Consider the following 57,671-nt stretch of genomic DNA (forward strand, 5'->3'; position numbering starts at 1 on the left):
TTTCCACTATTATCTTGACCATTCAATGTTATATCTTTGATTGGTGTGTTTACTTCTGTTGTTTGGTCTTCAATAGAATCTACCGTTGGTGGCAATGTATCTTCAACTGTTATTGTGAATGTTGTTTCTGTTTTGTTGCCTGATTCGTCTGTTGTAACTACTGTTACATCATAGCTACCTACTGTTGTTGGTGTGCCTGAGATTGTATTTGTTTCAGAATCATATGTCACGCCTTCTGGTAATCCTGATACTTCATGTGTCACTGGTTTTCCACTATTATCTTTGCCATTCAACTTCACATCTTCAATTGGTGTATTCACTTCTGTTGTTTGGTCTTCTACTGGGTCAACATCAGGTGATGTTGTATCTTCAACAGTAATTGTGAATGTTGTTTCTGTTTTGTTTCCTGACTCATCTGTTGAAACAACCGTTACGTCGTAACTGCCTACTATTGTTGGTGTGCCTGAGATTGTGTTTGTCTCTGGATCATATGTCACGCCTTCTGGTAGTCCTGATACTTCATGTGTCACTGGTTTTCCACTGTTATCTTTACCGTTAAGTGTTATATCCTCTATTGGTGTATTCACTTCTGTTGTTTGGTCATCCACCGGATCAACATCAGGTGCTGTTGTGTCTTCTACTGTAATCGTGAATGTCGTTTCTGTTGTATTACCAGATTCATCTGTTGTAACTACTGTTACGTCGTAACTGCCTACAGTTGTTGGTGTACCTGTGATTGTATTCGTTTCTGAATCATATGTTACACCTTCAGGTAGCCCTGATACTTCATGTGTCACTGGTTTTCCACTGTTATCTTTACCATTTAACTCGATACTAGTAATTGGTGTGTTTACTTCTGTTGTTTGGTCTTCTACTGGGTCAACATCAGGTGATGTTGTATCTTCAACGGTAATTGTGAATGTTGTTTCTGTTTTGTTTCCTGATTCATCTGTTGTCACAACTGTTACGTCGTAACTGCCTACAGTTGTTGGTGTACCTGAGATTGTATTCGTTTCTGAATCATATGTTACACCTTCAGGTAATCCTGACACTTCATGTGTCACTGGTTGGTCACTGTTATCTTTACCATTCAATGTTACATCTTTGATTGGCGTATTTACTTCTGTTGTTTGATCTTCTACAGGGTCAACCTCAGGTGCTGTTGTGTCTTCTACTGTAATCGTGAATGTCGTTTCTGTTTTGTTTCCTGATTCATCTGTTGTCACAACTGTTACGTCATAACTTCCTACCGTTGTTGGTGTGCCAGAGATTGTGTTTGTCTCAGAATCATATGTCACGCCTTCTGGTAGACCTGATACTTCATGCGTGACTGGTTGGTCACTGTTATCTTTAACATTCAACGTTACATCTTTGATTGGCGTATTTACTTCTGTTGTTTGATCTTCTACAGGGTCAACAACTGGTGCTGTTGTGTCTTCAACTGTTATTGTGAATGTCGTTTCTGTTTTATTACCAGATTCGTCTGTGGTAACTACTGTTACATCATAGCTACCTACTGTTGTTGGTGTACCTGAAATTGTATTTGTCTCAGGATCATATGTCACACCTTCGGGTAGTCCTGATACTTCATGTGTCACTGGTTTTCCACTGTTATCTTTGCCATTCAATTCAATATTTGTAATTGGTGTATTAACTTCTATTGTTTGATCTTCAACCGGATCCACTTCAGGTGCTGTCGTGTCTTCTACTGTAATCGTGAATGTAGTTTCTGTTGTATTACCTGATTCATCTGTTGAAATTACTGTTACCTCGTAACTGCCTACCGTTGTTGGTGCGCCTGAAATGGTATTTGTTTCTGGATCATATGTTACACCTTCTGGTAAGCCACTTATTTCATGCGTAACAGGTTGACCACTGTTATCTTTACCATTTAACTCGATACTAGTAATTGGTGAGTTCACTTCTGTTGTTTGATCATCCACCGGATCAACATCAGGTGCTGTTGTATCTTCTACAGTTATCGTAAATGTTGACTTTGTTTCATTACCCGCTTCATCTCTTGTTACAACAGTAATATTATAATCACCAGTTTTGGTTGGTGTGCCTGAAATTGTTTTTGAAACTTCATCATACACGACGCCTTCTGGTAGGCCGCTTACAATATGAGATACTGGTTGACCACTGTTATCTTCTCCACTTAATGTAATATCAGTTATCGGTGTGTTTACTTCTGTTGTTTGATCTTCTACAGGATCTACTGTTGGTGGAATAGTATCCTCTACTGTAATCGTGAAAGTCGTTTCTGTCGTATTACCTGACTCATCTGTTGAAACTACTGTTATATCATAATTACCTACAGTTGTTGGTGTACCTGAAATGGTATTCGTTTCTGGATCATATGTCACACCTTCAGGTAGTCCTGATACTTCATGTGTGACTGGTTGGCCACTATTATCTTTACCATTAAGTGTAATGTCCTCGATTGGTGTATTTACTTCCGTTGTTTGATCTTCTACAGGATCCACTGTTGGTGGTAATGTGTCTTCCACTGTAATTGTGAATATTGTTTCTGCAGAATTCCCCGCATCATCTCTTGTTACTATTGTAATTTCATAATTTCCTGGAGTTGTAGGTGTACCTGATATTGTTTGTGTTGCTTCATTATAAGTTACACCATCTGGTAGTCCCGTCACATCATGTCTCACTGGATCTCCACTATTATCTTTACCAGTTAATTTAATATCTGTTATTGGTGTATTTACTTCTGTTGTTTGGTTATCTACTGGATCTATTGTAGGTGCTGTCGTATCTTCTACTGTGATTGTAAATGTTGTTTCTGTTTCGTTGCCTGCTTCATCACTCGTTATAACAGTCACATTATAGTTTCCAGCTTTTGTTGGTGTACCTGAAATTGTATTTGTTTCTTCATTATAAGTCACACCGTCTGGTAAACCAGTTACATTATGAGTCACTGGATTTCCACTGTTGTCTTTGCCATTTAAAGTAACATCGGTAATTGGTGTGTTCACTTCAGTTGTTTGATTTTCAATTGGATCCACAGTTGGTGCTGTTGTATCTTCTACTGTAATTGTAAATGTCGTTTCTGTTTCGTTATATACTTTATCTGACGAAATAACAGTTACTTCATATGTTCCTGCTTTTGTAGGTGTACCTGAGATTGTATTCGTTTCTGAATTATATGTAACACCATCTGGTAAACCGAATACGTCATTTCGAACTTTTTCACCACTATTATCATTCGCATTAATAACAATCGGATCTATTGCCGAATTTACTTCTGTTGTTTGATTATCAACTTTATCAACAACGGGTGGTGTCGTGTCATCAACAATTACACCTGATGAGTTATTACTTGATGGTTTACTTTTTCCTATTTTAGATTGGCTACTTCCAGAAGCAATATTGCTTGCACTTAATTGTATTGTACTTTCAATAAAAGTTTCAGGAACAAATGGTTTACTTGTTTCAGAATTCACTACGATTATATATGTGCTATTCGTATTTCCTAGATCTATACTTATAGTGCCGTCACTATTAAAGATTATATTATGTGAAGATGATACATCAACATAAGTGACATTCTTATCACTTCCACTTTGATTCAATGTATTCCTATCAGTAACTTTCAAAATTTGAACTTTAGTAATATCTTTATTAAATTGGCTAATGACATCTGGATTTTTTTCACTGCCCATAAATGGAGTTATTTTAACCTTGGCATTATTTAAAGTCCTAGCTTTTCCGTTTACTGTATATGTTGTGTTATATGGATTATGATCATCTACTTTTTCTTGAACACTAGAATCTTGATATAAATCTAAATTTCGTGCATCAGTTGAATATTCTATTTTTCTTGTAGCATTATATTCTGAATCACCAATTTTTAAATTCAAGTTATAGTTATCTGTTTTGGTTGCTTCTTTAAAATTGATTAACCCTAAGAAATCAACGTGTGCACTAGTGTTTTTATATTTTTCTATATTATCAGTAAACTTGAATGTAAATGAATTATCGGCACGATTATAAGTACCTTTTGCATAAATACTATTTGCATCATTTCCTAATAGTATGCCATTATCTCTATCTGCAGATGTAGGATTTATTTCTTTAGGTATATGTACAGTAAAATAATCATTTCTTTTTACGTCATTCGGAATAGATATATCAAAACCTATTTCAAAAGCAGCACCTTTTTTCCATGTACCCTCTTCAAACTTAACATTACTAGATTTAATCTTGCTATTTACATCATCTCCACCTAATGGACTACCATCAGCTTTTGTTGCTTCTTTCTCCATTTTTGATGAAGATGCACTTAAAGCTTTTAAATTTTTATCAGTCTTACTTTTATTTTTTGATTTTTGGTCTATATCTTCTTTTTCTTTGTCTGTTAATGGCTTAGTCGTTTTTAAGTCTGTAGCATCAACATTTGTGTCTATATTATTATCATTTTCAGAGTCGCTTGTAGATAAATCATTGTTAGCAGTATCTGGTTGTTCACTATTATTATCTAATGGTTCTTCTTTTGTTGGTTCCTCTAAAGTCTCTTCTTCATTTGATTTTGGTTCTTCTGTTGTATCTTTGTTATCTTCTTTAGAATCTTCATTTGTTGAATTTTCATCTGATTTTGTTTTATCTTTTGTTGAGTTCTTGTCATCAGTTTTAGATAGATCTGTTTTTGAGTCTTTATCATTTGTTGGTTCTTCCGATGAATCTTCTTCAGTTGATTTTGGTTCCTCTATTGTATCTTTGTTATCTTCTTTAGAATCTTCATTTGTTGAATTTTCTTTTGATTTTTGTTCATCTGATGTCGGCTCTTCAGTCGTGTTTTCTTCAGTTGATTTCGAATCTTTATTCGTTTGTGGTTCTTCTGTTGATGGTTCTTCCGCTTCTTCTACATTAATGGTAAAAGTAGTCTCTTTTTGAACGCCTGAATCATTTTTCGAAATTACTGTTATGGTATAGTTGCCTACAGTAGTAGGATTTCCTGTTATTGTATCTGTGCTTGAATCATATGTAAGTCCATCTGGTAATCCTTGTACTTGATTCGTATTGTTCTCAGAACCTTCTACATTTATCTTTATAGGATTAATAGCTTCATTTGATTTCACAGTTTGATCGTTTATTGGATCAATTGTAAAGTCGCTTTGTTCCTCTTTATCTTCTTTAGCATTTTCTTCTGAAGTATTTGTTTCTGCTGTATCATTTTCTGTTGTTGGATTTTCAGTAGATGTTTTCTGAGTTAACTCTTGCGCTGTTTCTTCTTTAGTATTTGTTTCGTTAGTTTCATTTGATGTTTCTATATTCGTATTTGAATCTGCATTTGTAGTCGATTCTGTACTCTGACTTTCCTCTTTTAATACATTTGATTCTTCTGCATTTACGATATTTGGTGTGCTCAAATAAAGCATAGCACCGATGATTACTGACCCAGTTCCAACAGAAAATTTACGAATAGAATACCTGTTATTTTTAAACATTAAATACTTCCTCTCATATTTTGGATATAATAATAATTATTATAATAGTAACAAAAAATATAAGATATTAATATACTTATTTTGTAAATTCGAAATTATTACATACTTAACATTCAAAAAATTGGCATTTTCTAAAACGAAAATATTTATTTATCAAACTTTTTATTAATCAAAATATTTATTCTTAAAAATCAAAAAAGCCAACGAACCTCTATGATTCGTTGGCTTTTTATGAATTATTGACCAGTAAAGACTTCTGGGTCTGGTCCGATTCTTTCATCTTTATTTAAAGCATTTAATCTTGAAAGTTGATCTTCTGATAACTCAAAATCAAATACGTTTAAGTTTTCTTCAATTCTTGATGGTGTTACTGATTTAGGAATAACAACAATATTTTCATCAATATTCCATCTTATAATAACTTGAGCTGGTGTTTTACCTAATTCATTTGCAATTTCTTTTACAACTTCATCTTCCAATATTTGTCCATTCATTAAAGGAGACCATGATTGTGCAACAATTTTTTGCGCTTCTAAATAAGTTCTTAATTCTTTTTGAGTTAAGTATGGGTGACATTCTATTTGATTAATAACTGGTTTAATAGAAGCTTCTTGTAATAATGATTCTAAATGATGTACGTGGAAGTTACTTACACCTATGTTTTTAATTTTGCCTTCATTATATAAGTCTTCCATAGCTTTCCATGTTTCTGTGATAAGGTCTTTATCTTGGCCAGGCCAATGAATTAAATATAGATCTACATAATCTAAGCCTAATCTTTCTAAAGATGCTTCATATGCTGATTGAACATTCTCTCTACCATAATCTGTCATCCAAAGTTTAGTTGTAATAAATAAATCTTCTCTATTTAATCCTGTTGCTTCTAATCCTTCTTTGATACCTTGTCCAACTTTTTCTTCGTTGTGATAAGTTTGAGCTGTATCTATATGTCTATAACCACTTATAATAGCGTGTTTAACGGCTTCTCTACATTCGTCATTATTTTCTACTCTAAATGTTCCTAATCCTAAAGCTGGTATAGAATTGCCATTGTAAAACTCAATTATTTTCTGTGTCATTTTACTGCCTCCTAATTTTAGACGATACTTAAATTAAAATTGAAACAACTTTAGTTTCTAAATATGGTTCAATACCTTCTGAACCACCTTCTCTACCAAATCCACTTTCCTTCATTCCACCGAATGGAATATGAGCTGCACTTGGTCCGCCATCGTTCCAACCAATTACTCCATAATCTAAGTTCTCATACAACTTTATACCATTACTATAGTTTTCAGTAAAGAAATATGCTGCCAAACCAAATGGTGTATCGTTTGCTTTTATGATAACTTCATCTAAATCTTTATAAGTTTGAATTGGTGCTACTGGTCCAAATGTTTCTTCAACCATGATTTTCATATCGTCTGAAACGTCAGATAGAACAGTTGGTGTAATAAAATAACCACCATCCTTATAACTATCTCCTCCAGTAATCACGCGAGCGCCTTTACTTGTAGCATCTTCAATATGAGATTTAATTTTTTCAAAACCATCTGCATTAATAACAGGACCTATATCTGTTGATTCATCCTGACCATCGCCTACTTTTAATTTACTAACTTCTCCTCTAAGTGCATCTTCAAATGCCTCTTTAATAGATTCATGAACGTAAATTCTATTTGCGCATACACATGTTTGTCCTGCATTTCTAAATTTAGAAGCAATTGTTCCTTGAACTGCTTTATCTAAATCTGCATCTTCGTGAACAATCAATGGTGCATGACCGCCTAATTCAAGTGTTACTTTCTTCAATGTCGAACTAGATTGTTCCATTAATTGCTTACCTACAGGTGTTGAACCTGTATAAGTTATTTTTGAAATTAAAGGATGCTTTGTGAAAATTGCACCGACGTCTTTACCTGAACCATTTACATATTGGATAACACTTTGATCAAACCCTGCTTCATGTGCAAGATCAACTAATTTCATAGTTGTAAGAGGTGTATCTTGTGCTGGCTTACATATAAACGTACACCCTGCTGCTAATGCTGGTGCTGCTTTTCTAGTCATCATAGCTGCTGGGAAGTTCCAAGGTGTAATACTTGCTACAACGCCAACAGGTGCACGTGTAACGATAAGTCGTTTGTTATCAACATGTTCTGGAATGGTTCTTCCATAAGTACGTTTTGCTTCTTCTGCAAACCATAATATATAATCTGTCGCATATTTAACTTCGCCTAAAGCTTCTTTTAATGGTTTTCCACTTTCTTTTGTCATAATTAAAGCAATTTCTTCTTTATTTTCAAGAATCAATTCATACCATTTATATAACAATGCACTACGTTCATGAGCCGGTTTCTTTTTGTATGTTTGAAAAGCATCGTGTGCCTGTTCAATCTTGTTGTTAATATCTTCTTCCGTATTGTTCTTAATCGTTTCGATTACTTCACCAGTTGCAGGATTTTTAACTTCAAAATTTTCTTTTACCATACTTATAACCACCTTTTTTAGTATAAAAATAGCGCTACATAAAATGCAGCGCTTAGTTATTACGGGTTAAACTTTTCAATTTCATCCATAATTCTCTCAAGGTCTTCCACACTGTATTGGAATCTACCATGGAAAACAAATTTATTAAAGAAGTGTTGAAGTTGTTTTTCACCAACTAACACTTTAATGTTAGGGTCTTGAGAATAATTACTGATAGTTGCTTCACTTACTTCATTTGGATGGAAGTAAATAATTGGTGTCGGTGTATATTTAAGTTCTAACTGTCTTTGTAATTCTTCAGTTGTATTATCAACTTCTTTAACTTCGTCAGTATATGAATGGAATGCTGCAGTTTTATTATTTGATTGTTTTTCAAGTAATAACGTTTGTTCTTTGTTTGGGTTTAAATCCAATGTTTCAAAGACTTGTCCTAATACTGGAAAATCACTAAACTGCTGTTCTGTAATACCGTGATAGATATGACCACTTACTAAATTAGAGTCAATTACGTATATACCTGTTCTTGTTAAGACTAAATGATCAATTTGTCGAACTTTACCTAATGGATCTTTAGGTAAGAAGATATTTGCCATAATATGCATATCTTCAGGTCTAATTCTACGTTCGTTAACAAGTTGGTCTCTCAACTCTAATAAATGTCTATCAGTTATATATTCCCCTTCATTCTTAGAAAATAACTTTAATGAGTCAATTTCTCTTTCTTTTTGTGAAATTGCTTCTTGATGAGTTTCTTCTTGTTTCGTTAGAACCTTTTTATTTTCCACTCTTTCATGATCTAACTTTTCTTTATGTTCAGATTTAAGCGTCTCATTTTCTTTTTTATGAGCTTCTTGAATCTTATTCAAAGATTTTTGTTTCTGTTTTAATGAAACAAAGAATAATATAATAAATAGTATCGCAATAACGATCGCTGCGATTAATCCATAATGAATCGGTTCTAATTGACTCATAATTGTAGATCGCTCCCTTTCATATGTATTAATTCCATTATATTAAAAATTACAAATAAATTCAGTATATATCATGAAATATATTGATAATATAACGTAATTTCTTATACTTCATACATTTGAGTAGTTAAACCACACTTAAATAGTAAATATTTTATAAAAATTCAGTTCATTATGAACAACTTGACTTAAACTTGTTTGTAACGGAGATGTTGTGAACACTTTCGCCCAAACTTGTTTATAACGGGGGCGTTGTGAACACTTTCTCCCAAACTTGTTCGTAACGTGGGTGTTGTGAACACTTTCCTCCAAACTTGTTCATAACAGGTGCCTTAATTACAAAACTCACCCGAAGTGTTACTAAGGATAGCCATGGTTACAAAACTAGGTCGAAGTGTTACTATGGGCAGCTATAATTACAAAAGTCGCCTGAAGTGTTACTATGGACGGCCTTAATTACAAAACTACTCAGAAGTGTAATTAACGGTACCAGTATTTGCATTTCTAGCTAAAACTGCTAATAACGACCCCAGTATTTGCACTTCTCGCCTAAACTGCTAATAACGACCCCAGTATTTGCACTTTCACCCAAAACTGCTAATAACAACCTCAGTATTTGCACTTCTAGCCAAAACTGCTAACAACAACCTCAGTATTTGCACTTCTAACCAAAACTGCTAATAACACCCCCAGTATTTGCACTTCTAACCAAAACTGCTAATAACGACACCAGTATTTGCACTTCTCACCTAAACTGCTAATAACGATCCAACTTCCACCAAACCTAAAATAAAAAACTCTGCATAAATCCCGCAAGATTATATACAGAGCTTCATCATTTATTTTAATAAGTCTTTTAATAAATCTACTTTATCTAATTGTTCCCATGGTAATTGAACATCTGTTCTACCGAAGTGACCGTATGCTGCTGTCTTTTTGTAGATTGGTTGTCTTAAGTTTAACATTTGAATAATGCCTGCTGGTCTTAAATCAAATACTTCTCTTATTTTTTCTACTAATACAGTTTCTTCTACTTTACCTGTACCAAAAGTATCTATTGAAATGGATACTGGTTGTGCTACACCAATTGCATATGCTAATTGGACTTCACATTTATCTGCTAATCCACTTGCTACTATATTCTTAGCAACATATCTTGCAGCGTATGCTCCTGATCTATCTACTTTAGTAGGATCTTTACCACTGAAACATCCTCCGCCATGTCTTGCATAACCACCGTATGTATCTACAATGATTTTTCTTCCTGTTAATCCAGCATCTCCTTGTGGTCCGCCGATTACGAATCTACCTGTTGGATTAATAAAGAATTTAGTTTCTTCATCTAATAATTCTTTAGGTACGATTGGATAGATAACATGATCTTTAATATCTTGTTGAATTTTTTCTAATTCAATTTTTTCATGATGTTGTGAAGAAATAACGATTGTATCTACTCTAACTGGTTTATCATTTTCGTCATATTCAACTGTTACTTGTGTCTTACCATCTGGACGTAAATATTCTAAAGTACCGTCTTTACGTACATCTGTTAATCTCTTCGCAAGTTGATGAGCTAAATAACCTGGTAAAGGCATGTATGTTTCAGTTTCATTTGTAGCAAAACCAAACATTAGACCTTGGTCACCTGCACCAATTGATTCTATTTCTCTATCTGATAAATCATCTCTATCTTCTAATGCGCAATCTACACCTTGTGCGATATCTGGTGATTGTTCATCAATAGCTGTTAAAATCGCCATCGTTTGGAAATCATAACCATACTTCGCTCTTGTGTATCCTATATCTTTTACTGTTTGTCTAACTACTTTAGGGATATCTACATAAGTTGAAGTAGAAATTTCACCTGCAATTAAAGCCATACCAGTTGTTACTGTTGTTTCACAAGCGACTCTTGCTTTAGGATCGCCTTTTAATAATTCATCCAGGATCGCATCGGAAATTTGGTCCGCAATTTTATCTGGATGCCCTTCTGTTACTGATTCTGATGTGAAGAGTCTTCTATTCTTTGACATAAAAAATCTCCTTTAAATAAAGTTGTACGGTCTCTTCCTCAGCGCAAATAAAAAGTGCCTTCTCTCAATAAAGATATAGAGAGAAGGCACACTCGTCCATTCGCTCTTATCGTTCAGACAATATTGGTCTGCAAACGGTTTGGCACCTTTCTTTCATTAGAAAGAGGTTGCTGGGTTTCATTGGGTCCATGTCCCTCCACCACTCAGGATAAGAGAATCCGTCAGAAATGATAATACTAAAGTTTTCATAATATGTCAATGGAACGAAACACATTCAAATTTCTAAAAAAATTTTATAACAAATTTACTCATTAGTATAGACTATATATTTTAATGTGTTATACTAATTCCATGAAAATGCTTACAACATTAATATTAGACATGGGGGTCGTCATTTATGGCAATACAGTCAATTACCGAATCAATCGAACTTTCAAACCTTTTAAAGAAGGACACTACACTACAGCAACTTTCTAGAACTGAATTGTACAATCACATTCTAGAAGCAGGAGAAGGCGTATTAACAGAATCTGGCGCAATCAGAATGGAAACTGGTAAATACACAGGTCGCTCTCCTAAAGACAAATTTATCGTTAAAGAGGAAGATACTGAACAAGATATTGATTGGGGAACAATCAACCAACCTATCTCAGAAAGTAACTTTTTAAATTTATATGATCAAGTTATTGACTACTTAAACCAAAAATCACAACTTTATGTCTTTAATGGATATGCAGGTGCAGATGAATCATCACGTTTAGATTTACGTGTTATTAATGAGTTACCTTGGCATAATTTATTTGCACAGAACATGTTTATCCGCCCAGAAACTAAAGAAGAAGCACTTAATATCAGCCCTAATTTCACTGTTATTAGTGCACCAGGATTTAAAGCTGATCCAGAAAAAGACGGCACAAATTCTGAAACATTCATTATTACTTCGTTCAAACACCGTGTCATATTAATTGGTGGTACTGAATACGCTGGTGAAATGAAAAAAGGTATATTCTCAGTAATGAACTATTTATTACCTAAAAAAGGCATTATGAGTATGCACTGTTCAGCAAACGTAGGTTATAACAAAGATGTAGCTTTATTCTTTGGTCTATCTGGTACAGGTAAAACAACTTTATCTGCAGATCCTAATAGAAAATTAATCGGAGACGATGAACATGGTTGGAATGAAAATGGTGTCTTCAATATCGAAGGTGGTTGCTACGCTAAAACAGTAAGTCTTAGCCGTGAAAAAGAACCACAAATTTACGATGCTATCCGTTATGGAACAGTTTTAGAAAATGTTACCGTAAATCCTGATGGTTCAGTAGATTATGACGACACTACATTAACTGAAAATACAAGAGCTGCATACCCAATAGATTTTATCGATAATATTATTACACCATCAATAGCTGGTCACCCAAATACAATTATCTTCTTAACTGCAGATGCATTTGGCGTATTACCACCTATTTCTAAATTAGATAAATCACAAGCTATGTACCATTTCTTAAGTGGTTTCACTTCTAAGTTAGCAGGTACAGAAAGAGGCGTAACAAGTCCTCAACCAGTATTCTCAACATGTTTCGGTTCACCTTTCTTACCATTACATGCGACTGAATACGCTGAATTACTTGGTAAACTAATCGATGAACATAATGTAGACGTTTATCTTGTAAACACTGGTTGGACTGGTGGCGAATACGGTGTAGGTTCAAGAATGGACTTGAAACATACACGTTCAATGATTCGTCGTGCAATTAGTGGAGAAATTAAGAATTCAGAGTTTGTTAAAGATGAAATCTTTGGTCTTAATATTCCGAAACATGTACCAGGTGTACCTTCAGAAATATTATATCCACGTAATACTTGGGTATCTTCTGACGCATATGACGAAAAAGCAAAATTACTTGCTAAGAACTTTAAAGAAAACTTCAGTAAATTCGGTGAGTCTTCTGAGCATATTCAAGAAGAAGGCGGATTTACGTATAATCGCTTATAAAATATTAAAAGAGCTTGGGCCTTATTGGTCCAAGCTCTTTTCACATTTATACATCCATTCTTTAATTTGTAACAATGTTTGTTTTTCTATTTCTGGTCTTAAAACATGTCCTTCTCCACTTAAATAAATTGTTTGATGATCTACCGCTTCTTGCTTTAAATGTTCTTCTAGATGATATGCCATATTAATATTGACTTGTTTATCTTCATCACCATGAACGATTAATATAGGCGGACTATCTTTATGAATAGATTGCAATGCATTTCTACGTGCATATGCTTCATATAGCTTTTTAGGATGTCCAACCATTCTTTTTAACATCCCTCTTAGATCAATTCGTTCTTCGTACATCATTAGTAAATCTGAAACGCCACCCCATATAATATAACTCGTTGCTTTCACTTTTTGATACGTAAGTAAGCCTTGAATACCACCTCTAGAAAATCCAATCATATGAACAGGAACATTTGGGTAATGTGACTTTAATATTTCGATACCTTTTATAACATCATGAAGGTCATCACCACAAAATTCATCTCTACCTTCACTACCATTACTACCTCTGTAATAAGGTGCAAAGACAAGTGTATGCTTATCTTTAAATTGCGCCATACGACCTGGCCTCACTCTACCTACTTGTCCTTTACCACCACGTAAATATACAACGATGCGATTAACACGTTCATTTGGTGTCATCAACATGCCTCTGACTTTCAATTCATCCACTTCATATATCACTTCTTCAGTTAGATGATGATTAAAGAAAACTGGCATTTTTTTCTTACTGTAGAAATCCAAGTTTATACACCCTTTCAACGCACTTTAATATTGCTGTATCTTTTAAAAGAAAACTCTTCTCTTCTTCAGGTATATCATTGATTTCTTTAGCAATAACGGGTCCATAAGTTTCGAAATACGCTTTATTGCTATCAATAGATTCGACTTCAATAAAATAGACATCTTTATTAAACGGAATTGTATCATGTACAGTATATGAAGCTATAAACGTTATATTTTTAGCGATCGCACCCGTTTCTTCATATAATTCACGCTGAACAGCCTCTTTATTCGTTTCATTTGGTTCAACTTTCCCACCAGGAAATTCAATACCTCTTATCTTATGATGCGTTAACACATATTCATTATTAAAAATCGGAATACCTAGAACATGTTTCGCATTTTGTTGATCTGTTGGACATTTATATGCTAAATCAACATCCAATCCATTTGGATCTTTGTAGCGCATGATACACGACCTCTTTCTTCAATTATGATAAACTGTATATACATATTATTAGGAAGGTAGAAGATATTGAAAAAGTTAACCTTAACGACCTTAGTATTAACAATTACTCTTATTCTAGCAAGTTGTAGTCCAGAAGGTCAAAATAAATTTGATGATAGTAGCGATGCTATCGAAGCTTTTCAAAAAAACATTAAAAAAGTAGATTCACATTCGATTAAATCTAGTAACGAGACAACAGTTGATTTTCAAGATAAAAAAACAACGCTTAAACAACTGTCACATGGCCGAACAAACCACCATGATAAACTTGCATTTAATGTCGAACAAGAAAGTAATACAAAACAATTTCCAGTGCATAATAAAAGTGTTTGGATTGATTCAAACGAAATCAAATCCTCCCCTAAATCTAAGTATTTAAATTATCATGCAAAGAATGCCGAAATAGATTATTATCAAAAAATTGGACAAGATTGGTTCGATTTAACGACTTTTAATCAAAGTTTACTAAAACCTATTGAAGACGATGTCACTTTAGAAAATGATACCCTTTCATATGAAGGTACAGGTAAAGTTATGGAATATCTCTATCAACTAGGGTTTAGTCAATCACCATTGGCAGATCAAGCGTCATTAAGCAATATTAACGACTTAAAAATTAAAAGTGGTAAGTTTAAGCTTACATTCCAAAAAGACAAAACATTACCAAAAACGTTAACCTTTAACATTAAAGCAACTGGAAAAATTAAAAATGAAACGATTAACATCCATATGAAACAGACAACAGATTTCTATAAATTCAATTCCACTGATGTTAAACCATACCAGAACTTAACAAAAAACAATTATAAATAGGAGCATTGCTATGAAAAAAGTATTTATTAAATTAATACGCCTTTATCAACGATATATATCCCCATTGACACCTCCTACATGCAGGTTCCAACCTACATGTTCTAACTATGCTGTTGAAGCTATTTCAGAATATGGGGTTATTAAAGGGACATGGTTAGGTACGAAACGTATCTTAAAATGCCACCCATTTCACCCAGGCGGCTACGACCCTGTTCCACCTAAAAAAGATTCATAACATTTATTAAAAGGAGGCTGGGACATAATGTAATGTCTTAGCCTCTTATAGTATCTTGGCAGTAGATGACTGAATTGAAAATGCGCTTGTACCAAGCTTTTTTCAACTCTAGTCATCCTTGCCGGGGCGGGACTACGAAATCTTTTTATACAAATTAGATTTCTGTCCCGCTCCCCTTTTATTTTGTTAATTTATCTTTATCAACGATTGGTGGCACATATTTAATGAGATGACCATCAGTCTTTGCGCTATCAACAACGAAATCTTCCGTGAAGTAATAATCACTTGGCGTCACATCACTCGGATAAGAACTGTGCTGTGCTAAGTATGCAGTAAAGTAACTACTAAGCCCAAATTCATACATTCCACCTATGACATATTTAAGTCGATGTTCGTGACAATATTCAATAATTTCAAGTGCTTTATCTATCCCTCCAACACGTGAAGGTTTAATCACAACACCATCGATAAGATGTTGCTGATTAAATTGAATAATTCGCTCTAAATTTAGAGCACTTTCATCAATAAATACTGGTAACTCGAGCGTATTAACATGCTCAATATAGTCCTCAAATTTAGAAAATGGCTGCTCAATATATATAAATTGTTCATCTTTAAATGTATTTAATAAAGACACATGTTCATAATTCAACACTCCATTTGCATCAATCGCTCTTTGTATTTGCGGATAATGTTCTGTTAAAAAATCTATATCTCGATTAACTTCTTCATGCCATTTTAATTTAATTCTCGATGGTAATTCACCATTATATTGCTTGAAATATTGTTCAATATTTTGATTAATTGTTGCACCGTATGCTACTTCAATCGGCTTTAACTCATGGAATTTCTGAAAGAATATCATAGACATAACGCTACGTGCATTCGGGTATTTACTGAGTTCATCTATTAATTCACAACATAATGGATAACTATTAAAATCAACAAATTCATGTTTTTCAAACCATTTTAATAGAGTTTCTTCAACTTTATTTATTGTCTCGAAATGATACCAGTCACTATTAAACGCATTACATTCACCATAATACGCAGACCCATTCATGTCTTGCCATTCTACAATTAATACTTCTCGCTCATTTAATTCTATTAAAGGTGTTCGTATCGGTACTCTGAAAGGTGCTTTGAATCTATAGAAATGCAAACTATTTTTTCTCATTCATGACCCACGCCTTTACTTTATATCTTGAAAGTTTACCTGTTGAAGTTCTTGGTATTTCGTTTATTTTATAAAAGTATTTTGGGTGTTTATACTTTGCTAAGTTTGAATTGAATATATTTTTAAATGTATCATCTTGGATAGTCTGTTCCGCTTCATACACTAATGCAGGTACTTGCCCCCACTTTTCATCATCAACTGGTACAACAACGCAATTTTGAACGTCCGGATGATCTAATATCACATGTTCAATTTCAAATGGATAAATATTTTCTCCACCGCTAATGATTAAATCTTTTCTTCTATCATAAATATATACATAACCGGAATCATCTATTGATCCAACATCACCTGTTTTAAAATAACCATCTTCAAATGTTTCTGAATTCTGACTACCTGTTAAATAACCATTCATCACATTGCCACCATATACAGCGACTTCCCCATGTCCTTCTTCATTTTGATTTAAAATTTTGAGGCGAACATTTGAAGGTACTTTCCCTACTGTACTTGGTGCTTCACGTAACATCTCTGGACTTGCTGTCACAAACTGAGAGCATGTTTCAGTCATTCCAAACGAATTATAAATCGGTAATTGATTGTCTAACGCTTTATTAATCATCGTTTCAGATAACTTTGCGCCGCCTAATAATATTTTTTCTAATTGATATGGTTGTGTTAACGTATCTTGCATCAACCATTGTAATGTTTGAGGTACTAATGAAATATGTGTGATGTTCTCATTTTTAATTAAATGCATTACGCGATTTACATCAAATTTCGATTCTAAAATAAGTGTAAAACCTTCTATTAAACTACGTATTAACACACTTAAACCTGAAATATGGTAAATCGGTAAGACGGACAACCATCTCGTTGATTCATCATAGCCAAGACTTTCTTTACAACCCATTGCACTAAAATAATGATTTGAAAAAGTTTGTGGAACAGCTTTTGCAGGACCAGTTGTACCAGAAGTAAACATAATCGTCGCGATATCATCCATATTAAACGTAAAATCATGATCCACATGTTTACTGTCGTCTATATAAATATCCTCAATATCAATACAATTTTGCTTGATATTTAAAGGTTTAAACGTAAAGACCGTTTGAACGCCAATACTGTCCAATTGTTGTTCAATTTCGACTGGTGTTAACTTCGTATTAATCATAACCACTTCTACATTTGCTAACCAAGCTGCAATGATAAGTGATGCATGTTTAATATCATTCTTGATATATAATCCAACTCTTTTCAATTGAAGTTGTTTAATGTAATGTGCTTTATTTTTAGAATCATTAAATAGTTGTTCATAAGTTAATTCAACATCACCTTGTTGAATTGCAATTTTATGTGGTGCACGTAACACCTGCTGTTCAATCCAATGTTTCATCGTTTGGACCTCCTTATACCATTATTCATTATAACGATATTTTTGAATTTAAACATAAAAAATGCTTTATAATATCAAAAAACCTAGGCGATCAATTCACCTAGGTTTCCATCATATTAGATTGCTTCTTTTTCTCTTCTTTGCGTAACAAATCGTTCAAGTAATAAGAAGACAAGACCTATAAGTGTTAAAAATGGTGCAACTAACGCTAGATCCTTAACTTCTAATTGACTTACTACGATACCGCCGATGAACGCACCAAGCGCATTACCGATGTTAAATGCTGATTGGTTCATCGTACTAGCAAGCATTGGTGCATCTTGTGAAATGACCATACTTTTAAATTGTAATGATGGACTCATACTAAAGCCAATCAAACCAAATACAAAAATACCGACAACCATTAGCAAGCTATAGTTTTGAATAAAGTACATCATAAAGATATATATTGGGAAGACGATAAATATCGTATTCAGTGCTTTATTTAAATTCCAGTCTGCTAATTTCCCACCAATAATATTACCAAATGTTACACCAACACCGAATATAATAAGGACAAATGAAATCCAACGTTCTTCTATATGCGAAACATTGATTAATATTTGAGAAATATACGTGAAATAAGCAAATACACTACTGAATCCGAACAGTGTTACACCTAGTGTCAGCCAAAGTTTAACATCTTTTAATACACTCAATTCATTTTTAATTGAAATCGGCTGTGTATCTTTTTGGTTAGGTACAAATCGAATAATACCTATTAATGTTAATAGTCCTAGAACACTAATAATAATAAATGTCATTTTCCAGCCAAATATTTGCCCTACAAATGTTCCAAAAGGTACACCAATGATGTTGCTCATTGTTAATCCCATAAACATTAACGCCATTGCACTTGCTCTTTTATGAGGCGGTACCATACTTGCTGCTAGTATTGATCCAATACCAAAGAATGAACCGTGTGCTAAAGCGGCAATAATTCTACTTAACATAAGCGAACCATAATTAGGTGCAATACCACCTATCCCGTTACCTATTATAAAAATAGCCATTAATAAGACGAGTAAATTTTTTCGAGGTAATTTATAAGTCGCTAACACTATAATCGGTCCACCAATTGCAACACTCAGTGCATAACCTGTAATCAATTGACCCGCATCAGATACGGTTACATCAAGATCTCTTGCAATATTAGGTAACAAACCCATGATTACAAATTCAGTCATACCTATCGCAAAAGCACCAAGGCTTAGTATCCAAATCGCTAAAGGATATTTTTTCATGTCTCAACGCTCCTTTAATCTTATTATTTTAATCAGATTTATCCATATTAGTACTTTTGCTATGCAATTACAAGAGTTTTTTGGAATTTTGTATATAAAAAAACCTGAGAAATTAAATTCTCAGATTTTTAAACGTTTTCATTATTGAGTTTGTATCCAACCTATTCCAATCGTGCCATATCCCGTATGAACAGATGCTACTGGAACTAAAGGTTCGACATATACATTAACATCTTTATTTAAAGTTAATATGCGCTCTTTCCATACATGTGCTTCTTGCTCATTTCCAGCATGTAACACACCAATATTTGTAACACCTTTATCAATAATTTCTTTAATATGTGTGATTAAATAAGCTTCTATTTTCTTATTGCCTCTAGACTTAAGTTCTAAGTCGATTGTACTATTCTCTAATTTCAATAATAATTTAATATGAAGTAAGCTACTTAATAAATATTTGCTATTCGAAACCCTTCCACTATTCTTTAATTGTTGTAAGTTTCGTGGCAACAAATATAATTCACTTGTATGTTTAACTTCTTCTAACTTATTAACGATTTCTTCAAATGAATAGTCCTCGTCATAAAGTTTTCTACCATACTCGACCAACTCTTTTTGAGGAAAGCTTCCTGTTCCACTATCAATTACATGAATTTCCATAGGGAAAGATTGTGCTGTTGATAGCGATGATGCGTATGTGCCAGATAAACTACTAGAAGGATGAACCGCAATAACATGCGTATAACCTTCTTCTTGAATTTGCTCATACGTCTCTATAAAATCTTGAGGTGTAGGTTGAGCCGTTTTAGCACCATTACCATTTTCTTTTAACATATCAAAAAATAACTTTGAACTTTCAAATTCTGAATCTTTATAAGGTTTGTCATTAATAATTGTAGATAAAGAAACGACAAATAAATCTTTATCATCCATATTTTGATCAATATAAGTTGTTGTATCAATTAACCACGCTAATTTCATTACTTCCTCCATTGTATATACAATAAATGCATTCACTTTATAACTAAGTATTTTTAACCTAACTTAATTAATAACATATAATCAATATTGAAACAATTAAAAAAAGAACTGATAAGTTAAAGCAATCATATAATAATTACCACAAATATCATTCTAGTATAATAAATAGATAGATATACTGAAATTCCAATACTTTCATAACAATGAATCGAATGTTATTTCTATAAAAATCCTTAAAATTTACTATTAAAATATACCAAACATAAGATTAATAAGTTTATCAAAAATTCATAATAACCTATACGCATTTAACCTTCTTATGCTATCATTCTAATATTCACATCTAATTAGGAGTCATAACAATGAGCTTATTAAAAACTGAACTACAAGAGAAAGATTATCCACTTGCATTAAAAATTTGGGAACGCTCCGTACTTGCAACCCATCACTTTTTAAAAGAAGAAGACAGAATTGCATTAAAAAAAGAAATACCAACCTACTTTAAATACGTAGATGCAAATTTATGGCTTTACGATGGAGAAGCTGTAGGATTTTCAGGTATCAACGAAGATAACTTAGAAATGTTATTTATAGATCCAGAACATTTCAGAAAAGGATTTGGAACTGAAATACTTAAACATTTGCTGAAAGAAGATCATATCCAAAAAGTTGACGTAAACAAAGATAACGAACAAGCCTTGAACTTTTATATGAAAAATGGATTTAAACCATATAAAGAATCTTCACATGATGGACAAGGAAGAGATTATCCAATCATACATCTAAAATTATAATTTAAATTGAGGTTTTGCTTATGAATAAACAGACAAATATGTTATTACTTATTTCAATCATTGCAATTTCGCTAGCTGCCATATTAGTAAAGCTATCAAACGCCCCTTCTAGCGTAATAAGCATGAACAGAATGTTTATAGCAGTCATCTTGCTAGTACCCTTTGCATATCGATATAAAAAAGAAATCTTTAAATTAAGTCTTAAAGATTTTCTATATCTTGTATTAGCTGGTCTATTTTTAGCACTTCATTTCGGATTATGGTTTGGTTCATTAAAATTAACAACCGTTGCTAGTTCAACAGTCATATTATCTTTACAACCTATTGTTGCGATTATTGCAAGTTTCTTATTTTATAAAGAAAAAATAACACTAAAAGTTTTGAGTACAATTTTAATATCGTTTATCGGTGTTGTAATCGTAAGTTGGGGCGACTTTAATATAACTGACTTAACTGCAATGATTGGTAATATATTATCTTTATTAAGTGTTATATCAATAGTGTGTTACCTAATGATCGGAAAGAATGCAATGCTCAAACTCACACATTGGGTTTATAGCATCATCGTGTTCTTCTTCGCAGGCGTCTTTTTACTCATTTATAACATCATCACGCACGCTACATTAGTAAACTATTCAATGAAAGAATGGCTATTATTTATATCATTGGCCATTTTCCCAACAATAGCACATGTCATATTTAATTATCTCTTAAATATTATCAATCCAACAACCATATCAATGAGTATGCTATTAGAACCCATAGGCGCATCAATATTAGCAATATTTATATTGAAAGAATACTTAGGATACGTACAAATACTAGGTATCATCATCGTACTCGTAGGTGTGTATTTCTTCTTAAAAGCACAGAAAACTGAAGTATCATGAAAACATTTAAAGGCTAGGACTTATATAAAAAGTCCTAGCCTTTGTTTTGATTTGATATTAATAAATATATTATTTACTTTTTGTTATAAAATCTAATAATTTAAACATAACATCTTTATTTTCTTTAGGTACTTCATAGTCAATTATTTCTTGAGGTGTTTGATTCAATACAGAATCTACTGCATAAGAAAAGTCATTCGTAACAATTTCTTTAACATCAAAAGATCCAGGTTCAAAATGAAATTGTAAGCCAATAACATTATCTTTCAATAAGAATCCTTGGTTTGTTAAGTACTCACTTGAAAATAGCAATTCTGCATTTTTAGGAATTTGGAATGTTTCTTCATGCCAATGTAATGCCATTAATTCTTTAGGTAGATCTGGTATAGTATCACTTTCAAGATAAACTTTATCCCAACCCACTTCTTTTACTGGTGATTTACTCACTGTATAACCTATTGCTTTTGTTATTTGTTGAGCACCATAGCAAGCTCCAAACATTGGTTTGTTAGCTTTCAATAACTCTCTTATTAACTCTCTTTCTTTTAAAATCCAATCATCTGTATCATTCGGACTCATTGGACCACCCAAAATAATTAGTAAATCAGTTTCTTCAGCAGAAGGTAATACACCATTATAAAAATACGGATGATAAATATACAAATCATGTCCTCTTTCTTTAGCCCAATCACCTATTGATCCAACACCTTCATTTGGCGTATGTTGTAAAACATTTATTCTCATAAAATAAGCAACTCCTTATATAATTAACAAATTCTAATAACTATATTATAAGTCATTTAAGCAAAATAATGTGAATATCTTTTATTTTAGAAAAATCAAAGGCTAGGACTTATGTAAAAAGTCCTAGCCTTTGTTTTGCCCATATTTCGTAACAAGGTTACAATAAAAATAGTAAATAAAACGTTAAACCAAGTAATGCTATACCAGTGATATAGTTCAAAATCGTTCTGATCCTAATTTTTGTAATATTTGACAATGTGATCAACTCCAAATCTTATATTACGTATGATCTTAGCGAATTTATCTGTTATCTATCACATTGAATTATCATACTTTAACAACTCTATTATAATATATTTAACATTAAAGGAGTGATAAATTTGACAAATTTCTATAGAGTCATAAATGCTATTTTAATTAAAGAAAATGCTATTTTATTAGTTAAAAACGAATATAATAATGAATATTTATGGAGTTTACCTGGAGGCGTAGTTGAGCAAGGTGAGTTTTTGTATGAAGCTTTGATTAGAGAAGTATTTGAAGAAACAGGATTAACGTTAAATCAATACGAACTAGCATATATAGCTGAAAATAACATACCTATTGATAACGCTCATTGTTTAGTAACTTATTTTAAGTGTTTAAATTTCAACGGTGAAATATCTATTAATGATCCTGACAATGAAATTGTAGAATTAAAATGGGTCAACTTTAATGAAATTCAAAATTATATTATCAGCGAAGATATTTTAGTCCCTTTACAAAATTATTTATTTAAAGACAAAAAAGAGTATTATTTCATTGATGATTTGAGGTTTTAAATCATTAGTTCTTCATATATATAAGTCATACATAATCAATTTTACAAAAAAATTTATCATGAAAAATAAAAAAGTTCAATTTCAAAGGAATGATACACATGTCCAAATATACATTAGACAGCACATTTTTATACATGGCTCTTATGACTTTGCCACTTATTTTTATAATGCCTGTATTGTTTAGTGTTCCACTTGTTTTATTAATTTTTAGTATTAAAAAGAAAGAAGACTGACATGATTTTATAAATACTCTTGTTCACTAGCGTTATATAATTAGAAAGGGTGAAATGAAATTGAAAGCTAAAAAAATGGATAAAATGTTGTTTCAATCTAAATTCCCTGAAGTTGAAGTCTTACTTGAATCTGAAACATCAACAAAGATTGATAAAGAGTATGTAATAGGTTCAATTTTTGTGACAATACAAGAAATTATATTAGTGCAGCATAAAGCAAACTTAACTTTTCAAATCCCATGGTCAGAGGTTGTTTCATTAGATACAATAGAAAACTTTATTTCAAATAAATTAACTTTAGATTATGGTGAAAATCGAATGTTAACTTTTTCTTTTACATCGAGTGATCCAGTTCATGCAATTCAAGTATTTTACAAAACTTTAAAGCTAGAAAGAGAGATTAATCATTTTAACAATGATGATATAAAAGCACTTCAACATAAAAATGAACAATTGATTAAAGAAAATTTTCAATTAAGAAATGAAATTAATAAATTAAATGAAGAGAATCGCGCGCTTCTTGATAATATGCAAAATCAAAAATCTTATACATCACCCTATCGTGCGCCAAGAAGAACTTATGCTCGTTCAAATAATTCAATGGATTTAAGTTATACAAAAGTTCGTAAATTAACAGATTCCTTTATTGTTCTAGATTTCGAAACGACAGGTTTAAAATATAACGAAAACGAAATTATTCAGTGTGGCATTATTGAATATGAAAATGGAAAAATCATTAGTGAATATAATGAATACTTCAAACCAAGTAAACCAATAAGTAAAAGAATAGAAAAAATAACAGGTATAACAAATGAGTTTTTAGAAGATAAACCTAGTTTAGGAAAGGATAAATTAGAGGAATTATATAATATCATTAGAAGAAGAACGATAGTCGCACATAATGCACCATTCGATATGAAGTTCTTACTCTACCAACTTCAAATCAATGATATAGAATATGAGAAATTGAGAGTTATTGACACGCTCACTTTTTCAAGAAAACTAATCAGAGAAACACCTAATCACAAACTTCAAACTTTAAAAGAACATTTCAATTTAGACGATGGCGAATCACATAACGCAATTAATGACTGTAGAGCAACCGGGAACTTACTATTACTATTGATGAGTAGACAGTGATTATAACAGTAGTAGTATATAAAAAGCGTTTTGGAGTTAAAATAAAGTCTTATTGAATTCCGATACTTTAAATTTAATTTCTTCAAGTTTCTCCTGATAAGTTATTGATAAGTCATCAAATTTTTTTGAAGTAACAATATCTTTAGAATAAACAGTGGATTGTTTGTGTGTTCTAACATAGCAAATTTCTTTATAGCTGCTATGAAGACTTGGACATTCAAGCAATCCAATATTTACATCATAAATAGAATGTAAATTCACTTTATTAGAAACAGTAGATATTGGTAACATCGTTAAATCACATTCAAAGCAATCTTTTTCGGCACCAATGATTAATACTGGCCGTAATTTATAGCCTTTTTTATTTGTTTTTAAATCAAAATATGGAAAACTTGCATATACTATTTTATTAATTAAATCACGAGGAGTATTAACTAAATCCAAGATGAACTTCCTCCTCATTTAAATCTTCAAATTCATCTATGTACATATCATAAACATGATCGTATAGCCTAACGCTTTTAGCATCTTCGATTATATCCTCTGGCGTTATTTCTCTATTCCCTACCTCATTATTGTTCAAGTTAATTCTACTTTTTTTCCAACATTTTTCATGATGGGATAGTTCTCTTAGATACCAACCAGAATACATGCCATATTGAGAGATAACATTATTAATTACATATTTTTCAGTATCATTTAATTTATCAGTATCGCTTGGTTCATACATTTCATCTAAATAATACCTTAATTTAGGTATAACCGGACCAAATTTCCACCCTTCAATTCTATCATTAAATAGAACCTCGCCCGTTAAAGCTAAAGATTCTCTTTGTGCAAAATAAATTAACTTTTGCAGTTTTAATTCGTTATTTTCAAACTTAGTACCAGTTTTAAGTTCATATGAGTATATAAGGTAATTAGCAACATCTTTTACATCTGCCATTAAAATCACTCCTATCTCAGTTATAATATAATATTTTAGCTGCAAGGTAAGTTTAAGTTAAAATAGTAATGCTACTAGTATAGTGATAATCAATGATAAGAGACTTAAAATAGTTGGTATACTAATACCTATCCAGAAACGTTTTGATGTAAATTTATTATCGCTTATTTCATTTTTTAACTCGGAAACAGCATTTTTTATTTCTCCTGATAAAACGTCTTTAGTTAAAGAAATTTTATCATTGATTTCATCGAATCTATTATTCATATTTATTACATGCTGCTGAAATTCTGATCTTGTAATATATTCACTATTAATAAAAGCACCCCCTTATATACTCCCACTCTCTAGTTTAATTAAGTATATATTACAACAAAATCAAATTGGGCACAATATAGAATGTTAAAATTAACAAACTCTTGTTTATAATATAGTAATCCCCTTCTCTCCCTAGTCATGGAATGTAATTTATGTTGACGTTGGCGTTAAAAACACCAAAATAACATGCTCGTTGGCATTAAATCAGATCATTAAAATATAGCAATTACTTTAGGAATTTATTCGCAACTTCTATATGAACATAAAAAAAGCAAGTATCAAAAAGTAAGAGAATTTTTCTCTAGACACTTTTTTGACACTTGCTCATATGGATTAACTTACCAATTGCAAGAAAACCCAGCAATATCAACGTCTTGGATTAGTTGATTATTAAGGTACAAACGGAGAGTGAGGGATTCGAACCCTCGAGACGCTTGTGGCGCCTACACACTTTCCAGGCGTGCTCCTTCGGCCAACTCGGACAACTCTCCACAAACAAAAAAATCAGAAGCGATATTTCACCTCTGATTATATGACCCCTACGGGATTCGAACCCGTGTTACCGCCGTGAAAGGGCGGTGTCTTAACCGCTTGACCAAGGGGCCTTATGGCTCCACAGGTAGGACTCGAACCTACGACCGATCGGTTAACAGCCGATAGCTCTACCACTGAGCTACTGTGGAATAATAATGGAGCGGGTGATCGGAATCGAACCGACAACATCAGCTTGGAAGGCTGAGGTTTTACCACTAAACTACACCCGCTTAAGTAAATAATATATATATGGGGCGACTGATGGGAATCGAACCCACGAATGTCGGAACCACAATCCGATGCGTTAACCACTTCGCCACAATCGCCATACTTGTTTAAAAAAGTATGGCTCAGGACGGAATCGAACCGCCGACACAAGGATTTTCAGTCCTTTGCTCTACCGACTGAGCTACTGAGCCAAAATAAAAATGGCGGTCCCGACGGGAATCGAACCCGCGATCTCCTGCGTGACAGGCAGGCATGTTAACCGCTACACCACGGGACCATCATTAAAAAGTATTGCGGGAGGCGGATTTGAACCACCGACCTTCGGGTTATGAGCCCGACGAGCTACCGAACTGCTCCATCCCGCGCTAATAATAAGTAATTTGGCTACCTTATTAATATAACACATTCATTAATATTATGTCAATAAAATTTTAATAAATTTTTATTGAAAATGGTGACCCCTACGGGATTCGAACCCGTGTTACCGCCGTGAAAGGGCGGTGTCTTAACCGCTTGACCAAGGGGCCTCTAATTGAGAACTACTTAAGTATATATAGAAATATAAAGAACGTCAATGCTATTTCTTTACTTTTCTTAATAAAAAATTTGAACTTTTAACATCTATGTGACAATTGTCACTAAAGGGAGAAATAATCATTCAAAACACCCTCTTTTTTAACTTTAGAAGTGTCATTTATTCATGATTTTTATAGAAAAAAATGATCATAAAGTAGTTTTTTTCGAAGTTATTGTGAAAAAGATGAATTAAAATTCCACGTTTTTAATAAAGTAAGCATTAAGTTTTATAGACAGCTCTATGTTACTTGTTTGAGCAGTCTTGCAACTTACAGCATCTCTATGTTGCTTGTTTGCTCAGTCTTGCAACATACGAGGCGCCTATTTATCTTGTTTAGTCAGTCTTGATAAATACAACGCTCCTATTTATCTTGTTTCACCAGTCTTGATAAATACAAGGCCGTTATTTATCTTGTTTCGCCAGTCTTGATAAATACAAAGCGCCTATTTATCTTGTTTGTCCAGTCTTGATAAATACACTCCTCTTATTTATCTTGTTTCACCAGTCTTGATAAATACACTCCTCTTATTTATCTTGTTTCACCAGTCTTGATAAATACACTCCTCTTATTTACCTTGTTTGGCCTGTCTTGCAACTTACAGCATCTCTATGTTGCTTGTTTACTCAGTCTTGCAACATACGGAGCTCCTATTTATCTTGTTTCACCAGTCTTGATAAATACAAAGCGTCTATTTATCTTGTTTGTCCAGTCTTGATAAATACACTCCTCTTATTTATCTTGTTTCACCAGTCTTGATAAATACAGTCCTCTTATTTACCTTGTTTGGCCTGTCTTGCAACTTACAACGGCTCTACGTTGCTTGTTTGGTCAGTCTTGCAATATACGGGAGTTCTATGTTGCTTGTTTGCTCAGTCTTGCAACATTCAGTCCTCCAACATTGCTTGTCAGCTCCCACTTTCAATATTCACCTTACCCCTCCAACAAAAAAACAGAAATTCTAATGTTAAATTAGAATTTCTGTCCCGCTTCCACGCTTTTCCATGCGCTTCTATCCTCTTCCACACACTTCCGCGCACTATCTACTTACTACTATCTACAATCTACTTCAAATACTCTATCATCTTGTCACTTGCGTTCTTAGCCATTTGTACGCAGTCTGGTAATCCGACTGCATCAAATGAAGCGCCTGTTATGATAAGGTTATGATAATTTTGATCGATATGTTCTTGTATATCTCGAATACGATCGATATGACCGACTTCATATTGAGGCATGCTGTGTGGTAATTTCGTTACGATAAAGAATTCTGGTTCTCCTTTGATCGTCATGATTTTATTCAAATCGTTTAGTGCGACTTGTTTCAATTGTTCTTCATCTTTATGATGAATAATATTTGAGCCTGGTTTACCTACATACGCTCTTAATAAGACTTTTCCTTCTGGTGTTGTATGTGGCCATTTTTTGTTTGTCCAAGTACATGCTGTGATGGCTGTATCACTTGTTCTTGCAATTACAAATCCAGTTCCATCTTTATCGTTAACGACTTGGTCTTTATCAAATGCCATAACGACTGTTGCAACACTTGTTGAAGGCATATAGTTAAAGTAATCCAATTTAAGGTCATCTTCAAACCATTTAACGAAATGTTGATGTGGTATTGTAACGATTACACCATCATATTCATGCTCTTCATTATTTATCGTCAAAATTGTTTTGTTATCTTTTTCTACTAAATTTTGAACTGGAGCGTTTAAATGTATTTGAACACCTTTATCTTCAAGACTATCACGTAAAGTTTGAATGAATGATTCAAGGCCATGTCTAAATTGTTTAAATTGACCTTTTGGTTTGACTGTTACTTTTTTATCGGCATTATTTTTAGCTTTTTGAGCTATCATACCTTTTATTAAGCCGCCCTCTTTTTCTTCTTGTTCTTTAAAATGAGGAAATGTTGTTTTTAAGCTTAATTTATCGATATTTGCACCATATATACCTGCCATTAAAGGTTCGATTAAGTTTTCTAATACTTCATCACCTAATCTTTGTCTAAAGAAATGACCAATTGATATATCTGTATGCATCGGTTTAACAGGTAAGAAATAATCTAAACCTGCTCTTAATTTTGCTGCTGGCGAAATCAATTGTGTCTTAAGAAATGGTTTGATTTCTGTAGGTATGCCCATAATTGAACCACCTGGTATTGGATATAACTTATTATGGCTATAAATATATGATTGCCCTGTTTTATTTGTTACTAAATCATCAGCAATCCCAATTTCTTCAGCCAATTCTGTCATAATTGTCTTTCTACCTAAGTATGATTCTGGCCCTAGTTCAATAGTATAACCATCTTTACGATACGTTTTGATTTTGCCGCCCACTCTGTCTGATTGTTCATATACATCAATTGCTGCATCTGGATAATCTCTTCTTAAATAATGGGCAGCAGATAACCCAGTTATCCCTGCCCCTATTATTGCAATTCGTTTTGACATACTTAACACTTCTTTCTTATTCGAATATCGAATTAGAATTTTTTCTTAATTGCTGATACCATTGCTTCAATAAATTTAGGATCAATATTTGGCATTGGTGGTCTGTGATATTTCACGCCTAATTCATCACAAACAACTTTACATTCATAGTCGTTATCATATAATACTTCTAAATGTTCACATACAAATCCTACCGGTGTATATATAAAGTGTTTATAGCCATGTTCATTATATAAGTCTCTCGTTAAATCTTGAACGTCTGGTCCTAACCAAGGTTCTCCAGTTTGACCTTCTGATTGCCAACCTACTGATACATGTTTAATGTTAGATTCTTCACTTAAAATTTTAGCAGTTTCTTCTAATTGATCAGGATATGGGTCATTTGCTTTTTTAATTTTTTCTGGCAAACTATGCGCTGAAACGATTAATACTGTTTCATCATGACTTTCTTCTGGAATCGTTTGTAATGTTTCATCAATCATGTTTGTCCAGTAAGATATAAATGCTGGTTCATTGTAAAATTGCTCAACGTGATGCATTGAAATACCATATTTATCAGCTTCTTCTTGAGCACGTTTATTATAACTTCCCACTGAGAAATTAGAATAATGAGGTGCTAAAACAATCGTAACCGCTTCTTCAATACCATCATTATGCATTTGTTCTACTGCATCTTCAATAAATGGATGAATATGTTTTAAACCAATGTACAATTTAAATTCAACATCTTCATAAGCTTCATTTAATGCGCCAAGTAAACTTTCTGCTTGTTTCTCTGTTGTACCTGCTAATGGTGAAATACCACCAATCGCTTTATAACGTCCTTTTAAGTCTTCAATTTGTTCATCAGATGGCTTACGACCATGTCTAATGTGTGTATAATAAGGTACAATGTCACTTTCTTTATAAGGTGTACCATATGCCATAACTAAAAGTCCCACTTTTTTATTCATCTTCTATACTCCCTTTAATAAAATTAAGCTGTTTAATAACCTATCTTTGTTGTGATTTATATTTTGCTGAATAATCATGCACAAACTTAGCAACTCTTCTTAATGTATCAGGTTGCACTTCTGGAAAGACACCATGTCCAAGATTAAAGATATAATTATGGTCTACTAAACCTTGATCCAATATTTGAACGAGTCTTTGTTCAATAACTTCCCATGGTGCTAGTAAAATAGCTGGATCTAAGTTTCCTTGTAACGTCTTAGTAATACCTTTTTCCCTTGCTTCTTTGATTTGTAAGCGCCAATCTAGCCCGATTACATCAACCGGTAATTGATTCCATTCTTCTATTAAATGGCTAGCTCCAACACCAAATGTTGTAACAGGTACGTTTTTTTCTTTAATTGCTGCAAAAATTTTATTCATAGATGGTCTAATGAAATAATGATAATCTTCAGCATTTAACGCACCTACCCATGAATCGAATACTTGAATCATCTTACATCCAGCATCAATTTGAGCATGTGTATAGCGAATTGCCATATCAGCTAATGTATCCATTAATTTAAACCAAGCTTCTGGCTGTTTATACATAAACGCTTTAGTCTTATTATAATTTTTAGATGGTCCACCTTCAATCATATAGCTCGCTAGCGTGAACGGTGCGCCAGTAAATCCTATTAATGGTACGTTTAGCTGTTCTTCTGTTAAAAGTTTAATCGTATCTAAGACATATTTCACGTCTTCCTCAGGATTTATTTGACCTAATCGATTAATATCAGAAATGTCTTTAATAGGGTTATGTATAACAGGACCTATTCCAGATTTAATTTCTACATCTACACCAATTCCAGTTAAAGGTGTCATAATATCTTTATATAAAATTGCAGCATCAGTATTATATTGGTCTACTGGTAATTTTGTAACATATGCACAAAGTTCTGGTTGATGTGTAATTTCAAATAATGAATACTTTTCTTTAATTTTTCTATATTCAGGCTGTGATCTACCTGCTTGCCTCATAAACCAAACTGGTGTATGAGTTGTTTTTTCTCCCTTTGCTGCTTTTAAAATTGTATCGTTAAACGGTACACTCATTTATTTCACCTCATTATAATCATTACAATCTATTTTAACATATTCTATTATAAAGACATCTATGTGTACAAAAATTCATAAATTATACAAAAGATTTCATGAATTGGTTGATTTTAGCGCTTACATGTTTATAATCTAATTAAAGAGATATAGGAGGTATATCATTATGAAATGTTATATAACAACAGGTACGTATCATTTTCTGCATAGTATAATGAAGAAACATCCAGATGAAGATATTCATCATTATACGAGACAAGATACGACAGTACTTATTCATGAAACAAATGGTGATACAGTATTTGCACAACCAAGAGAATATCGAATATTAGAATCAAAAGGTGTTTTTATCAATCATGAATTTATAGCAGCAAGCTACATTCCTGTATCTGATGAAATGCAACATCGATTCGAAAATCATTATGTAGATATCGACAGTCAATTTGATAATTTCGAAGGGTTCGAATCATTTAGATTACTTAAACCTCGAAAAGGCGATACTTATATGATATTAGTAGGTTTCGATTCAAATGAATTATATGAAGATTTCACAAAATCATCTTTCTATGCGGAATATTTCTCAAGAGAGGCTACTCGTAAATTCTCTGGTGCTGAACAATATTCAACAGCAAATTATACAAAGTATTGGTATAGACCTGAAGAAGATGAAGAAACAGAAAACGAAGAAGCATAATTATAAAATAAAAAAGAAGAAATGATTCTCACTGAGTCATTTCTTCTTTTTTATTGTTATTAATCTCTAAGTAGCTCTTGATGTTTTTTAATTTTCTTAATGGAAGAATCTATTGTTAACCAACCAACAATGAAGAATAATATAACGAAATAAATCGCTGTAACAAATTTCAAGATATATATGATTGATAAAATAATACCTAAGACAATCATGATATTAATTAAAAATTGATGATAGCCTTTAACAACATGTCCTTCACTAACCGGCCATACTTGTGGCCACAATCCGTATGCCTGTTGTTTATAAAATTGAGATAATTGTAATATCAACAAGTACATGATTAAAGCACCTAATATGGCTGATATAACTGGCTGATCAATCCACCAAATTAATACAAGTCCGATAATCAATAATCTTAATACGATAAAGAATGCATCTTTCCCTCTTGCAAAACTTCTTACAAATAAGAATTTATACATATAATTTTGATTAAATTTCTTAGGACTCGGAACTTTTAAGAAGACATCTAAATATCTTCTGCGAACTGTTCGTTCATTTAATACTTTTACATCTGTAAACATATTAACGAATTTATAATAATTCATCTTATGATTATGTTCGATAGCGATTAATGTTTCCCACTGATAAAAAGTACCTCTATTGATATTTTCTAATAAAATAATTAAAGCAATCAATACGACAATAGATAATAGACCTGATAAAGCCCCTACTTTTAAAGTTGTGTAATATCCACTCGCATATACGATAAAGAGTAATACATTAATTCCCCATATTTCTAAACCATATTTTAACCAGAACCATTTCATCATCAGTCCTAGAATTGGAAAGATGAAACTCAAAACCATTACCGTAATATATAAATAAAATTTACCACCCATTAATTGATAGAATAATGGTAAACCGATCACTAATATCACGACTGGTAAATATAGTCGATTAAAATAACTATATGTTAGAGCTTTTCTAATATAGAGTGTTAAGTGTTTCTCAAATGGTAATAAATATAATTTATCCGCTTCTCTAAAGAAAGTCCTCATCGGAAATATCGAACAAATAGATAATATAACCGAAAAGATTAAACGATAGTTAATATTTTGTGGAATGTCCTTTAACCAATTACTATATCCTAACGCAAATGCGCCAATCATAATGGTTAAAAATATTAAGAAATGACCATTAAAGATGAATTTATTGTAATTCATTTTCTCTAATACTTCTTCTCTTTGTCTAACCTTATATAAAGTATTTACATCATTCATACGCTTCACCTTGTGTTAAATGTATATAAATATCATCTAGTGTTGCATTAGTAAGTCCAGTTTTTTCTCTCAGTTCTTCTAAATTGCCCATCGCTACTAAACGACCTTGATGTAATATAATAAATCGGTCGCAATACCTTTCAGCAGTTGCAAGTATATGTGTAGACATTAATACTGAAGAGCCTTGATTACGTCTTTCTACTATTAAATCTAACATTGTTTGTATACCTAATGGATCTAACCCTAAGAATGGTTCATCTATGATATATTGCGTCGGTTCAACTAAGAATGCACAAACAATCATAACTTTTTGTTTCATACCTTTTGAAAAATGTATCGGAAAGACTTTTAATTCATTTTCAAGTCTTAGTCTTTTCAATAACGGCATTGCTTTTTCAAGTGCTGTATCTTTATCAATACCATATGCCATTGCAGTCATGTAAATATGTTCTTCTAAAGTTAATTCATCATATAAAACTGGACTTTCTGGTATATATGTAAGATTTCTTCTATAAGATTCTATATCTGCTTTAATATCTATATTATTAATGGACATCTCACCTTGTTGTGGTGTTAATAAGCCAAGTATATGTTTAATTGTTGTACTTTTCCCTGCACCATTTAATCCAATAAGTCCCACGACTTCACTTGGTTTACATTCAAATGAGATATCATGGATAACAGCTTTTTTACCGTATCCACCTGTTAAATTATTCACTTTAATTGTCACGTGAACACACCTCCAAAATATATTGTAGCATGTTCTCAATGTTACATTCATTAAATATTATCTTAATCAGTGAGATGATATTACGAGCATGATATAATAAAACTAATATTTACATAGGAGATGATAGTATGTCAGAAACAATATTCAGCAAAATTATCGACGGTGAAATCCCATCATTCAAAGTTTACGAAAATGATTATGTATATGCATTCTTAGATATTTCTCAAGTAAGTAAAGGACACACATTACTTATTCCAAAGAAAGCTTCACCCAATATTTATGAAACAGACCCAGAAACAATGAAACATATAGCTGAAGCTTTACCGATCGTTGCGAATGCCATCAAGAAAGCTTTCAATCCTGATGGTTTAAATATTATTCAAAACAATGGTGAGTATGCTTCACAATCTGTATTCCATATCCACTTCCACTTAATCCCTAGATATAAAGAAGATATCGATGGTTTCGGTTATATTTGGAATACGAATGAAGATCAATTAGATGATGAGAAAAAAGCAGAAATCGCACAAACAATTCAACAGCATTTTTAATACACTGCATGTTTACAAAAATTCAGGGTATATATTTAAGTAAGAGAAATCAAGGAGGATAATTATGAAATTTTCAAGACTCGCAATTGGCGTTGGTGTAGGATTTGTTACAGGATTTACAACAGCCATTTTAAATACAGACCGTTCTGGTGATGCTTTAAAGACAGATTTAAAATCAACTGCTGACGGATCTAAAATTCAATTAAGTGAAATTAAAGACAATGCTATTGAAATAAAAGATTATGTATTAAAGACTAAAGACGAAAGCCAAATCGCCATTCAATCATTAAGTGAAGAAATTAAAACGATGATTAATGAATTTAAAGCTGATATTAACCCTAATATTGAACAAATACAGAAAAATATTGAAAATATTAGCAATCGTGGCAATGAAATTCAAAAAGAAATTCAAAATACTAAGCTTCCATTTCTAAAAAATTAGAAAACGTGTTAAAATTATTATATTATTAAAGTGTTATAACTAAGCATGATACATTAGTATCATGCTTTTATTATACAAACAAAGGGGGATTTAACTATGTCGAATGAATTGGACATGATTGAAAAAATGTTATTTACTCATAAGGTTTCACAGTTATCTAAAGCTTTATGGAAGACAATCGAGAAAGATTGGCAGCAGTGGATTAAGCCTTTCGACTTAAATATTAATGAACATCATATTTTAATTATTATTAGAAGCTTAAATGAAGCTACAATTTCTGAAGTGAGTAAATATGGTGTCATGCACGTATCTACTGTTTTCAATTTCGCTAAAAATTTAGAAAAACGCGGTTATTTAACAATGCCTAAAAGTCAACACGATAAGCGTACGACTTATTTAGAATTAACGGATAAAGGTCTTGCAGTGTTAAGAAAGACATATTTAAACTATTCAAATGATACGAACAGATTATATGAAATTGCTGCAGATTATGAGAAAGTCATGTACAATATGCCAGAATTTACAGATGTGAAATATATCGTTGGTCAAATCTATGGTAGCGACTTTATTCATCACATTGAACAAAACCATGAGCAATTAAGAAAATATCTACTTGACGAACAGTCTGAGGATGATGCATAATATCAAGATAAATCATATCTTAGAAGGTGACATTAATCATGTTTTTGTGTTCTAAATCAATTAATATACAGTCTCGTTATGGATTGCAGAGAATTGTATTAATTAGTGCTTTAGTTTCATTCTTAACATTTATCGTCACTTACGAAATATTCAATTATATACAAACAGAACCATTAAAGGACGATAAGTTTATACTATTCTTATTCGTCCTTTGCTTAATTTATCCAATTCATAAATTGTTGCATTTGATTGTATTAATGTATTATCGTAAGTCATTTAAAATGAACAAAACGACTAAAGCTAAACGTGCTTTACCTTTATATAATATTAGAGTAGATCAACCAGTTAATAAGATTGTATTTTGTTTTGCACTTATTTGTCCGCTCGTTACGATAACTACCCTATCTATTGCACTCGTAAATATAATTCCACAATATGGGCATTACATTCTATTTATAATGTCTATCAATATTGGCATATCGATTATCGATTTACTTTATTTGAAGATTATTTTATTTACAAAAAAAGGTACTTATATTGAAGAAAGAAAAAATGGTATCGAATTGTTAACAAAACGTTCACTGGATGCCGAACATTTATAGGTTATTTTTTGTAATTAAAATAGCAAATATGCTATATTTATCATTGTATTCTTACAAAAGGAGTTCTATTTATGAAATCAATTAAAAAAATAGTGTTACCTGTAACACTTTCAGCATCAGTATTAACTTTAGGCGCTTGTGGTAATGGTTCAGATAATTCTGGAGAAACTTTAGTAGAAACTAAAGCCGGAAACGTAACTTCACAAGACGTACTAGACAAAATGGGTAGTAACGAAGTCGCACAAAATGCATTTCAAATTGTACTTAACAAAGTCTTAAAAGATAAATACGAAGACAAAGTTGATACGAAGAAATTAGACGAACAAGTTGATAAACAAATCGAGCAATACGGTGGTAAGAAGAAATTTGAAGAAGCACTACAACAAGAAAAACCAGGCGCTACTATAAAAGACTTTAAAGAATCTCAAAAAACTTCTAAATATCAAGAAGAATTTATCAACGATGCCGTAAAAGTTTCTGACAAAGAAATCGATGAAAATACTAAAAAGGCTTCACATATCTTAATCAAAGTTAAATCAGATGATTCTGATGAAGGTTTAAGTGATAAAGCAGCTAAGAAAAAAGCTGAAAAATTACTAGCTCAAATTAAGAAAAATCCAGACGACTTTGAAAAAATCGCTAAGAAAGAATCACAAGATGAAGGTACTAAATCTAAAGGCGGCGCTTTAGGATTTGTATTGAAAGGTCAAATGGATGAGTCATTTGAAAAAGCATTATTCAAACTTAAAAAAGATGACGAAATTTCAGATGTTGTTAAATCTCAATATGGTTACCACATTATAAAAGCAGATAAAGGCGAACCATCTAAGAAAGAAAAAGCTAGCCTTAAAGAACAATATCGTCAACTAAAAATCCAAAAAGAACCTAAGATCATCATCAATGCTTACAAAAAATTATTAGACGAATACAAAGTTGACTACAAAGATAAAGATATTAAAAAAGCAATCGAAGATAATATCTTAAACGAAAAAGCATTACAACAACAACAAATGCAAGCAGCACAACAATCATCAGCAAGCTAAAATTAAAAAGCTATGAAGCAACGTTAAACGTTACTTCATAGCTTTTTTTGATTAATCTAAAGTTTCAGGTTTATAAAACTGTCTATTTTCTAAAGCAAATATGCGCTCTGTAAATTGACCTTTATCTACTTTTTTAAGATGTTTTTCAAACATCATCATTCTCGCATCAATATTATCAATAAAATGAAGAATTTCTGCTTCTTTAACCATAGGTAATTTTGGAGATCCATACTCTAATTTACCGTGGTGACTTAAAACTAAATGTCTCAATAAGAGGACTTCTTCCCCTTCTATATTGTGCTCTTTTGCAACTTGTGCAATTTCATCACTAACGATTGAAATATGACCTAATAAGTTTCCTTCAACTGTGTATGATGTTGCGACTGGTCCTGACAATTCTTTTACTTTACCTAAGTCATGTAAGATAATACCACTATATAATAAACTTCTATTTAATATTGGATAAATATCACATAACGCCTTCGCTTGTCTTAACATTGTTACAACATGATAGCTTAAGCCAGAAACAAAATTATGATGATGTGAACTAGCTGCTGGGAATGTAAAATACTCTTTTTGATATTTTTTAAGTAAAATACGTGTAATTCTTTGTAATTTAGCATTTTCAATATCTAGTACATACGTCATAATTTCTTCTGACATATCGTCGATTGATAATGGTGCCGCTTCTAAAAAGTTTTCTAATTTCACATTATCTTCATCTACAGCCACTCTAAATTGATTAACTTTCATTTGTTTTCTTCCACGATAATCAATTACGTCACCTTTCACACGAATAATCGTTTCAGGTACGAGTAGTTGAATATCTTCATTTGTTACCGTCCATACTTTTGCTTCTATATCACCACTTTTATCTTTAAGATAAAGTGTCATATATGGTTTACCTTGAGCTGTAACACCTTGAGTTGCTCGATGAATCAAAAAGTAATGATCTACTGAGTCTCCTGGTTTCAATGTCTCTATAGTTCTCATTTGCTCTTAGCTCCTTCTATTTTTGTCAGCGTAATTGTTTGTTTCTGAGGTACATTTTGATCTTTATTACAAGTGAAATAAAGTATTTGAATATCATCTTTCATACTCATTAAATATTTAATCATAATTTCTTTACGATGTTTATCAAAATGCACGAATGCATCATCAACGATAATTGGGAATGGATAATATTTTTGTAATGATTTAATTAAACTAAATCTTAACGCGATATATAATAATTCTTTCGTTGATTGACTTAATTCAGTAGGATGGAATATTTGTCCATTTTCATGTCTCACTTGTACATTTTGTTCCTCATAAATAACTTGATTATATCTGCCTTCTGTTAATGCTTTTAAGATATCTGTAGCATCTTTTACAACATAAGGTAGTCGTTTATCTTTAATTTGTTTAATATGTGCTTCGACTAAGTTTTGTAAATAACTCAATGCAGCCCAATCATTTGCAGTTTCATTCACTTTATCTTTAAGTAAATGGTATTCATGTCTTAAAGCTGAAAGTGTTTCATCTGTTTCCATATGATTGATTTGCGCATTTAAATCACTTAATTCTGCTTGAACATTTAAATAACGATCATTATATTCATCAACTTGACCTTCTAACTGAGTACGTTCATTTTCTAGGTCTGTTTTTGTCATATAACTTAGTTGTGTATTTTTATCGTAATCGTAATTTTGATTGTTCAATAAATCTGTTAAATAATTAAATCGTTTTAATTCCTCATGATAAGACACATAGGCTTTATGATGACGATAATACGCTTCTTCATTATCTACACTAATAAAGTCAAATAATGATTGAATCACATTGTTATTTTCTTCTAAACGCGCGTTTAATGCATTTATTTCATTGGTTAATAATGCTTGTTGGTCGTTATTACGTGATTGAATATTAAATTCTTTTTGATGTTCGTCTAAAGCTTGTTTGACATCATGAAATAGTGAAATCTCTTGATAATGTAGTCCAGCATGACTCACAATGCTATCCGCTTCTCTATAAAATGCTTCTAAAGCTGCTTGTTTCTCATCTCTTATTTTAGTAATGCGTGTAATTTCTAATCTATTTTGTTTAATTTTTCTAATTGTCGACAATGCATCATTTAATAATTGTGATGATATTTGATTAGATACATGTAAACTTACTTTAGTTTCTTTAAGTGCTCTTTCTTTAGTCTCAATAATTTCTTCTACTTGCTCAAGTTCTTTATTCAATTCACTTTGCTTAGTAGATAAGATCTCTTGAGACTGATAATAACTTTCTAATTCTTGTCTAATTTTCGTTTGTTCATCAAGATTAAAGTCTAAATCATAAAATTGCTTTAAGTGTTGAACTTTTTCTTCTAATTCATCTATTTCTTTAGAAAATGCTTGATCATGATTTAATTCTTTAGATTTAATCATAAAGGCTAATCCAACTAATACGACACCTACAACAGCAAATATAGCACTAAATACAATTTGTGATGCGATAAACGCATAAATGGCAATTGCGATTAATAATATGCCACCAATGCCAGAAGCAAGTCTATATTGCTTACTTCTCTTTTCGCTTTCTTCTTTTTGCTTATTAAAGCTTTCTTCCATTTTTTTGTATAGTGATTTCTTTTCGCCAAGCTCTAGCGCTTTTTGATTATATACTTTCTTTTGTTCATAGTTTTCATCAGATACGAGATCATTATGCAATTTATCAACATTGTTAGTATAACGCTCTTGTTCAATTGATAATTGGTTGAGCGAACGTTTAATTTGTTCTCGTTCTGCAACATTTTCTTCTCTTATGTGATTGACTTCAGCTATATGTGTCTTCATCGCGTCTGACGTATCAACATCTAAAAATTCTTCATTCCAACCGATATCTTGTCTAAGTAATTCATTATCACGTTCAGCATTATCGATTTGCTGGTTTAATTGTTTTAATTCTTGATGTTTCTCTTTAATATCAGATTCTCTTTGTCTAATACTATTGAGCGCTTTTTCATCTCGTTCAGACATAACTTTAACATTTTCTAAAGTATGTACGACTTGTCCAAGCTTTTCATTTCTTAACGTTAAATCACGTTTAATACTTTCATTTGAACGTACAGCTGATTCGTAGCGCTCTATCCCTTGTTCAGGGAATTCATATGGTTCTATATTTAAATTACTTTCTAACTTCTTCCATTCAACCACTTCGTTATGTAGTGAAATTTCTTTTTCTTTACTCGTTAACCTGTCAGTTAGTTTGCCGAGATTTTCTTTTAATTGATTTAATCTTCGAGATGTTTTATCGCGTTCATCTTGAAGTCTTTCATATTCTGAAAGTTTCTTTTCTTCGTTTTTAATCTTAATTTCTAAATCATTCAGCTGCTCTAATTGAACATTTAGCACTGGATTTTTACCATTCTTCTTATATAATGCATCTTTCTCAACTTGCATTAAATCACTCATACCAGTGAACTCAGTTGAACCTAGTGCTCCTGCTTGAAGTAAATACATTTGAAGTTGGTCTTCAGTTAAGTTCTTATGGATATCTTGTAATCCTAATACATTAAAAGAGAAAATACCTTGATAAGTTCGTTTATTAATGAAATTTAACTTTTGTTTCAGCCACTCTTCATCTTTAACTTTACCGTTAGAAAGATATACTTTAACGTCACCTGTTACGCGACCTTTAACTCTTTCTACTTCTACAATTTGACCATCGAAGTCTAACACTAACTTACCGCCGTATTGGTTCCCTAGTCTTGGTTCCAATCTTGGTTCATTTTCTTTTTTAGTTGGAAAGCCAAATAATATAGAATGAATGAACGCTTGTATTGTTGACTTCCCTGCTTCATTCTCTCCATATATTTGCATAAAACTTTGATCAAATTTTATTTTTCTAGACATGAGTTGGCCATAGCCATAAATTTCTAAAGATTTAATTTTCATCGCTTTAACCTCTCATTCTTCTTTTTAAAATTGCTTCCCCACGTTCAATAAGTGCTTGTTTATCAACATCACTAAATGGTTCTAAAAATCGATTTGCTTTTGGATTCATGTACAAATCACTGAGTGCTTCTTCAAGAATTTTCTCGTCTTGTAGGATATCATCATTGAACTCATTAGCTAAAGCTACTTCTGAATCTTGATCAAAGAATACATTCAACTGTTCAACAAAGATAAAGTTTGTTTGATTCTCTTCATACTCTTGTATCAATTGTATAACTTGGTTAATTTCATCTTGTTTTAAAATTTCATCATGCTTAACATAAACATCTAATTGATAAAAAGCCTTACCTTCAGTTCTCACACTATCTTTGAATTTTTGTATCGCTTCGTATAATGCATGCTTACCTTTAGCTTGAGTTTCAATGACCGCTTTTTCAAACCTAATATATTGAGTTGGTTTGAATGATGCTTGTAATTTAGACTCATCACCTTCAACTAATAAATAACCCTTTTCACCTTTTTCTTTAAAATGACGGGCTTGTATATTACCAGGATAATGGACTTGAGATAACTCACTAATCATTGCTCTTTCATGAATATGCCCCAATGCCCAGTAATGATATAATTTGCTATTTAAATCTTCAATATTGAATTCAGTATATCTTTGCTTCACTCCTGAAGCTTGTGAATATGTACCATGTAATACACCAATATGTATCCCTTTATTACCTGTAGATTCAGGATATTCATCAATTTTATTCTCATAACTTTGATCTTTTTGATAACTAAAACCATGTAAATAAACAACTTGTCCATTTTTCGTAATAAGTTGATAAGTAGAAACTTTATCAGAGAAGACTGTTACATTCTCTGGCCAAACTGTATGGACACCGACTGATAAAGGATCGTGATTACCATGTATAATATAAACAAAAATTTGTTCATCTTGTAGTCTAAGAAATTGCTCTCTTAAAAACACTTCCGCACGCAAAGTTCTATTATTTTGATCAAATAAATCCCCTGCAATGACGATGAAGTCAACTTGCTCTTTAATTGCGTCATCAACAATTTTTCTAAAACTATTATATGCACTTTGTTTTACATCGCTTAAAATAGAAGGGCTTAAATAATGTCTAGACTTAAATGGACTATCAAGGTGTAAATCCGCACAATGTATAAATTTAATCATATACCTAACCTCTTTCAATATTAGCTCATTTCTTAATTATTATATTCAAGCTCAACCAATAGAATAATCAGATTTATAAAGATTTTTAATGCTTTAATTTTACCATATTCCGCGCGTATACGATACATCGCACATATAAGATTAAACAACAAAAAAGCGACATATGAATTGTTAATACGGGAGATTATAATGGATGCGTTATGAACACTTTCGGCTAAACTTGTTCATAACGGGGCTCTTATGAACACTTTCGGCTAAACTTGTTCATAACTGGGGTCTTGTGAACACTTTCGGCTAAACTTGTTCATAACGGGGCTCTTAATTACAAAACTCGGACGAAGTGTTATTAACGCCCCCACTATTTGCACTTCTCATCAAAACTGCTAATAACGACGCCACTATTTGCACTTCTTACCAACACTGCTAATAACGCACTCAGTATTTGCACCTCTCGCCAAAACTGCTAATAACACCTCCACTTATAAACATTCCCTACTCTATATAATCCTTCATAAAAATGCCCACAAAAAAAGCCGACAAAATCGAATGACTTTGTCGACTCATAAAAGTTAATTAACCTTGGTTTTCTTCAAGGCTACCGTAGATATCTTCTAATGGTTTCATGATAACACGGTTTAAATCTTGAATTAATTGACTCATTGCTTGTTCAGCTTGCATTAATTCAGCAATTGTTTCGTTTTGTTCAATTTCTTGAGCAGATTTTTGAGCTCTAGCGATATCTACTTCATAAATTTCTTCGCCTTGCATTTGTTTAGTTTGTAATTCTAATTGAATTTCACGGAATTCATCGAATAATTTTTTTGTTTCTGGGTTTGCATTAACTTTTTCATATTGTTCTTTAATTTTGTTATATTCTTCACTTGCACGTAAAGTTTGTTCTAGTTCATTCGCTTTGTCGTAAATGTTTACTTCTGCCATAATTAATTCGCTCCTATAATAAATAAATGTATTAGAAAATCAATTCCAATAATACTGTATCATAATTCTAAGTCTTATACAAAAATAGCGATTATTCCTTGTAATAATCCAATAATTCCACCTAATACAAAGCCTAATAATGTAATTAATTTTAATTCTTTATTAGAGATTTCTATGACTAATTTTTCTAAATAAGATAATTCAAATCGGTCAATTTGATCTTTAATCAATTCTGCTAATTTCATTCTTTCTAAAATTAAGCTAATATTATCGCCAACTTTACCAATCATATAGTCAATAAATCTTTCTGTTCCTCTTCCTTCCATATATACAAATAAGTTTGGAACGAGTTCATCTAAAGGTGTGTTTAAATATTTATTAACATTAATAGATTCTGTAATTTCTGTTGCGAATAATGTTTTGGCTTTTTCTTTTCTTTCATCTGTTAAAACTTCTTGTAAAGGTTTAGCCATCCATTTGTCGTATTGATTATGCACTTGCAGATCAATCATATTTTTGATTTTTTCTTGTTTAATGACATTTCTGAGTTCTTTTTTAACTCTATATACAATGTCTTCCGTTGTCATAAACATTTGAATCATGCCGACCATTCTACCTTTTTGTTCAAAAAATTCTTCAACCATTGAATGAATATCTTGTTCGCCTTTTTCAGAAACTAAATATTCATCAATTTTTGATAAAATTTCTGGTGTTACACGATTCAGTTGAATGTTTAATTGTTCAAGTATTTCTTCTGGAATGAGTGATTTAATGTCGTCATTCTTATGAGAAGCATAATATTGATCAATCTTTTCTTTAATAGTAGATTTAATCGTTTCATTTAATTTCTCTTCTAGTGGATAATCAATTCGATCCACAAAGTTTTGAATCGTATATTTTTTCTCTTTCAAAGTATTAAATTGAACTTTAATCGTGTCTTCAAGTACTTTCTTCGTACTTGGATTCACAAGTTTTTCTTTAAATACTTCAGGCGTTAAGAGATGTTTAGTAACCATCTCACCTACTTTTTCTGATAATTCATTTCTTCTTTTTGGTATTAAGCCTGGCGTGAACGGTAATTTATATCCGAACCATCTAATTTCATGATATGGATGAAATAACATTTTAATTGCGATAAAGTTTGTAAATCCACCTATTAACGCACCAATTACCATCATACTAAATACGGTTATAATTGTTGTCATGGAAATTCTCCTTCTAAAAAAGCTACTTCTTTAGAATAATCCAAGAAGTAGCTTTTAACAAATATTATACAAATTTTAAACAAATAATGATTGCGTTTTACGTAAGAAATAAGTTTCTGCTTCACGTTTTTTCGCAGTACCGAAGATTGGTTGACGTTCTTCGTTTAATACTCTGTAAAGATCTGATTTTTTATTAGATTGTAAAATATAGCCAGATTTAGCATCAAGTGTTACCCAGTAAATATCGCTAGTATTGTCATGGTTTGGATATGCACAATGATGACGAGATATGATTTGAATAACTTCTAATGGGTCACAACCAAAAGTAGTATTTAAAACATCTGAATCTCTGAATAATGCACAAATTGATACACATGTCGTCCAGTTAGGTAATACTCTCTCTTTTTCAATTTGCACTAAAGTTTTCTTAGATAATCCTACTGTGTTCGCCATAGTATCTTGAGTGTATCCAGCCTCAATACGAACCATTTTGAATTTTGTTTGGATTATTGTTGTAAATGTTTGTTTATCCATCTATATCTACCTTTCTTTTTAATATTTATATTAATTGATTTAATATGTTGCAAAAATACACGATTTTTTCAAGCACAAGTAACATCATAATACATTTTTAACCAAATTAAAAGAGGTAAATTGAATTTAATATCAATTTACCCCTTTAATACACTAAATTGTTTATTCTTTTACAAATTTTGACTTTTCTCTTTCAGATAAAATTAGTGCACATGCAGCATCTCCAGTAATATTTACAGAAGTTCTTGTCATATCTAACAATCTATCTATACCTAAAATAATACCTATTGCTGCGGGGTCTAATCCGACTGAAGTCAGTACCATTGCTAACATTACAAGGCCAACACCAGGAACACCTGCAGTACCGATTGAAGCAATAACGGCAACAACAACAACAGTTACCATTTGCATAATTGTTAAATCGATACCTGATACTTGAGCTATAAATATCGTTGCGACACCTTGCATAATAGCTGTACCATCCATATTTATCGTAGCACCTAATGGTTGAACAAATGAACTAATTTCTTTTCTCACACCCATTTCTTTAGTACATTCCAAAGAGATAGGTAATGTTGCATTTGAACTTGATGAACTAAAGCCAACTGTCATAGCTGGGAAGAACTTTTTGAAGAACCAGAAAGGATTCTTACCTGCTAATAATTTAACAGCCCCACCATAGATCACAAAGAAGTGCACTGCTAAGGCTAATAATACAACAAAGAAGTACATACCAAGTTGTTTAATTGCGCCAAATCCTGCGTTTGTAAAAGCTGTTGCAACTAGTCCAAATGTACCAATTGGTGCGAAGTAATTCATAATCATCGTAACGATATACATGAGTATATCATTGGTCTGCTCGAAGACTTTTTTCACCGCTTCAACCTTACTACCAAGTGCAATCATTCCTACACCAATAAAGATTGCAAATGTAATAATTGGTAACATATCTTGTTCCACCATAGATTTCATTGGATTTTGTGGGAACAAATTAATCAATGTTTGATCAAATGTTTGATTTTCTGGTGCAGCTTGATCTGATGATTTAGCTTTTTGTTCAGCACCATATTTTTTAACATCATCACTATTTAATAAATCTGATTGACCAACACCTGGTTTAAATACTAAAGCAAGTAACATTGCGATAGTAATCGCAATTGCCGTAGTACATAAGAAGAATGTAACGGTTTTTAATCCTATACCACCTAGTAATTTTGGATCACCTACGCCAATAACCCCTAATACAATTGAAACAAATACGACTGGTACTACAAGCATGAATATGAGGTTAAGGAATATTTGACCAATTACATTAAATACGTATTGATTTGTACCTTGAACGAAACCCGTTCCGGCAAACATATTAAAAATAGAACCAACTGTTATACCTAGTACTAAAGCGATAACAATTTTTAAAGTTAAGTTTTTCCTGACTTTCATATTAAACTACCCCCTATAAAGTAAGTAAAATCATTTCTCCCATGTAACATATTATACTTTAAGGGCTTTCATTTTGTAAATTTATTTTTGTAATTTTACATAAAAACGAGTAAGTATTGAATATGACAATACTTACTCGTAAAAATATTATATCTGTAATTAAATTAATAATTGGTGTTCCATTGCATAAACGGCAGCTTGTGTTCTGTCTGATACTTTTAATTTATTTAGTATATGACTGACATGTGTTTTGATCGTTTTTTCAGATACAAATAGTGTTTCTGCAATTTCTTTATTGGTTTTACCTTTCACCAATTCTGCTAATACTTCAAGTTCTCTTTTGGATAATTTATTTTCTCTATGTGGTTTCCGTTCACTTTCAGAAATAACAGACTGTACTTTTGGATGAATTTTCTTCTCACCATTTAATACAGATCTAATTGTTTGAATAAGCGAATCAGGTTCTACATCTTTAATTTCATAACCATCTGCGCCTTTATCAATCGCTGATATGACATGTTCTTCATCATAAAAGCTTGTTAAGACTAATATCTTAATGTTTGGGTATTTCTTCTTCATGATACTTGTGATTTCAATGCCATTCATATCAGGCATAACTAAATCTAAAAGAACGATATCTGGTGATTCATGTTGTTCTAAGTATTCTAGCAATAACACACCACTTGAGAAATCAGCTTGTATATTGAAATCTGGAACAGTATCTAGTAAGAAACTTAATCCTTGTCGCACAATATGATGGTCATCTACTAAGATTATATTATAACTCATGTGTGATACTCCTAACATTTAAAGTGGAATAGAAATCACAATTTCTGTTCCTTCATTCAATTTTGATTTGATATCTACATGTCCCTTCATACCTTGAACACGTTGTTTAATATTTCTCAAACCGTGAGATAGCTTGTTGTCTAAATCTTGGCTTTCAAATCCTTTACCGTTATCTACAATTTTAAATTTAAACGTCTTTTTATTTTGTTCTAGAAATATTTTCGCACTATTTACACCTGAGTGTTTATGAATATTATTTAATGATTCTTGAATAATGCGATAAACATTCTCTTCAATTGTATTTGGCAAATCAATAAGTCCTTCAACTTCGAATTCAGGTTCAATATGAATTAACTGGCTATATTGTTTAATAGCTGAAATTAAACCTTGTTCCAATCCTATCGGTTTCAGTTGCCATATTAGTGCTCTCATTTCATTGACAGCACTTTGACTCGTTTCTTCAATTGTTTGAAAAGCTTTTTTAGCCGCTTCTTGGTCATCAAGACTTTTCGCTGCGTGTGCAGTGATTTTTAAAGAAAATAACATTTGATTAACAGAATCATGTAAATCTCTCGCTAACCTATTTCTTTCATTTATACGAGCTGCCTCTTTTTCTTGATCCGTTAATAATATACGTTTAATCGCAGAGCCGATTTGAAATGCTACAGACTCTAGCAATTCTAAATCTTCTTCTGAATATCGCTTCGTATTTGGTGTCGCAATATTAAGCAATCCAAACTGTTCATTACCAGAACGAAGTGGCACAGTTGCATGATGTGTAATGCCATCCGTCTTGTCATGATGTTCTTTAGTTGCTTTTACAATTCTTGAACATGTAATAATATTTGAAGCTTTCGTCAGTTTTTTATTTTGATATGCTGTTACACACCAACACGTACCTTCTGTCATGTATTGGCAACTATTATGTGTTAAAGCGGGCGGTAACGCTTCTTCTGCAACAAGTTCATGTTTACCTTCTTCATCAATAAAAAATATCCAACCTGTATGAAAGTTACTGCCGCTTACTAATTTTTTAAGTGCGCCATGCATCATACTATACATTTCAGTCTCTTCATTTAAAAATTCCGCAATTTCTTTTAAAAGGCTTGTACGCGTTGGTTTTTCCATATCAATCACCTTTATTATTATTGATTATACGTAATATTATATACGTCATGTCGTCTATCTCTAAGATGTCTAACAGTTCCGTTTTCTCTACCTCTTCTTAATACTTCTAAGTCAACTTCGCCGATAGCAACCATTTCTAAATTCTCACCTGTTTCACTCACGATACCATCACGAGCAAAACCATAGTCTGATGGAGAATATATTGCTGAAGCACTATATTGGATATCCATATTCTCAGTTTGTGGCAAATTACCGCATGTTCCTGAAGTTACTGTGTAAACTTGGTTTTCTATAGCGCGTGCCATACAACAATATTTTACACGTAAATAACTTTGTCTATCTTCTGTTGAGAATGGTGTAAATATAATTTTTGCACCTTTTTCCATTGCGATTCTAGCCATTTCAGGAAATTCACTATCGTAACAAATTTGAATCGCAATTTTACCACAATCAGTATCGAATACTTCAACGCCATTACCAGGTGATACACCCCACCATTTTCTTTCATTTGGTGTTACATGGATTTTATATTGTTTTTCGATAGAGCCATCTCGTCTAAATAAATATGAAATATTATAAATATCTTCACCTTCTTCAACGAAATGAGAACCACCAATAATGTTGATGTTATATTTCATTGCAAACTGATTGAACATCTCAATATATTGTGATGTGTAAGTAGTTAATTTTCTAATAGATTCTGCCGGATTACTTTGTTCATCAAAGCTCATTAATTGCGTCGTCAACAATTCTGGAAAGACGATAAAATCACTATCCGCATCGTATGCAACGTCAATAAAGTATTCAATTTGGTTTGCAAACTCTTCAAATGAATTAATTTTACGCATCATATAGTTTACTGTACATATTCTTACAGGTTCACTTGTTTTAAAATGAACATTACTTCTTGCTATGTAATCAGGATTATTCCATTCCATCAAAGTAGCAAATTTCATACTTTTAACATCATCATTTAAATAATTTGGATTAATACGCATTAACGTAAAATCATTCATCAATTGAAATGTTAATACCGGATCTTTAATACGATGTTTAATGACACCTTGTACATATTCACGTGGTGTTAATTCATCACTATATTGATGATAGTTTGGAATTCTACCACCTATAATAATACTCTTTAAATTTAATTCATAAGCAATTTCTCTACGAGCTTCATATAGTCTTGCGCCAACTTTCATCCCTCTATAATCAGGATGAACCATGACTTCAATACCATATAAATTATGTCCGTGATCATTATGGTTTGTAATATAACCATTATTCGTAATACTATCCCACGTATGTCTATCATCATATTCATCAAAATTGATGATAAGAGAAGAACATGAACCTATAATTTCACCTTCAAATTCTACAACAATTTGTCCTCTCGGAAACATTCTTAAGTGACTTTCAAGATGACCTCTCTCCCATGGTTCCATCCCTGGAAAACATTTAGACTGTAATTCAATAACTTCATCAATATCATCAAAAGTCATCTGTCTAGTATTAATACTTACGTTAAATTCATTATTATCGATTGATTTTGACATGAAACATACTCCTTATCTCTTTTTCTTGTTATAATAATTATAACTTATTTTTTGTTATAATATAATTTTTCCCGATTTTGAGAGAAATATTCCTGGAGGACGCTATGCAAATTACAATACCATCAAAATTTGAAGGTCAAACAATCGAAGAGATGTTTAAATCTTTACATCTACCAAAGAAAGAACTTCATCTTTTAAGAATGTCAAAAGAACTTACGATAAATGACGAAGCATGTACATTAAGAGATACAGTAAATGCCGGAGATAAACTCAATATCCCATTATTTGACGAAACAAGCCAATATGTTTCTAGTTACCGATTAGCTGAAATTAAATACGAAGATGAATACTTAGCAATTGTCGTTAAACCTAAAGGTGTAAAGACACATCCAAACGATTTAAAAGAAGCAAACACACTTATGAATCACGTAATCTATACGTTAGATTCAGACTATGCTGAACCTGTTCATAGACTTGACCAAGAAACTGTTGGATTATTGTTAGTCGCAAAACACCCTATCGCTAAAAAAATATTAGATCGTATGTTAGAAGATAGAGAAATTACAAGAACATATAAAGCTCAAGTTGATAGTTTATTACCACTTAAACCACAAACAATTGATATGCCAATTGGTAAAGACAAGTTCCATCCAAACAAAAGACGTGTATCACCTACAGGTCAACGTGCTATCACACATATACTTGAAAGTCATATGATTGATGAACATACGGCAGAAGTAGAATTAAAATTAGATACGGGTAGAACACACCAAATCCGTGTCCACCTTGCAGAAATTGGACATCCAGTTGTCGGTGACCCACTCTATAACAATAGTAAACTGAGAAAATTAAAATTACACAGTTATAAAATAGAATTCGAACATCCATTTAAAGATGAAATGATTTCAGTTACGTTAGACGATTAAATAACTAAAAAAGCCAACAAAGCTTTAACTTTGTTGGCTTTAACTATTTATCGCTTTAATCTTTCTTTAAATTTATTAATTAAGTTACTTCTTTTACTCGTTACAGGTCTCCCTATATTTAAGTGAGACTTTCTCATTTCTTTCCCAGCTAACATTGCCTCATCCATTAACATTTCTTGTGAGTTCATATGTTTATTCCCTGCATCATTGTATTGATATACACCTTCATTATTTTGAATACGTCCTTTTAGTCCATCATTGAGTTGTAAATCAACAATGCCTTTTAAACGTTTAACTAAATTGGGATCTAATACTGGGAATAATATTTCAACACGTTTAATCATATTTCTTGTCATCATATCAGCTGAAGAAAGATACATTTTTTCTTGTCCATTATGATAGAAATAATAGATTCTTGAGTGTTCTAAAAATCTACCTACAATACTGATGACTTCGATATTCTCACTTACACCTTTAATACCTGGTTTAAGACAACAAATACCACGAATAATCAGTTTGATTTTAACACCACATTGTGATGCTTCAAATAATTTTTTAATTACTTTTTTATCTGTTAACGAATTCATTTTAGCGATAATGAGACCATTACCATGTTCTTTATGCGACTTCATTTCTTGTTCAATATGTTCAACAAAGAAATCTCGTATTTCAAATGGTGCGACGATTAGCTCATTATAATCAGGCTTTAATGAATAACCACTTAAATAATTAAAGAAGTTAATCGCATCTTGCCCTATTTTCGGGTTAGTAGTAATAATACCCATATCTGTATATATTTTAGCCGTCTTATCATTGTAATTTCCTGTTCCTAAATGAACGAAAGGCGTCACTTTTCCTTTAACTTTCTTAATAACTAGCGTAATTTTACTATGTGTTTTAAGGAATGTCATACCATATATAACATTACAGCCTGCATCCTCCAACATTCTCGCCCACTGAACATTGTTTTCTTCATCAAAACGCGCTTTTAATTCAACAAGTACTGTAACTTGTTTACCATTTTCAGCTGCATTTTTTAAAGCCTGAATGATCGGTGAATCACTACTCACACGGTAAAGTGTTTGCTTAATAGCAAGTGTATCTGGATCTTCTGAAGCTTCTTTTATAAATTCAACAATCGGCTCAAAAGATTCATATGGATGATGGAAAAATACATCTCTTTCCAATGCTAATTCAAAAACATTATTTTTACTTAATGAGGAAGGTAATTGTGGTGTATAAGGTTTAAATAATAGTTCTGGGAATAAATCTTCTAATTGTCCTACAAGAGAGAATAACACTGTTAAATCTAGTGGACCATTAACTCTGTATATATCTTCATTTGATAACTCAAGTTCATTCATTAAGAAAATACTCTTCACTTCTGAATCTATATGTCTACTATCAATTTCAAGTCGTACTGCTGCACCACTTTTTCTTTCTTTTAAAAATCGTTCTATTTCTATTAATAAATCTTCTGCACCTTCTTCATGAATTGTTAAATCTGCATTTCTTGTCACCCTGAATGTGTACGTATTAATCACTTCATATCCCTTAAATAATTGTTCTATAAATAATGAAATGACATCTTCAAGAAATACAATATATTTAACGCCTTCATGTTCTAACTTAATAATTCTATCTAATAATGTTGGAACGGGTACGATTGCCGATCTAATTTCACCATCATTTAACCTAATATCTACAAACAAATTCAACATTTTATTATTTAATTTTGGGAATGGCCTGTATGCATCTATCCCTAACGGTGAAAGTGTTGGTAATATATCAGTATTAAATTGATGCTGAAGTTGCTCAATTAAAGGTTCTGGCAATCTTTCTGGTTGTGTAATAAATATTTTATAGCTCTTTAACAAATCTTTTAATTCATTAAATCGCTTATATTGAAGCTCGACGTTCACTCTATTTTTCTTTTCAATGCCGATAAGTTGTTCTTTAGGTGTCAATTGCGCTTTATTCTCTGGTTCATTAAAATTCATCTTAACTTGGTCTTTCAACCCCGCTACTCTAACCATAAAAAATTCATCTAAATTAGAACTATGAATTGCTAAAAATTTCAACTGTTCTAATAAAGGATTGTTAGGATCAATTGCTTCCTCAAGAACACGATAATTAAAGTCTAGCCAACTTAATTCTCGGTTGTTGTAATATTCTGGATTGTCTAAATAAAATTGTTCCGCTTGTGCTTCCATAATTATCTCACCCTTTACAAATTTCCAATCAAGATTATAAAATCACACTACTTCATTTAAACGTAAGTTTATTAATCTTGTGTAAATATAATATTAAGTTTTTTCGGTAGTAACTTTTCTAAATGTTTTTTCTGTCTATCAGATTGATATTCTTCAGCGATTGGGTCTGTAACATATTTGGCTCTTAATTCAAATTCATTTTTCTTTTCAATTAATGCCATTGATTCGATGCAATCGGTATTGGAAACATTTAAAGCATGGGCAAACTTAATGATGCCACCAAGCTTTTGAATAAGTTCGATTTCTTCATCATCAAACCAAGGCGTCCCCTTTATATAAAACTTTAATAACGTCTTGTTTTTAAAACTTGCCAAAAGTGCTAATTTAACCCTTTCTTTATGCGATAAGCCATTAATACTTGAATTGGCTATAATATAATACGTATGTTGTGAACTAGAATCTGCATCAATAAATGAACCTAAATAATATAAATATGCCGCTTCTTTAAATATTTCTTTATCTTCTTTTGGAATTTTAAAACTAGTGATTTCTTCTAATTTGTTTAATAAATCTTCAGCTAATTTCATGCGCTGTTTACCATTTGAAGCATTGATATTATATTCATTTGCTATATGTTTTAATGCATCACTTGTGACATTATTTTTATTAAATGCCTTTGGAAATTCTTCTTTAATTCTTGTCATCACTAAACCTTCACGTAGACCTTTTCTTGAGAACGTAAAACGTTTTGCATCTGAGATATCGTATAATGTATTAAAAACAATAGAACTAGGTAAAATGATATCTGTACGGTCTCTACTTAAACCATCTAAATCTTTTAATTCATTTTTATCAGATTTTTTCAAGACATCAAACACTTCTTCAAGCCCTTTTTTAGTCATGTCATACCCATGTACACCTGCAATTGGATAATTATTTAATGACTGATGTATACGCGCATTATTTCGGGCAGATCCACCAATCCCAATAATAGGAACGTTTTTATCTTTTATCCATTTTTCAGATTCAAACTGTTCTTTAACATACTTCTCACATTTTTTTATCGCATTTTTATCATTATGATCTTTATCAGCGAAAAACATTTTCTCTAAAGTTACAACACCAAAAGGAAAACTTATTGCCTCTTTTAACTTTTTATCTTCAAAATAAGTAATTTCTGTTGAACCACCACCTATATCAACTGTAATACCATTATTTATATTTAAAGTATGTGTTGCTGCATAAAATCCGTAAAACGCCTCATCTTGTTCTGGGATAATTTCAATATCGAGATTCGTTTTGTCTTTTACACTTTTAATAATTTCATTTATATTTTTAGATTGTCTTACTGCTGCTGTAGCTGCAGGGACAAGTTCTTCCACTTGAAATTTTTCGGCAACTTTTTTAAAACTATTTAAAGTTTCTACTAAAATATTGATTCCATCTTTATTCATTGTTTTATCTTCTTCTAAATATTGACTCAAACGTGCTGGTGTTTTAACGTTTTGTAGTTCATTTAAACCTGTATCTTTAGAGTATTCAAAAATAACAAGTCTTATAGTATTGGAACCTATATCTATTAATCCTAATCTCTTCATAAATTGCCTCCAAAGTTATATTTTGATACAGAAAAAGGTGCCTATAGCACCTTTTTTCTGTTCTTTATATTTGTGTCTTAAAGCTGCTATTATTTTTTAGAGCTTATCATATCTTCTGGTTTAATCCACTCATCGAATTGTTCTTCAGTTAGAAGTCCAGATTCAATTGCAGATTCTTTTAATGTTAATCCGTTTTTATGAGCATTCTTCGCAATTGCTGCTGCATTTTCATATCCAATATGTGGATTTAACGCAGTAACAAGCATCAATGATTGATTTAAATATTTATCGATATTTTCTTCAATAGGTTCTATTCCAACTGCACAGTTGTTATTAAATGTTTCAATACCATCTGTTAATAAATAAATAGATTGTAATGTATTGTATAAAATAACTGGTTTAAATACATTTAATTCAAAGTTACCTTGTGATGCTGCTATACCAACTGCTGCATCATTTCCTAATACTTGAACAGCAACCATTGTTAACATTTCACATTGAGTTGGGTTTACTTTACCTGGCATGATTGATGAACCTGGTTCGTTCTCTGGAATTGAAATTTCAGCTAATCCAGCTCTTGGTCCTGAAGCTAACCATCTTACGTCATTCGCAATTTTCATTAAGTCACTTGCTAATGCTTTAAGTGCGCCATGAACATAAACAACTTCATCATGAGCAGTTAATGCATGGAATTTATTTTCAGATGATACAAATGGATAGCCTAATTGTTCGCTAATTTGTTTAGCCACTTTATCACCGAATTCTGGATGAGCATTGATACCAGTACCAACTGCTGTACCACCAATTGCTAAGTTTAATAATTGACCTTTAGATTCATTTAATAATGATTCACATTTATCTAACATATATCTCCAACCACTAACTTCTTGACCTAAAGTTAAAGGTGTTGCATCTTGTAAATGTGTTCTACCGATTTTAATAATATCTTTGAAATCTTCTTCTTTTTTCTTAAATGTATCTCTTAACGTACCAATTGCTGGTAATAATTTAGATTCAATTTCATGATATAAAGCAACATGCATTGCAGTTGGATATGTATCATTTGAACTTTGAGACATATTAACATGATCATTTGGATGAACGGACTCTTCTGAACCTTTTTCTTTCAAGTATTCATTTGCAACGTAGCTCACAACTTCGTTCACGTTCATATTACTTTGTGTACCACTACCTGTTTGCCAAACGACTAGAGGAAAATGTTCATCTAAGTTTCCATTTAAAATTTCATCAGTAGCATATACAATGGCATCTTTCTTATCATCAGATAATTTACCAAGTTCATGATTTGAAATCGCTGCTGCTCTTTTTAAATGTGCAAATCCATAAATCACTTCAATTGGCATTTGTTCTTTACCTACTGGGAAATTCTGTTTACTTCTTTGTGTTTGTGCTTTCCAATATTTCTCACTTGGAACTTTAATTTCACCAAATGTATCATGTTCAATTCTGTAACTCATTTCAATACTCCCCTTTATTTCTTGAATTCATCATTCTTTATTCATCTCTATTATATCGTATAAAGAAAGCGATTTAAACTCTCAGTTGTCAGATAATTTAAATTAACGAAAAAAATAAAGATTGAGACATAGCGTATTGTCTCAATCTCTATTTTAAGATTCTTGTTCAGATTTCTTTTCTTCAAAAGCTTCATCATTTTGTTCTGATATTTGTTCCATTTCTTTACCTAGTTCTTTAACATCTTCTAGGTCTTGAACCATTTCATTTTCTTCTTCTAGATTTTTATTCAAATTTCTCACCTTCTTATGAAAATTGAATTGAGAAGTAAGATCTAACGTCTTCAGGTAAGCCTTGTGCCGCTTCATTATCTAATACAACTGTTACCATTCTATGTTGTTTTAATTTAGCGGATTCAACAGAACCATTTGCAGGTTCTTGATATAACTGACTTACTGCTTTAGCTTTTTCTTTACCAGTGACAAGTACGATAACTTCTCTTGCTGGGTGAATCGCTTGGTCATAGTCTAATCCAGTTCTGCTATCTTCAGTTAAAGTGACAACATCTAACATTAATTTGTTTTTCTTTTTGTCAGTATTCACTTTTTCTCTAATAAATGCTTCAACATCACTACCGACATCAGTTTTTAATACTTGTTTAGCAGGAACACCTAATTCTGTGTAATAATCTTCTTTACCATCAAAATCTAAAATATGAATTTGACTGAAGTTCACAGGATTTTTCTTAACATCATCTAATAGTTCATCGAAAAATGATGTTTGCTCTGCTTCTAAATGTACGCCGACAACTGAAGTGCTGTCTGAATTAAATTGTTTGCGAACTACATCTGCAGCATATCGTGCAGCAATATCTTTTGTTTCAAATACTTTAAAGTTTAAAGCCATTTTGTCCACTCC

The 57,671-nt window shown here is 31.9% G+C and carries 48 protein-coding genes, 9 tRNA genes and 1 riboswitch; of the genes, 14 read left to right on the forward strand and 43 right to left on the reverse strand.

All coding sequences use genetic code 11. The features are described from left to right. The 5 genes from LQ673_RS13225 to metK form a co-directional block, all read right to left on the reverse strand. Window positions 1-5,462 (reverse strand): putative Ig domain-containing protein (locus LQ673_RS13225; protein WP_239745083.1); only part of this gene is annotated, 5,462 nt, incomplete at its 3' end. Between the two features lie 236 nt (window positions 5,463-5,698). Further along, on the reverse strand, window positions 5,699-6,541 hold the full coding sequence (locus tag LQ673_RS13230; RefSeq protein ID WP_037589697.1) for an aldo/keto reductase: 843 nt from the start codon (window positions 6,539-6,541) through the stop codon (window positions 5,699-5,701). Between the two features lie 28 nt (window positions 6,542-6,569). Next, on the reverse strand, window positions 6,570-7,952 hold the full coding sequence (locus LQ673_RS13235; RefSeq protein WP_191836737.1) for an NAD-dependent succinate-semialdehyde dehydrogenase: 1,383 nt from the start codon (window positions 7,950-7,952) through the stop codon (window positions 6,570-6,572). Window positions 7,953-8,011: 59 nt separating this feature from the next. Then, window positions 8,012-8,923 (reverse strand): nuclease-related domain-containing protein, encoded by a 912-nt coding sequence (locus LQ673_RS13240; protein ID WP_037589699.1) that lies wholly within the window; start codon window positions 8,921-8,923, stop codon window positions 8,012-8,014. A gap of 839 nt (window positions 8,924-9,762) precedes the next feature. After that, the gene (gene metK / locus LQ673_RS13245) at window positions 9,763-10,956 is read right to left on the reverse strand and encodes a methionine adenosyltransferase (protein WP_025905541.1); all 1,194 of its coding nucleotides are present in this window, start codon (window positions 10,954-10,956) and stop codon (window positions 9,763-9,765) included. 103 nt (window positions 10,957-11,059) lie between these two features. Then, window positions 11,060-11,171, reverse strand: a riboswitch (SAM riboswitch). A 182-nt stretch (window positions 11,172-11,353) separates the two neighbouring features. Here metK and pckA point away from each other — a divergent pair. Next, entirely contained in the window at window positions 11,354-12,955 is a 1,602-nt protein-coding gene (gene pckA / locus LQ673_RS13250; RefSeq protein WP_126477961.1) for a phosphoenolpyruvate carboxykinase (ATP), read from the forward strand. Between the two features lie 21 nt (window positions 12,956-12,976). On the opposite strand, the gene LQ673_RS13255 is transcribed toward pckA, so the two are convergent. After that, window positions 12,977-13,753: an alpha/beta hydrolase family protein gene (locus LQ673_RS13255; RefSeq protein ID WP_239705168.1), complete on the reverse strand. Its 777-nt coding sequence runs from the start codon at window positions 13,751-13,753 to the stop codon at window positions 12,977-12,979. Beyond that, on the reverse strand, window positions 13,737-14,201 hold the full coding sequence (gene ytkD / locus LQ673_RS13260; RefSeq protein ID WP_191836734.1) for an RNA deprotection pyrophosphohydrolase: 465 nt from the start codon (window positions 14,199-14,201) through the stop codon (window positions 13,737-13,739). The genes LQ673_RS13255 and ytkD overlap by 17 nt, the downstream gene beginning before the upstream one ends. Before the next feature lie 66 nt (window positions 14,202-14,267). Between ytkD and LQ673_RS13265 the strand changes: the two genes are divergently transcribed. Both LQ673_RS13265 and yidD read left to right on the forward strand, forming a co-directional pair. Next, window positions 14,268-15,053, forward strand: a complete 786-nt coding sequence (locus LQ673_RS13265; protein WP_025905545.1) for a hypothetical protein — start codon at window positions 14,268-14,270, stop codon at window positions 15,051-15,053. A gap of 10 nt (window positions 15,054-15,063) precedes the next feature. Continuing rightward, complete coding sequence (gene yidD / locus LQ673_RS13270) at window positions 15,064-15,288, forward strand: membrane protein insertion efficiency factor YidD (protein ID WP_025905546.1); 225 nt, start codon at window positions 15,064-15,066, stop codon at window positions 15,286-15,288. 178 nt (window positions 15,289-15,466) lie between these two features. On the opposite strand, the gene menC is transcribed toward yidD, so the two are convergent. The 4 genes from menC to LQ673_RS13290 form a co-directional block, all read right to left on the reverse strand. After that, window positions 15,467-16,465, reverse strand: coding sequence for an o-succinylbenzoate synthase (menC, locus tag LQ673_RS13275; protein WP_191836733.1), 999 nt, complete (start codon window positions 16,463-16,465; stop codon window positions 15,467-15,469). Further along, window positions 16,452-17,861 carry an o-succinylbenzoate--CoA ligase gene (gene menE / locus LQ673_RS13280; RefSeq protein WP_191836732.1) on the reverse strand — a complete coding sequence of 470 codons (1,410 nt, stop codon included), beginning with the start codon at window positions 17,859-17,861 and terminating at the stop codon, window positions 16,452-16,454. Before menE ends, menC begins: the two co-directional genes overlap by 14 nt. 116 nt (window positions 17,862-17,977) lie before the next feature. Continuing rightward, window positions 17,978-19,144 (reverse strand): MFS transporter, encoded by a 1,167-nt coding sequence (locus LQ673_RS13285; RefSeq protein WP_191836731.1) that lies wholly within the window; start codon window positions 19,142-19,144, stop codon window positions 17,978-17,980. Window positions 19,145-19,285: 141 nt separating this feature from the next. Beyond that, complete coding sequence (locus LQ673_RS13290) at window positions 19,286-20,125, reverse strand: DegV family protein (protein ID WP_126477956.1); 840 nt, start codon at window positions 20,123-20,125, stop codon at window positions 19,286-19,288. Between the two features lie 362 nt (window positions 20,126-20,487). On the opposite strand from LQ673_RS13290, the gene LQ673_RS13295 reads away from it, so the two are divergent. After that, window positions 20,488-20,919: a GNAT family N-acetyltransferase gene (locus LQ673_RS13295; RefSeq protein ID WP_126477955.1), complete on the forward strand. Its 432-nt coding sequence runs from the start codon at window positions 20,488-20,490 to the stop codon at window positions 20,917-20,919. Between the two features lie 20 nt (window positions 20,920-20,939). Next, the gene (locus LQ673_RS13300) at window positions 20,940-21,809 is read left to right on the forward strand and encodes a DMT family transporter (protein ID WP_196308298.1); all 870 of its coding nucleotides are present in this window, start codon (window positions 20,940-20,942) and stop codon (window positions 21,807-21,809) included. Window positions 21,810-21,878: 69 nt separating this feature from the next. Here the strand turns inward: LQ673_RS13300 and LQ673_RS13305 are convergent, their stop codons facing one another. Beyond that, the gene (locus LQ673_RS13305) at window positions 21,879-22,553 is read right to left on the reverse strand and encodes a type 1 glutamine amidotransferase (protein WP_191836396.1); all 675 of its coding nucleotides are present in this window, start codon (window positions 22,551-22,553) and stop codon (window positions 21,879-21,881) included. A 380-nt stretch (window positions 22,554-22,933) separates the two neighbouring features. Between LQ673_RS13305 and LQ673_RS13310 the strand changes: the two genes are divergently transcribed. Both LQ673_RS13310 and LQ673_RS13315 read left to right on the forward strand, forming a co-directional pair. After that, window positions 22,934-23,374, forward strand: a complete 441-nt coding sequence (locus tag LQ673_RS13310) for an NUDIX domain-containing protein (protein ID WP_051575450.1) — start codon at window positions 22,934-22,936, stop codon at window positions 23,372-23,374. A 293-nt stretch (window positions 23,375-23,667) separates the two neighbouring features. Continuing rightward, the gene (locus LQ673_RS13315) at window positions 23,668-24,747 is read left to right on the forward strand and encodes a 3'-5' exonuclease (RefSeq protein ID WP_191836397.1); all 1,080 of its coding nucleotides are present in this window, start codon (window positions 23,668-23,670) and stop codon (window positions 24,745-24,747) included. A gap of 36 nt (window positions 24,748-24,783) precedes the next feature. On the opposite strand, the gene LQ673_RS13320 is transcribed toward LQ673_RS13315, so the two are convergent. From LQ673_RS13320 to hemE, 14 genes are all read right to left on the reverse strand, one after another. Continuing rightward, window positions 24,784-25,191 (reverse strand): hypothetical protein, encoded by a 408-nt coding sequence (locus LQ673_RS13320; protein WP_191836398.1) that lies wholly within the window; start codon window positions 25,189-25,191, stop codon window positions 24,784-24,786. Continuing rightward, window positions 25,178-25,693 carry a Panacea domain-containing protein gene (locus LQ673_RS13325; protein ID WP_037589710.1) on the reverse strand — a complete coding sequence of 172 codons (516 nt, stop codon included), beginning with the start codon at window positions 25,691-25,693 and terminating at the stop codon, window positions 25,178-25,180. The genes LQ673_RS13320 and LQ673_RS13325 overlap by 14 nt, the downstream gene beginning before the upstream one ends. Before the next feature lie 720 nt (window positions 25,694-26,413). Then, window positions 26,414-26,502 (reverse strand) — tRNA-Ser (locus LQ673_RS13330). Between the two features lie 42 nt (window positions 26,503-26,544). Beyond that, window positions 26,545-26,616 (reverse strand) — tRNA-Glu (locus tag LQ673_RS13335). Between the two features lie 3 nt (window positions 26,617-26,619). Next, window positions 26,620-26,694 (reverse strand) — tRNA-Asn (locus LQ673_RS13340). Between the two features lie 7 nt (window positions 26,695-26,701). Beyond that, window positions 26,702-26,775: transfer RNA gene (locus LQ673_RS13345), tRNA-Gly, on the reverse strand. A 20-nt stretch (window positions 26,776-26,795) separates the two neighbouring features. Next, window positions 26,796-26,871 (reverse strand) — tRNA-His (locus tag LQ673_RS13350). A 20-nt stretch (window positions 26,872-26,891) separates the two neighbouring features. Then, window positions 26,892-26,964: transfer RNA gene (locus tag LQ673_RS13355), tRNA-Phe, on the reverse strand. A gap of 10 nt (window positions 26,965-26,974) precedes the next feature. Then, window positions 26,975-27,050 (reverse strand) — tRNA-Asp (locus tag LQ673_RS13360). Window positions 27,051-27,064: 14 nt separating this feature from the next. After that, window positions 27,065-27,138 (reverse strand) — tRNA-Met (locus LQ673_RS13365). A gap of 87 nt (window positions 27,139-27,225) precedes the next feature. Continuing rightward, a tRNA-Glu gene (locus LQ673_RS13370) sits at window positions 27,226-27,300 on the reverse strand. A gap of 1,112 nt (window positions 27,301-28,412) precedes the next feature. Further along, the gene (hemY, locus tag LQ673_RS13375) at window positions 28,413-29,807 is read right to left on the reverse strand and encodes a protoporphyrinogen oxidase (RefSeq protein ID WP_204171194.1); all 1,395 of its coding nucleotides are present in this window, start codon (window positions 29,805-29,807) and stop codon (window positions 28,413-28,415) included. A gap of 32 nt (window positions 29,808-29,839) precedes the next feature. Further along, on the reverse strand, window positions 29,840-30,760 hold the full coding sequence (gene hemH, locus LQ673_RS13380; RefSeq protein ID WP_025904824.1) for a ferrochelatase: 921 nt from the start codon (window positions 30,758-30,760) through the stop codon (window positions 29,840-29,842). A 40-nt stretch (window positions 30,761-30,800) separates the two neighbouring features. Then, window positions 30,801-31,853 carry a uroporphyrinogen decarboxylase gene (gene hemE, locus LQ673_RS13385; protein WP_037589713.1) on the reverse strand — a complete coding sequence of 351 codons (1,053 nt, stop codon included), beginning with the start codon at window positions 31,851-31,853 and terminating at the stop codon, window positions 30,801-30,803. Between the two features lie 166 nt (window positions 31,854-32,019). Here hemE and LQ673_RS13390 point away from each other — a divergent pair, with 166 nt between their 5' ends. Then, complete coding sequence (locus tag LQ673_RS13390) at window positions 32,020-32,547, forward strand: antibiotic biosynthesis monooxygenase family protein (protein WP_025904822.1); 528 nt, start codon at window positions 32,020-32,022, stop codon at window positions 32,545-32,547. 59 nt (window positions 32,548-32,606) lie between these two features. On the opposite strand, the gene ecsB is transcribed toward LQ673_RS13390, so the two are convergent. Together ecsB and LQ673_RS13400 are read right to left on the reverse strand one after the other, a co-directional pair. Then, a complete protein-coding gene (gene ecsB, locus LQ673_RS13395; protein WP_191836400.1) occupies window positions 32,607-33,827 on the reverse strand; it encodes an ABC transporter permease EcsB in 1,221 nt (406 codons plus the stop codon). Next, window positions 33,820-34,557, reverse strand: coding sequence for an ABC transporter ATP-binding protein (locus tag LQ673_RS13400; protein WP_037589715.1), 738 nt, complete (start codon window positions 34,555-34,557; stop codon window positions 33,820-33,822). The genes ecsB and LQ673_RS13400 overlap by 8 nt, the downstream gene beginning before the upstream one ends. 128 nt (window positions 34,558-34,685) lie before the next feature. Between LQ673_RS13400 and LQ673_RS13405 the strand changes: the two genes are divergently transcribed. From LQ673_RS13405 to LQ673_RS13425, 5 genes are all read left to right on the forward strand, one after another. Then, window positions 34,686-35,108, forward strand: coding sequence for an HIT family protein (locus LQ673_RS13405; RefSeq protein ID WP_025904819.1), 423 nt, complete (start codon window positions 34,686-34,688; stop codon window positions 35,106-35,108). Window positions 35,109-35,172: 64 nt separating this feature from the next. Further along, entirely contained in the window at window positions 35,173-35,550 is a 378-nt protein-coding gene (locus LQ673_RS13410; protein ID WP_025904818.1) for a YtxH domain-containing protein, read from the forward strand. A gap of 96 nt (window positions 35,551-35,646) precedes the next feature. Continuing rightward, on the forward strand, window positions 35,647-36,192 hold the full coding sequence (locus LQ673_RS13415; RefSeq protein WP_025904817.1) for an HTH-type transcriptional regulator Hpr: 546 nt from the start codon (window positions 35,647-35,649) through the stop codon (window positions 36,190-36,192). A 38-nt stretch (window positions 36,193-36,230) separates the two neighbouring features. Further along, window positions 36,231-36,794 (forward strand): DUF3267 domain-containing protein, encoded by a 564-nt coding sequence (locus tag LQ673_RS13420; RefSeq protein ID WP_025904816.1) that lies wholly within the window; start codon window positions 36,231-36,233, stop codon window positions 36,792-36,794. A gap of 71 nt (window positions 36,795-36,865) precedes the next feature. Further along, window positions 36,866-37,837: a peptidylprolyl isomerase gene (locus tag LQ673_RS13425; protein WP_037589717.1), complete on the forward strand. Its 972-nt coding sequence runs from the start codon at window positions 36,866-36,868 to the stop codon at window positions 37,835-37,837. Window positions 37,838-37,888: 51 nt separating this feature from the next. Here LQ673_RS13425 and yhaM read toward each other — a convergent pair whose 3' ends face one another. The 10 genes from yhaM to LQ673_RS13475 form a co-directional block, all read right to left on the reverse strand. Next, window positions 37,889-38,830: a 3'-5' exoribonuclease YhaM gene (gene yhaM, locus LQ673_RS13430; RefSeq protein ID WP_126477944.1), complete on the reverse strand. Its 942-nt coding sequence runs from the start codon at window positions 38,828-38,830 to the stop codon at window positions 37,889-37,891. Then, a complete protein-coding gene (locus LQ673_RS13435; RefSeq protein WP_191836402.1) occupies window positions 38,827-41,760 on the reverse strand; it encodes an ATP-binding protein in 2,934 nt (977 codons plus the stop codon). Before LQ673_RS13435 ends, yhaM begins: the two co-directional genes overlap by 4 nt. A gap of 4 nt (window positions 41,761-41,764) precedes the next feature. Next, entirely contained in the window at window positions 41,765-42,949 is a 1,185-nt protein-coding gene (locus tag LQ673_RS13440; RefSeq protein ID WP_037589721.1) for a metallophosphoesterase family protein, read from the reverse strand. A 573-nt stretch (window positions 42,950-43,522) separates the two neighbouring features. After that, window positions 43,523-43,888, reverse strand: coding sequence for a YlbF/YmcA family competence regulator (locus LQ673_RS13445; RefSeq protein ID WP_191836403.1), 366 nt, complete (start codon window positions 43,886-43,888; stop codon window positions 43,523-43,525). A 74-nt stretch (window positions 43,889-43,962) separates the two neighbouring features. After that, window positions 43,963-45,093: a DUF445 domain-containing protein gene (locus LQ673_RS13450; RefSeq protein WP_037589722.1), complete on the reverse strand. Its 1,131-nt coding sequence runs from the start codon at window positions 45,091-45,093 to the stop codon at window positions 43,963-43,965. 75 nt (window positions 45,094-45,168) lie between these two features. Next, window positions 45,169-45,627 carry an XRE family transcriptional regulator XdrA gene (gene xdrA / locus LQ673_RS13455; protein ID WP_025904809.1) on the reverse strand — a complete coding sequence of 153 codons (459 nt, stop codon included), beginning with the start codon at window positions 45,625-45,627 and terminating at the stop codon, window positions 45,169-45,171. A gap of 162 nt (window positions 45,628-45,789) precedes the next feature. After that, the gene (locus LQ673_RS13460; protein WP_025904808.1) at window positions 45,790-47,067 is read right to left on the reverse strand and encodes a dicarboxylate/amino acid:cation symporter; all 1,278 of its coding nucleotides are present in this window, start codon (window positions 47,065-47,067) and stop codon (window positions 45,790-45,792) included. A gap of 159 nt (window positions 47,068-47,226) precedes the next feature. Next, window positions 47,227-47,856 carry a response regulator gene (locus LQ673_RS13465; protein ID WP_037589723.1) on the reverse strand — a complete coding sequence of 210 codons (630 nt, stop codon included), beginning with the start codon at window positions 47,854-47,856 and terminating at the stop codon, window positions 47,227-47,229. Window positions 47,857-47,874: 18 nt separating this feature from the next. Beyond that, the gene (locus LQ673_RS13470; protein WP_037589724.1) at window positions 47,875-48,984 is read right to left on the reverse strand and encodes a GAF domain-containing sensor histidine kinase; all 1,110 of its coding nucleotides are present in this window, start codon (window positions 48,982-48,984) and stop codon (window positions 47,875-47,877) included. 17 nt (window positions 48,985-49,001) lie between these two features. Next, a complete protein-coding gene (locus tag LQ673_RS13475; RefSeq protein ID WP_025904805.1) occupies window positions 49,002-50,540 on the reverse strand; it encodes a bifunctional GNAT family N-acetyltransferase/carbon-nitrogen hydrolase family protein in 1,539 nt (512 codons plus the stop codon). 104 nt (window positions 50,541-50,644) lie between these two features. On the opposite strand from LQ673_RS13475, the gene LQ673_RS13480 reads away from it, so the two are divergent. Then, window positions 50,645-51,466 (forward strand): RluA family pseudouridine synthase, encoded by an 822-nt coding sequence (locus LQ673_RS13480; protein WP_191836404.1) that lies wholly within the window; start codon window positions 50,645-50,647, stop codon window positions 51,464-51,466. A gap of 47 nt (window positions 51,467-51,513) precedes the next feature. Here LQ673_RS13480 and LQ673_RS13485 read toward each other — a convergent pair whose 3' ends face one another. The 5 genes from LQ673_RS13485 to LQ673_RS13505 all read right to left on the reverse strand — a co-directional run bounded on the left by LQ673_RS13485 (window position 51,514) and on the right by LQ673_RS13505 (window position 57,659). Next, window positions 51,514-53,679, reverse strand: coding sequence for an RNA degradosome polyphosphate kinase (locus LQ673_RS13485; protein WP_191836405.1), 2,166 nt, complete (start codon window positions 53,677-53,679; stop codon window positions 51,514-51,516). Window positions 53,680-53,750: 71 nt separating this feature from the next. Beyond that, window positions 53,751-55,277, reverse strand: a complete 1,527-nt coding sequence (gene ppx / locus LQ673_RS13490) for an exopolyphosphatase (RefSeq protein WP_191836406.1) — start codon at window positions 55,275-55,277, stop codon at window positions 53,751-53,753. Window positions 55,278-55,366: 89 nt separating this feature from the next. Further along, a complete protein-coding gene (gene fumC / locus LQ673_RS13495; RefSeq protein ID WP_107577221.1) occupies window positions 55,367-56,755 on the reverse strand; it encodes a class II fumarate hydratase in 1,389 nt (462 codons plus the stop codon). A 153-nt stretch (window positions 56,756-56,908) separates the two neighbouring features. After that, window positions 56,909-57,121 (reverse strand): SAS053 family DNA gyrase inhibitor, encoded by a 213-nt coding sequence (locus LQ673_RS13500; protein ID WP_370622769.1) that lies wholly within the window; start codon window positions 57,119-57,121, stop codon window positions 56,909-56,911. Continuing rightward, a complete protein-coding gene (locus LQ673_RS13505) occupies window positions 57,060-57,659 on the reverse strand; it encodes a 6-phosphogluconolactonase (RefSeq protein ID WP_191836407.1) in 600 nt (199 codons plus the stop codon). The genes LQ673_RS13500 and LQ673_RS13505 overlap by 62 nt, the downstream gene beginning before the upstream one ends. Between the last annotated feature and the right edge of the window lie 12 nt (window positions 57,660-57,671).

It is taken from the genome of Mammaliicoccus sp. O-M54, assembly GCF_022386035.1.
Classification (GTDB): Bacteria; Bacillota; Bacilli; order Staphylococcales; family Staphylococcaceae; genus Mammaliicoccus; species Mammaliicoccus sciuri_A.

Excerpts from the sequence above, each read along its gene's own strand:
- LQ673_RS13425 (WP_037589717.1), top strand. The coding sequence starts at position 36,866 with ATGAAATCAATTAAAAAAATAGTGTTACCTGTAACACTTTCAGCATCA.
- LQ673_RS13505 (WP_191836407.1), bottom strand. The coding sequence starts at position 57,659 with ATGGCTTTAAACTTTAAAGTATTTGAAACAAAAGATATTGCTGCACGA.
- metK (WP_025905541.1), bottom strand. The coding sequence starts at position 10,956 with ATGTCAAAGAATAGAAGACTCTTCACATCAGAATCAGTAACAGAAGGG.
- LQ673_RS13325 (WP_037589710.1), bottom strand. The coding sequence starts at position 25,693 with ATGGCAGATGTAAAAGATGTTGCTAATTACCTTATATACTCATATGAA.
- LQ673_RS13435 (WP_191836402.1), bottom strand. The coding sequence starts at position 41,760 with ATGAAAATTAAATCTTTAGAAATTTATGGCTATGGCCAACTCATGTCT.
- hemH (WP_025904824.1), bottom strand. The coding sequence starts at position 30,760 with ATGAATAAAAAAGTGGGACTTTTAGTTATGGCATATGGTACACCTTAT.
- LQ673_RS13305 (WP_191836396.1), bottom strand. The coding sequence starts at position 22,553 with ATGAGAATAAATGTTTTACAACATACGCCAAATGAAGGTGTTGGATCA.
- LQ673_RS13230 (WP_037589697.1), bottom strand. The coding sequence starts at position 6,541 with ATGACACAGAAAATAATTGAGTTTTACAATGGCAATTCTATACCAGCT.
- LQ673_RS13485 (WP_191836405.1), bottom strand. The coding sequence starts at position 53,679 with ATGGAAGCACAAGCGGAACAATTTTATTTAGACAATCCAGAATATTAC.
- LQ673_RS13405 (WP_025904819.1), top strand. The coding sequence starts at position 34,686 with ATGTCAGAAACAATATTCAGCAAAATTATCGACGGTGAAATCCCATCA.
- LQ673_RS13420 (WP_025904816.1), top strand. The coding sequence starts at position 36,231 with ATGTTTTTGTGTTCTAAATCAATTAATATACAGTCTCGTTATGGATTG.
- LQ673_RS13295 (WP_126477955.1), top strand. The coding sequence starts at position 20,488 with ATGAGCTTATTAAAAACTGAACTACAAGAGAAAGATTATCCACTTGCA.
- ppx (WP_191836406.1), bottom strand. The coding sequence starts at position 55,277 with ATGAAGAGATTAGGATTAATAGATATAGGTTCCAATACTATAAGACTT.
- LQ673_RS13465 (WP_037589723.1), bottom strand. The coding sequence starts at position 47,856 with ATGAGTTATAATATAATCTTAGTAGATGACCATCATATTGTGCGACAA.
- hemY (WP_204171194.1), bottom strand. The coding sequence starts at position 29,807 with ATGTCAAAACGAATTGCAATAATAGGGGCAGGGATAACTGGGTTATCT.
- LQ673_RS13460 (WP_025904808.1), bottom strand. The coding sequence starts at position 47,067 with ATGAAAGTCAGGAAAAACTTAACTTTAAAAATTGTTATCGCTTTAGTA.
- LQ673_RS13290 (WP_126477956.1), bottom strand. The coding sequence starts at position 20,125 with ATGAAATTAGCGTGGTTAATTGATACAACAACTTATATTGATCAAAAT.
- yhaM (WP_126477944.1), bottom strand. The coding sequence starts at position 38,830 with ATGAGAACTATAGAGACATTGAAACCAGGAGACTCAGTAGATCATTAC.
- ytkD (WP_191836734.1), bottom strand. The coding sequence starts at position 14,201 with ATGCGCTACAAAGATCCAAATGGATTGGATGTTGATTTAGCATATAAA.
- LQ673_RS13285 (WP_191836731.1), bottom strand. The coding sequence starts at position 19,144 with ATGAAAAAATATCCTTTAGCGATTTGGATACTAAGCCTTGGTGCTTTT.
- menC (WP_191836733.1), bottom strand. The coding sequence starts at position 16,465 with ATGAGAAAAAATAGTTTGCATTTCTATAGATTCAAAGCACCTTTCAGA.
- fumC (WP_107577221.1), bottom strand. The coding sequence starts at position 56,755 with ATGAGTTACAGAATTGAACATGATACATTTGGTGAAATTAAAGTTCCA.
- LQ673_RS13500 (WP_370622769.1), bottom strand. The coding sequence starts at position 57,121 with ATGAAGCGGCACAAGGCTTACCTGAAGACGTTAGATCTTACTTCTCAA.
- LQ673_RS13410 (WP_025904818.1), top strand. The coding sequence starts at position 35,173 with ATGAAATTTTCAAGACTCGCAATTGGCGTTGGTGTAGGATTTGTTACA.
- LQ673_RS13300 (WP_196308298.1), top strand. The coding sequence starts at position 20,940 with ATGAATAAACAGACAAATATGTTATTACTTATTTCAATCATTGCAATT.
- LQ673_RS13235 (WP_191836737.1), bottom strand. The coding sequence starts at position 7,952 with ATGGTAAAAGAAAATTTTGAAGTTAAAAATCCTGCAACTGGTGAAGTA.
- LQ673_RS13390 (WP_025904822.1), top strand. The coding sequence starts at position 32,020 with ATGAAATGTTATATAACAACAGGTACGTATCATTTTCTGCATAGTATA.
- menE (WP_191836732.1), bottom strand. The coding sequence starts at position 17,861 with ATGAAACATTGGATTGAACAGCAGGTGTTACGTGCACCACATAAAATT.
- xdrA (WP_025904809.1), bottom strand. The coding sequence starts at position 45,627 with ATGGATAAACAAACATTTACAACAATAATCCAAACAAAATTCAAAATG.
- LQ673_RS13450 (WP_037589722.1), bottom strand. The coding sequence starts at position 45,093 with ATGACAACAATTATAACCGTATTTAGTATGATGGTAATTGGTGCGTTA.
- LQ673_RS13445 (WP_191836403.1), bottom strand. The coding sequence starts at position 43,888 with ATGGCAGAAGTAAACATTTACGACAAAGCGAATGAACTAGAACAAACT.
- LQ673_RS13480 (WP_191836404.1), top strand. The coding sequence starts at position 50,645 with ATGCAAATTACAATACCATCAAAATTTGAAGGTCAAACAATCGAAGAG.
- LQ673_RS13440 (WP_037589721.1), bottom strand. The coding sequence starts at position 42,949 with ATGATTAAATTTATACATTGTGCGGATTTACACCTTGATAGTCCATTT.
- LQ673_RS13470 (WP_037589724.1), bottom strand. The coding sequence starts at position 48,984 with ATGGAAAAACCAACGCGTACAAGCCTTTTAAAAGAAATTGCGGAATTT.
- pckA (WP_126477961.1), top strand. The coding sequence starts at position 11,354 with ATGGCAATACAGTCAATTACCGAATCAATCGAACTTTCAAACCTTTTA.
- LQ673_RS13240 (WP_037589699.1), bottom strand. The coding sequence starts at position 8,923 with ATGAGTCAATTAGAACCGATTCATTATGGATTAATCGCAGCGATCGTT.
- ecsB (WP_191836400.1), bottom strand. The coding sequence starts at position 33,827 with ATGAATGATGTAAATACTTTATATAAGGTTAGACAAAGAGAAGAAGTA.
- LQ673_RS13415 (WP_025904817.1), top strand. The coding sequence starts at position 35,647 with ATGTCGAATGAATTGGACATGATTGAAAAAATGTTATTTACTCATAAG.
- hemE (WP_037589713.1), bottom strand. The coding sequence starts at position 31,853 with ATGAGTGTACCGTTTAACGATACAATTTTAAAAGCAGCAAAGGGAGAA.
- LQ673_RS13475 (WP_025904805.1), bottom strand. The coding sequence starts at position 50,540 with ATGTCAAAATCAATCGATAATAATGAATTTAACGTAAGTATTAATACT.
- yidD (WP_025905546.1), top strand. The coding sequence starts at position 15,064 with ATGAAAAAAGTATTTATTAAATTAATACGCCTTTATCAACGATATATA.